At 70.0% G+C, this 56,337-nt stretch carries 55 protein-coding genes, 2 tRNA genes and 1 pseudogene (1 of these 58 only partly in view); 20 read left to right on the top strand and 38 right to left on the bottom strand.

Annotation, left to right across the window (positions count from 1 at the left end):
• The 3 genes in view from AB0310_RS04320 to AB0310_RS04310 are tightly spaced (at most 31 nt apart) and all read right to left on the bottom strand, a layout consistent with a single transcriptional unit that may run on beyond the window.
• A protein-coding gene (locus AB0310_RS04320) for an Fpg/Nei family DNA glycosylase (RefSeq protein WP_259951554.1) crosses the window boundary here: on the bottom strand, positions 1-665 show its 5' portion. Its footprint begins 334 nt before the window's first position; the window shows 665 of its 999 coding nt (coding positions 1-665); the start codon lies at positions 663-665; its stop codon lies beyond the left edge, outside the window.
• Position 666: 1 nt separating this feature from the next.
• Entirely contained in the window at positions 667-1,152 is a 486-nt protein-coding gene (locus AB0310_RS04315; RefSeq protein WP_136052822.1) for a ribose-5-phosphate isomerase, read from the bottom strand.
• Between the two features lie 31 nt (positions 1,153-1,183).
• Positions 1,184-2,368 carry a ferrochelatase gene (locus AB0310_RS04310; protein ID WP_315636898.1) on the bottom strand — a complete coding sequence of 395 codons (1,185 nt, stop codon included), beginning with the start codon at positions 2,366-2,368 and terminating at the stop codon, positions 1,184-1,186.
• A gap of 169 nt (positions 2,369-2,537) precedes the next feature.
• Here AB0310_RS04310 and pepN point away from each other — a divergent pair, with 169 nt between their 5' ends.
• The 4 genes and pseudogenes from pepN (at position 2,538) to AB0310_RS04290 (ending at position 8,354) form a co-directional block, all read left to right on the top strand.
• A complete protein-coding gene (gene pepN, locus AB0310_RS04305; protein WP_366236646.1) occupies positions 2,538-5,090 on the top strand; it encodes an aminopeptidase N in 2,553 nt (850 codons plus the stop codon).
• Between the two features lie 80 nt (positions 5,091-5,170).
• The gene (locus AB0310_RS04300; protein ID WP_259951557.1) at positions 5,171-6,247 is read left to right on the top strand and encodes a mechanosensitive ion channel family protein; all 1,077 of its coding nucleotides are present in this window, start codon (positions 5,171-5,173) and stop codon (positions 6,245-6,247) included.
• Entirely contained in the window at positions 6,244-6,693 is a 450-nt protein-coding gene (locus tag AB0310_RS04295) for a globin (protein ID WP_259951558.1), read from the top strand. The genes AB0310_RS04300 and AB0310_RS04295 overlap by 4 nt, the downstream gene beginning before the upstream one ends.
• Positions 6,690-8,354: pseudogene (locus tag AB0310_RS04290) on the top strand (FAD-binding dehydrogenase). Before AB0310_RS04295 ends, AB0310_RS04290 begins: the two are co-directional and overlap by 4 nt.
• Before the next feature lie 36 nt (positions 8,355-8,390).
• On the opposite strand, the gene AB0310_RS04285 reads toward AB0310_RS04290, so the two are convergent.
• Entirely contained in the window at positions 8,391-9,056 is a 666-nt protein-coding gene (locus tag AB0310_RS04285; RefSeq protein ID WP_259951560.1) for a DUF8185 domain-containing protein, read from the bottom strand.
• A 50-nt stretch (positions 9,057-9,106) separates the two neighbouring features.
• On the opposite strand from AB0310_RS04285, the gene AB0310_RS04280 reads away from it, so the two are divergent.
• Positions 9,107-9,994 carry an acyl-CoA thioesterase gene (locus AB0310_RS04280; protein ID WP_366236645.1) on the top strand — a complete coding sequence of 296 codons (888 nt, stop codon included), beginning with the start codon at positions 9,107-9,109 and terminating at the stop codon, positions 9,992-9,994.
• Positions 9,995-10,001: 7 nt separating this feature from the next.
• Here AB0310_RS04280 and AB0310_RS04275 read toward each other — a convergent pair whose 3' ends face one another.
• From AB0310_RS04275 to AB0310_RS04260, 4 genes are all read right to left on the bottom strand, one after another.
• Positions 10,002-10,490: an acyl-CoA thioesterase gene (locus tag AB0310_RS04275; RefSeq protein WP_187664025.1), complete on the bottom strand. Its 489-nt coding sequence runs from the start codon at positions 10,488-10,490 to the stop codon at positions 10,002-10,004.
• A gap of 7 nt (positions 10,491-10,497) precedes the next feature.
• Positions 10,498-12,177, bottom strand: a complete 1,680-nt coding sequence (gene ettA / locus AB0310_RS04270; protein WP_025103391.1) for an energy-dependent translational throttle protein EttA — start codon at positions 12,175-12,177, stop codon at positions 10,498-10,500.
• A gap of 80 nt (positions 12,178-12,257) precedes the next feature.
• The gene (locus AB0310_RS04265; protein WP_259951562.1) at positions 12,258-12,743 is read right to left on the bottom strand and encodes a DUF6993 domain-containing protein; all 486 of its coding nucleotides are present in this window, start codon (positions 12,741-12,743) and stop codon (positions 12,258-12,260) included.
• A 9-nt stretch (positions 12,744-12,752) separates the two neighbouring features.
• Positions 12,753-13,208, bottom strand: a complete 456-nt coding sequence (locus tag AB0310_RS04260) for a single-stranded DNA-binding protein (RefSeq protein ID WP_187664024.1) — start codon at positions 13,206-13,208, stop codon at positions 12,753-12,755.
• Positions 13,209-13,414: 206 nt separating this feature from the next.
• Here AB0310_RS04260 and AB0310_RS04255 point away from each other — a divergent pair, with 206 nt between their 5' ends.
• Complete coding sequence (locus tag AB0310_RS04255) at positions 13,415-13,690, top strand: hypothetical protein (protein WP_292795213.1); 276 nt, start codon at positions 13,415-13,417, stop codon at positions 13,688-13,690.
• A 27-nt stretch (positions 13,691-13,717) separates the two neighbouring features.
• Here the strand turns inward: AB0310_RS04255 and AB0310_RS04250 are convergent.
• Positions 13,718-13,793: transfer RNA gene (locus AB0310_RS04250), tRNA-Arg, on the bottom strand.
• Between the two features lie 61 nt (positions 13,794-13,854).
• Between AB0310_RS04250 and orn the strand changes: the two genes are divergently transcribed.
• The 6 genes from orn to AB0310_RS04220 all read left to right on the top strand — a co-directional run bounded on the left by orn (position 13,855) and on the right by AB0310_RS04220 (position 16,472).
• Complete coding sequence (orn, locus tag AB0310_RS04245; RefSeq protein WP_187664022.1) at positions 13,855-14,481, top strand: oligoribonuclease; 627 nt, start codon at positions 13,855-13,857, stop codon at positions 14,479-14,481.
• Positions 14,482-14,517: 36 nt separating this feature from the next.
• Positions 14,518-14,593, top strand: a tRNA-His gene (locus AB0310_RS04240).
• A gap of 87 nt (positions 14,594-14,680) precedes the next feature.
• A complete protein-coding gene (locus AB0310_RS04235) occupies positions 14,681-15,310 on the top strand; it encodes a LysE family transporter (protein WP_187664021.1) in 630 nt (209 codons plus the stop codon).
• 30 nt (positions 15,311-15,340) lie between these two features.
• Positions 15,341-15,688, top strand: coding sequence for a metallopeptidase family protein (locus AB0310_RS04230; RefSeq protein ID WP_187664020.1), 348 nt, complete (start codon positions 15,341-15,343; stop codon positions 15,686-15,688).
• 2 nt (positions 15,689-15,690) lie between these two features.
• The gene (gene clpS, locus AB0310_RS04225) at positions 15,691-15,978 is read left to right on the top strand and encodes an ATP-dependent Clp protease adapter ClpS (protein ID WP_232089236.1); all 288 of its coding nucleotides are present in this window, start codon (positions 15,691-15,693) and stop codon (positions 15,976-15,978) included.
• Positions 15,975-16,472, top strand: a complete 498-nt coding sequence (locus AB0310_RS04220) for a DUF2017 family protein (RefSeq protein WP_366236644.1) — start codon at positions 15,975-15,977, stop codon at positions 16,470-16,472. Before clpS ends, AB0310_RS04220 begins: the two co-directional genes overlap by 4 nt.
• 6 nt (positions 16,473-16,478) lie before the next feature.
• On the opposite strand, the gene AB0310_RS04215 is transcribed toward AB0310_RS04220, so the two are convergent.
• Genes AB0310_RS04215 through gatC form a run of 6 tightly spaced genes read right to left on the bottom strand, consistent with a single transcriptional unit; the run spans position 16,479 to position 22,031 of the window.
• On the bottom strand, positions 16,479-17,060 hold the full coding sequence (locus tag AB0310_RS04215; protein WP_187664017.1) for a nucleoside/nucleotide kinase family protein: 582 nt from the start codon (positions 17,058-17,060) through the stop codon (positions 16,479-16,481).
• Positions 17,044-17,361, bottom strand: coding sequence for a hypothetical protein (locus tag AB0310_RS04210; protein WP_071328758.1), 318 nt, complete (start codon positions 17,359-17,361; stop codon positions 17,044-17,046). The genes AB0310_RS04215 and AB0310_RS04210 overlap by 17 nt, the downstream gene beginning before the upstream one ends.
• A 37-nt stretch (positions 17,362-17,398) precedes the next feature.
• Positions 17,399-18,655 (bottom strand): DNA polymerase IV, encoded by a 1,257-nt coding sequence (gene dinB / locus AB0310_RS04205; protein WP_366236643.1) that lies wholly within the window; start codon positions 18,653-18,655, stop codon positions 17,399-17,401.
• Between the two features lie 48 nt (positions 18,656-18,703).
• Positions 18,704-20,218, bottom strand: a complete 1,515-nt coding sequence (gatB, locus tag AB0310_RS04200; RefSeq protein WP_259951623.1) for an Asp-tRNA(Asn)/Glu-tRNA(Gln) amidotransferase subunit GatB — start codon at positions 20,216-20,218, stop codon at positions 18,704-18,706.
• A complete protein-coding gene (gatA, locus tag AB0310_RS04195) occupies positions 20,218-21,735 on the bottom strand; it encodes an Asp-tRNA(Asn)/Glu-tRNA(Gln) amidotransferase subunit GatA (protein WP_366236642.1) in 1,518 nt (505 codons plus the stop codon). Before gatA ends, gatB begins: the two co-directional genes overlap by 1 nt.
• Positions 21,732-22,031 (bottom strand): Asp-tRNA(Asn)/Glu-tRNA(Gln) amidotransferase subunit GatC, encoded by a 300-nt coding sequence (gatC, locus tag AB0310_RS04190; protein ID WP_025103377.1) that lies wholly within the window; start codon positions 22,029-22,031, stop codon positions 21,732-21,734. Before gatC ends, gatA begins: the two co-directional genes overlap by 4 nt.
• A gap of 64 nt (positions 22,032-22,095) precedes the next feature.
• On the opposite strand from gatC, the gene AB0310_RS04185 reads away from it, so the two are divergent.
• The 3 genes from AB0310_RS04185 to AB0310_RS04175 are packed head-to-tail and all read left to right on the top strand — an operon-like array spanning position 22,096 to position 26,172.
• Entirely contained in the window at positions 22,096-23,796 is a 1,701-nt protein-coding gene (locus tag AB0310_RS04185; protein ID WP_366236641.1) for a long-chain-fatty-acid--CoA ligase, read from the top strand.
• A 46-nt stretch (positions 23,797-23,842) separates the two neighbouring features.
• Entirely contained in the window at positions 23,843-25,681 is a 1,839-nt protein-coding gene (locus tag AB0310_RS04180) for a DEAD/DEAH box helicase (RefSeq protein ID WP_396654857.1), read from the top strand.
• 11 nt (positions 25,682-25,692) lie between these two features.
• Complete coding sequence (locus AB0310_RS04175) at positions 25,693-26,172, top strand: GNAT family N-acetyltransferase (RefSeq protein WP_187664012.1); 480 nt, start codon at positions 25,693-25,695, stop codon at positions 26,170-26,172.
• Between the two features lie 3 nt (positions 26,173-26,175).
• Here the strand turns inward: AB0310_RS04175 and ligA are convergent, their stop codons facing one another.
• The 3 genes from ligA to AB0310_RS04160 are packed head-to-tail and all read right to left on the bottom strand — an operon-like array spanning position 26,176 to position 30,812.
• Positions 26,176-28,491 (bottom strand): NAD-dependent DNA ligase LigA, encoded by a 2,316-nt coding sequence (gene ligA, locus AB0310_RS04170; RefSeq protein ID WP_366236640.1) that lies wholly within the window; start codon positions 28,489-28,491, stop codon positions 26,176-26,178.
• Between the two features lie 38 nt (positions 28,492-28,529).
• The gene (gene mnmA / locus AB0310_RS04165; RefSeq protein ID WP_366236639.1) at positions 28,530-29,627 is read right to left on the bottom strand and encodes a tRNA 2-thiouridine(34) synthase MnmA; all 1,098 of its coding nucleotides are present in this window, start codon (positions 29,625-29,627) and stop codon (positions 28,530-28,532) included.
• Positions 29,628-29,636: 9 nt separating this feature from the next.
• On the bottom strand, positions 29,637-30,812 hold the full coding sequence (locus AB0310_RS04160) for a cysteine desulfurase family protein (protein WP_363444091.1): 1,176 nt from the start codon (positions 30,810-30,812) through the stop codon (positions 29,637-29,639).
• Positions 30,813-30,913: 101 nt separating this feature from the next.
• On the opposite strand from AB0310_RS04160, the gene glgX reads away from it, so the two are divergent.
• The 3 genes from glgX to glgB all read left to right on the top strand — a co-directional run bounded on the left by glgX (position 30,914) and on the right by glgB (position 37,318).
• Positions 30,914-32,986 carry a glycogen debranching protein GlgX gene (gene glgX, locus AB0310_RS04155; protein WP_366236638.1) on the top strand — a complete coding sequence of 691 codons (2,073 nt, stop codon included), beginning with the start codon at positions 30,914-30,916 and terminating at the stop codon, positions 32,984-32,986.
• Between the two features lie 121 nt (positions 32,987-33,107).
• Complete coding sequence (locus AB0310_RS04150; RefSeq protein WP_366236920.1) at positions 33,108-35,120, top strand: alpha-1,4-glucan--maltose-1-phosphate maltosyltransferase; 2,013 nt, start codon at positions 33,108-33,110, stop codon at positions 35,118-35,120.
• Positions 35,117-37,318, top strand: coding sequence for a 1,4-alpha-glucan branching protein GlgB (gene glgB / locus AB0310_RS04145; RefSeq protein WP_366236637.1), 2,202 nt, complete (start codon positions 35,117-35,119; stop codon positions 37,316-37,318). The genes AB0310_RS04150 and glgB overlap by 4 nt, the downstream gene beginning before the upstream one ends.
• 54 nt (positions 37,319-37,372) lie before the next feature.
• Here glgB and AB0310_RS04140 read toward each other — a convergent pair whose 3' ends face one another.
• Positions 37,373-38,299 (bottom strand): tetratricopeptide repeat protein, encoded by a 927-nt coding sequence (locus AB0310_RS04140; protein WP_396654931.1) that lies wholly within the window; start codon positions 38,297-38,299, stop codon positions 37,373-37,375.
• Positions 38,300-38,304: 5 nt separating this feature from the next.
• The gene (locus AB0310_RS04135) at positions 38,305-40,248 is read right to left on the bottom strand and encodes a DUF8094 domain-containing protein (protein ID WP_366236636.1); all 1,944 of its coding nucleotides are present in this window, start codon (positions 40,246-40,248) and stop codon (positions 38,305-38,307) included.
• 178 nt (positions 40,249-40,426) lie between these two features.
• On the opposite strand from AB0310_RS04135, the gene AB0310_RS04130 reads away from it, so the two are divergent.
• Positions 40,427-41,488: an AI-2E family transporter gene (locus AB0310_RS04130; protein WP_060922797.1), complete on the top strand. Its 1,062-nt coding sequence runs from the start codon at positions 40,427-40,429 to the stop codon at positions 41,486-41,488.
• Positions 41,489-41,506: 18 nt separating this feature from the next.
• On the opposite strand, the gene AB0310_RS04125 is transcribed toward AB0310_RS04130, so the two are convergent.
• The 9 genes from AB0310_RS04125 to rpsB all read right to left on the bottom strand — a co-directional run bounded on the left by AB0310_RS04125 (position 41,507) and on the right by rpsB (position 48,262).
• A complete protein-coding gene (locus tag AB0310_RS04125) occupies positions 41,507-42,223 on the bottom strand; it encodes an alpha/beta hydrolase (RefSeq protein ID WP_315637164.1) in 717 nt (238 codons plus the stop codon).
• Positions 42,224-42,225: 2 nt separating this feature from the next.
• On the bottom strand, positions 42,226-42,513 hold the full coding sequence (locus tag AB0310_RS04120; RefSeq protein ID WP_232089226.1) for an Rv1322 family protein: 288 nt from the start codon (positions 42,511-42,513) through the stop codon (positions 42,226-42,228).
• A 9-nt stretch (positions 42,514-42,522) separates the two neighbouring features.
• On the bottom strand, positions 42,523-43,215 hold the full coding sequence (locus tag AB0310_RS04115; protein WP_366236635.1) for an aggregation-promoting factor C-terminal-like domain-containing protein: 693 nt from the start codon (positions 43,213-43,215) through the stop codon (positions 42,523-42,525).
• Between the two features lie 66 nt (positions 43,216-43,281).
• Positions 43,282-43,863 (bottom strand): DivIVA domain-containing protein, encoded by a 582-nt coding sequence (locus AB0310_RS04110; RefSeq protein WP_187664144.1) that lies wholly within the window; start codon positions 43,861-43,863, stop codon positions 43,282-43,284.
• Between the two features lie 20 nt (positions 43,864-43,883).
• The gene (locus AB0310_RS04105; RefSeq protein WP_366236634.1) at positions 43,884-45,017 is read right to left on the bottom strand and encodes a phosphatidate cytidylyltransferase; all 1,134 of its coding nucleotides are present in this window, start codon (positions 45,015-45,017) and stop codon (positions 43,884-43,886) included.
• Between the two features lie 5 nt (positions 45,018-45,022).
• The gene (gene frr, locus AB0310_RS04100) at positions 45,023-45,577 is read right to left on the bottom strand and encodes a ribosome recycling factor (protein WP_187664001.1); all 555 of its coding nucleotides are present in this window, start codon (positions 45,575-45,577) and stop codon (positions 45,023-45,025) included.
• Positions 45,578-45,644: 67 nt separating this feature from the next.
• Positions 45,645-46,361, bottom strand: a complete 717-nt coding sequence (gene pyrH / locus AB0310_RS04095) for a UMP kinase (RefSeq protein WP_366236633.1) — start codon at positions 46,359-46,361, stop codon at positions 45,645-45,647.
• Positions 46,362-46,451: 90 nt separating this feature from the next.
• Positions 46,452-47,279: a translation elongation factor Ts gene (gene tsf / locus AB0310_RS04090; protein WP_187664000.1), complete on the bottom strand. Its 828-nt coding sequence runs from the start codon at positions 47,277-47,279 to the stop codon at positions 46,452-46,454.
• A gap of 41 nt (positions 47,280-47,320) precedes the next feature.
• Positions 47,321-48,262: a 30S ribosomal protein S2 gene (gene rpsB, locus AB0310_RS04085; protein ID WP_259951634.1), complete on the bottom strand. Its 942-nt coding sequence runs from the start codon at positions 48,260-48,262 to the stop codon at positions 47,321-47,323.
• Between the two features lie 534 nt (positions 48,263-48,796).
• On the opposite strand from rpsB, the gene AB0310_RS04080 reads away from it, so the two are divergent.
• Positions 48,797-49,174: a murein hydrolase activator EnvC family protein gene (locus tag AB0310_RS04080; RefSeq protein WP_313362708.1), complete on the top strand. Its 378-nt coding sequence runs from the start codon at positions 48,797-48,799 to the stop codon at positions 49,172-49,174.
• Between the two features lie 23 nt (positions 49,175-49,197).
• On the opposite strand, the gene AB0310_RS04075 is transcribed toward AB0310_RS04080, so the two are convergent.
• The 9 genes from AB0310_RS04075 to AB0310_RS04035 form a co-directional block, all read right to left on the bottom strand.
• On the bottom strand, positions 49,198-50,100 hold the full coding sequence (locus AB0310_RS04075) for a tyrosine-type recombinase/integrase (RefSeq protein ID WP_280567136.1): 903 nt from the start codon (positions 50,098-50,100) through the stop codon (positions 49,198-49,200).
• Positions 50,101-50,156: 56 nt separating this feature from the next.
• Entirely contained in the window at positions 50,157-51,347 is a 1,191-nt protein-coding gene (gene dprA / locus AB0310_RS04070; protein ID WP_366236632.1) for a DNA-processing protein DprA, read from the bottom strand.
• Complete coding sequence (locus tag AB0310_RS04065; protein ID WP_187663995.1) at positions 51,344-52,873, bottom strand: YifB family Mg chelatase-like AAA ATPase; 1,530 nt, start codon at positions 52,871-52,873, stop codon at positions 51,344-51,346. The genes dprA and AB0310_RS04065 overlap by 4 nt, the downstream gene beginning before the upstream one ends.
• Positions 52,870-53,232, bottom strand: coding sequence for a YraN family protein (locus AB0310_RS04060; RefSeq protein ID WP_315636919.1), 363 nt, complete (start codon positions 53,230-53,232; stop codon positions 52,870-52,872). The genes AB0310_RS04065 and AB0310_RS04060 overlap by 4 nt, the downstream gene beginning before the upstream one ends.
• 111 nt (positions 53,233-53,343) lie before the next feature.
• Positions 53,344-53,670, bottom strand: coding sequence for a DUF2469 family protein (locus AB0310_RS04055; protein ID WP_017204525.1), 327 nt, complete (start codon positions 53,668-53,670; stop codon positions 53,344-53,346).
• Positions 53,671-53,726: 56 nt separating this feature from the next.
• Entirely contained in the window at positions 53,727-54,386 is a 660-nt protein-coding gene (gene rnhB, locus AB0310_RS04050; protein ID WP_187663993.1) for a ribonuclease HII, read from the bottom strand.
• The gene (lepB, locus tag AB0310_RS04045; protein ID WP_187663992.1) at positions 54,383-55,108 is read right to left on the bottom strand and encodes a signal peptidase I; all 726 of its coding nucleotides are present in this window, start codon (positions 55,106-55,108) and stop codon (positions 54,383-54,385) included. The genes rnhB and lepB overlap by 4 nt, the downstream gene beginning before the upstream one ends.
• Positions 55,109-55,227: 119 nt before the next feature.
• Positions 55,228-55,578, bottom strand: a complete 351-nt coding sequence (gene rplS, locus AB0310_RS04040; protein WP_025103348.1) for a 50S ribosomal protein L19 — start codon at positions 55,576-55,578, stop codon at positions 55,228-55,230.
• A 169-nt stretch (positions 55,579-55,747) separates the two neighbouring features.
• The gene (locus AB0310_RS04035) at positions 55,748-56,236 is read right to left on the bottom strand and encodes an MFS transporter permease (RefSeq protein WP_187663991.1); all 489 of its coding nucleotides are present in this window, start codon (positions 56,234-56,236) and stop codon (positions 55,748-55,750) included.
• Between the last annotated feature and the right edge of the window lie 101 nt (positions 56,237-56,337).

Raw genomic sequence — 56,337 nt, 5'->3', positions numbered from 1 at the left:
GCCTGGTCCATCAGCAGCAGCGCGATCGGGGTCGGCTTCTTCCGCACGGCGCGGACGAACCGCTCCTCGTTCTCCGCCGGATCGCCGACGAGCGGATCGGGGCCGAGCTTGGCCACGGTCGCCAGCATCTCCTCCGGCGTCTGCAGCACGCACGCGGTGGGACCGCGCAGGTCGGCCACGGTGATGTCGGTCATGAGACGGAGACGCACCTGACCCACCACGGGCGGGGGCCATTCGTCGACCTCGTCGGTCAGCCCCTTGGTCTGCTCGGACATCCGCACGTGGACCCTGGCGCGACGCGGAGCCCCGATCGAGGCGAGGGAGTTCTCACCCGCGTCGTCCAGGATCGCCTCGTCGAAAGTGGTGCCGCGCTGATTGGTCTGTCCCATCCGGCCGTTGGCCGACGCGATGGTGGGATCGACGAGGATCTCCCCCGCGAAGTCCCACGCGCCGTAGAGGCCGAGGTGCACACGCAGCCAGAGGTCGCCCTCCGCCTCGAGGAACATCTGCTTGCCGACGGCCTGCACGCTCACGGCCTGGCGCCCGTCGAGCACGGCGGCGCCCTCGGCGAAACGGCCCTGCGGGCTGGACGCGCTCATCGTCTTGCCGACGAAGTTGCGATCGAACTGCCGCGCGATGCGGTGGACGGAATGTCCCTCGGGCATGTCAGGCCCGGGGGTCCGGGAGGAGCGAGCCGTCGCGCTCGAAGTCGGCGATCTGTCCGATGCGCCGGACGTGCCGCTCGTCGCCGGAGAACGGCGTGGCGATGAACCTGTCGATGAACGCCGTGACCTCGTCGTAGGTGTGCTGACGCGCGCCGATGGAGATGACGTTCGCGTCGTTGTGCTCCCGCGCGAGCTCGGCCGTGGAGAGGTTCCAGACGAGCGCCGCGCGGACCCCGGCGACCTTGTTCGCGGCGATCTGCTCGCCGTTGCCCGAGCCGCCGAAGACGATACCGAGCGCCGGCACCCCTGTCGCCTGATCGACGACGACGGCCTGCGCCGCCCGGATGCAGAAGGCCGGGTAGTCGTCGAGCGCGTCGTACTCCACCGGACCATGGTCGATCACCTCGTGCCCCGCGGCGCGGAGATGCTCCTGCAGCCGCGTCGAGAACTCGAGTCCGGCGTGATCGGTGGCGATGTGGATGCGCATGGTCTCCATCCTAGGATCCGGTGTCCGGGACTCAGGGGGCGATGCCGGCCGCCGCGGGCTTGAACCCCGCGCGCACGTTCTCGCAGCACCCGGGACGGCAGACGTCGAACGCGCCGGGCAGATCGGTGACGTGCGGACGCTCCGCGTTCGGGCGACCCTGCAGGCGCTCCTCGATGAGATCGACGATGCCCTCCACGAACGCCTCGCGGACGCCGGGCGTCGGCGTGCGGACGAAGGCGAGGCCCGCCTCCTCCGCGGCCTCGGCGGCCTCGGTGTCGAGATCCCAGAGGACCTCCATGTGGTCGCTCATGAAGCCGACGGGGACCACGATGACCGCCTTACGACCGCGCACCGGGAGCTCCGCGATCACGTCGCAGACATCGGGCTCCAGCCAGGGCTGCGACGCGGGGCCCGAACGGGACTGGTAGACGAGCTCCCAGGGCACATCGGCGGCTCCCGGGATGGCCGCCCGCACCTGCTCCATCGCCCACTCCGACACGGCGAGGTGCTGCGCGGCATAAGCCCCACCCTCGCCCCAGTCGATATCGCGGGCGCCGGAGCGCTCGGCGTCGGCCGTCGGGATGCTGTGCGTGGAGAAGAGGACCTGGATCTCGGTCGGCGCGAAGCCCTGGTCGAGATAGCCCTGCACCGACTCCCGCACGCCCGCCTCGAAGGCCTCGACGAAGCCGGGGTGGTCGTAGAAGGGACGGATCTTGTCGATGGTGACCGTCTCGCCGAGGCCGGTGTCCGTCAGTACGCGAGCGAAGTCCTCGCGGTACTGGCGGCAGCTGGAGAACGAGCTGTACGCGCTCGTGGCGAAGGCGAGGAGGGTGGTGTGACCGTTCGCGGACGCCTCGGGCAGCACGTCCTCCAGGTACGGACCCCAGTTGCGGTTGCCCCAGTACACGGGGAGGTCGATCCCCCGGGCCACGAGCGCCTTCTCCAGCGCGTCCTTGAGCACACGGTTCTGGCCGTTGATCGGGCTCACCCCGCCGAAGTGACGGTAGTGGTGCGCGACCTCCTCCAGACGCTCATCCGGGATGCCCCGACCGCGCGTCACGTTCCGGAGGAAGGGGATCACGTCCTCCTGACCCTCCGGGCCGCCGAAGCTCGCCAAGAGGATGGCGTCGTAGGCGACGGGCGTGGTCACATAGGGGTCGCCGCCGGCAGCGGCGGGCGAGGCAAAGGGAACGACATTCGGCTCGATCGCGGTCACCCCTCCATCTTCCCACCTCCGCGGACGACGAGCGTCCGCACGACCGTGACTATCCCCGGTCCGTGCGGATCGACGGCGCGCGCGTCGCTCTGGCGTAGGCTGTCATGGTTGCCGTCGGCGCCAACTGCGCCGACCCCGGTTACATCCCCTCACCCCTGGGAGTACAGCTTTGCCTGGAGAGAACCTCACCCGAACCGAAGCGCAGGAGCGCCGCGACGTCGTCGACACGCACTCCTATGAGGTCGCCCTCGATCTGACCAAGGGCGCCGAGGTCTTCGGCTCCCGGAGCGTCGTGCGCTTCTCCGCGTCCCCCGACAGCTTCACCTTCATCGACCTCATCGCCCGTGACGTGCGCGAGATCTCGCTCAACGGAGAGCAGCTCGACCCGCGCGAGGTCTTCGCAGACTCCCGGATCGCGCTCGCCGGTCTGCAGGAGGAGAACGTCCTCGTCGTCGACGCCGACTGCCTCTACACGAACACCGGCGAGGGCCTGCACCGCTTCGTCGACCCGGTGGACGGCGAGGTGTACCTCTACTCGCAGTTCGAGGTGCCCGACTCCCGTCGCGTGTTCGCCGTCTTCGAGCAGCCCGACCTCAAGGCCACCTTCCAGTTCACGGTGACCGCTCCCGCGGAGTGGAAGGTCGTCTCCAACTCCCCCACGCCCGAGCCGATCGTCCACGACGACGGCGTCTCGGCCACCTGGGGCTTCGAGCCCACGCCCCGGATCTCTTCCTACATCACGGCTCTCGTCGCAGGACCGTACGAGGCCACCTTCTCGGAGCTCACCAGCGCGTCCGGCCGGGTGATCCCGCTCGGCGTCTACGGCCGCAAGAGCCTCTGGCAGCACCTCGACGCCGACTACATCTTCGACAAGACCCGAGAGGGCTTCGCCTACTTCGAGTCGAAGTTCGGCGTGCCGTACCCGTTCGCCAAGTACGACCAGCTCTTCGTGCCGGAGTTCAACGCCGGCGCCATGGAGAACGCGGGCGCCGTGACGTTCACCGAGACGTACGTCTTCCGCAGCAAGGTCACGGACGCCGTCAAGGAGCGTCGCGTCGTCACGATCCTGCACGAGCTCGCGCACATGTGGTTCGGCGACCTCGTCACCATGAAGTGGTGGAACGACCTCTGGCTGAACGAGTCGTTCGCCGAGTGGGCCTCGACCATCGCGACCGCCGAGGCGACCGAGTGGACCGAAGCCTGGACCACGTTCAACGCCATGGAGAAGACCTGGGCCTACCGCCAGGACCAGCTCCCCTCGACCCACCCGATCGTCGCCGAGATCAACGACCTCGAGGACGTGCAGGTGAACTTCGATGGGATCACCTACGCCAAGGGCGGCTCCGTCCTGAAGCAGCTCGCCGCGTGGGTCGGCATCGAGGCGTTCTTCGCCGGTGTCTCGCAGTACTTCCAGAAGCACTCCTGGGGTAACACCGAGCTCAGCGACCTGCTGTCCGAGCTGGAGGCCACGAGCGGTCGCGACCTCGGCACCTGGTCCAAGAAGTGGCTGGAGACGGCCGGCGTCAACACTCTCGAGCCGGTCGTGGCCGAGGACGACAACGGGAAGATCTCGCGCTTCGCCATCACTCAGACGGCTCCGGCCGATTACCCGACCATCCGTCCGCACCGTCTCGGCATCGGCTTCTACTCGCTGCAGGACGGCGCGCTCACGCGCACCCACCACATCGAGGTGGACGTGGACGGTGACCGCACCGAGGTGCCCGAGCTCCAGGGCCTGGCTCGCCCCGATCTCATCCTCCTCAACGACGACGACCTCGCGTACGCGAAGATCCGCCTCGACGAGAAGTCGCTCGCGACCGCGATCGCCCACCTCGCCGACATCCACGACCCCCTCGCCCGCTCGCTCGTGTGGGGTGCGGCCTGGGACCAGACCCGCGACGCGGAGACGCCCGCATCCGACTACATCGACCTCGTCCTCGGCAACATCGGTCGGGAGACCGAGTCCACCACGGTCCGGACCACGCTCGCGCAGCTGCGGACGGCCGCGACGCTCTACGTCGCTCCGGCGGAGCGCGAAACCGCACGGCTGAAGGTGGCCGACGGTCTCTGGGCGCTCGCCGAGTCGGCGGAGGCCGGCAGCGACAGCCAGCTCCAGTTCGTCACCGCCTTCGCGAACAACCTGGTGACGCCGGAGCACGCCGGCATCGTCGGCCGTCTGCGCTCGGGCGAGGAGACGCTCCCCGGACTCGACGTGGACGCCGACCTGAGCTGGCAGCTCCTCGTCGGCCTTGCGACGATCGGTGCGACCGACGCCGGTGCCATCGACGCCGCGCTGGCCGCCGACAACACGGCCAAGGGCGCGGAGTTCGCCGCGCAGGCGCGCGCGGCTCTTCCGGACGCCGGAGCGAAGCAGCAGGCCTGGGACGCGCTGATCGCGCGCGACGACGCCCCGAACACGATCGTCCGCTCCGCAGCCCTCGGTTTCGTCCACCCGGCGGGTGCCGAGGTGCTCGGTGCCTTCGTGTCGCAGTACTTCGACATGCTCCTGCCGGTGTGGGAGTCGCGGACCTACCAGATCGCCCAGTACCTGGTCGTCGGGCTGTTCCCCACCGCGCTCGCGGACGTCGCCCTGCGCGACGCGACGCGCGGATGGCTCTCCGCGCACCAGGACGCGCCGCCCGCGCTGCGCCGTCTCGTTCTGGAGAACCTCGCGGACGTGGAGCGCGCTCTCGCCGCGCAGTCCCGCGACGCCGAGGACTGACCCTCCGCCACCGACACGACACGGGCCTCTGCCGCCGCTCTTCCAGCCGGCGCAGAGGCCCGCTCGGTACCATCGAGACGATGCTGATTTCCGCCGAGACGACCCCCGCGCCGACGCCCGCCGAACTCCCGCCGTGGGTGCAGGACATGCTCGCCGTGCTGACCACGGTCGGCGGCAAGCTCCTCCAGATCGCGATGATCATCGGCGCCTGCGTCCTCATCGCGCTCGTGCTGCGCCGGGTGATCACCCGCGTCGTGCACCGCATCGTGGACACCGCCAAGAACAAGGCCGCCGTCGACGACACGCAGGCGCTGGAACGCTCCCCGCTCGCGGACATGCGCCTCGTGCAGCGCACCCGAACGCTCGGCACCATCCTGCAGAACATCGTGAACGTGATGCTCGTCATCATCGCGATCATCCTCATCGTCAACGCGATCGACAACGCTCTCCTCGGATCGCTCACCCTCCTCACGGCAGCGGTCGGCGCCGGCCTGGGTTTCGGCGCCCAGAACATCGTCAAGGACGTGCTGAACGGGATCTTCCTCGTCGCCGAGGACCAGATCGGCATCGGAGACGTCGTCGACCTCGGGCTGGCGAGCGGCGTCGTCGAATACGTCAGCGTGCGCGTGACCCAGGTGCGGGACGTGAACGGGACGCTCTGGTACGTCCGCAACGGCGAGGTCACCCGCATCGGGAACATGTCGCAGGGCTGGGCGCGGGCGATCGTCGACATCGGTGTCGCCCCGGATTCCGACCTCGAGCAGGTCGAGCACATCCTTCTGGAGACCGCGCAGGGACTGGCGAAGGACCCGAAGTGGCGCACGCGCATCGTGGAGAAGCCGGAGCTGTGGGGCCTCGAGTCCATCGACGGGGATGCGCTCGTCGTCCGGGCCGTCATCAAGACCAGGGCGAACGCGCGGGACGACGTGGCACAGGAGCTCCGACGCCGCCTCCGGGCCGCTCTGCTGGAGAAGGAGATCGACGTGCCGCGTCTCGCGGACGTCGTGCCCACAGGACTGGAGGGCGCGCGCCGCGTCCGGGGCGCCAACCCGCCGAAGACGCGCCCCAACGCCGTCACCGGGGTGCCCGTCATCCCCGACCGCGGCATCTGGCGACGCAAGAAGAACACCGGCGGCGACGGGAGTGCAGACAAGTGACGTTCTACGACGAGGTCGGCGGCCGCGAGACGTTCGCGAAGATCGTCTCGGTGTTCTATCGCGAGGTCGCCCTCGATCCCGTGCTCAAGCCGATGTACCCGGAGGAAGACCTCGGTCCCGCGGAGGAGCGGCTGCTGCTGTTCCTCGAGCAGTACTGGGGCGGCCCGACCACCTACGGCGAGACCCGAGGGCACCCCCGGCTGCGGATGAGGCACATGCCGTTCCATGTGGATCCCGACGCACGCGATCGTTGGCTCCGTCACATGCGCACGGCTCTCGACGAGGCGCAGTTGTCCCCGTTGCACGAAACCACCCTCTGGGACTACCTGGAGCGCGCCGCCTATGCCATGGTGAACACATTCGAGCCGTCCGGCATCGGCACGGCACCCCAGGGGCGCACGACCCTGGAGACCCGCTCCCGTCAGGAATCAACGGAGAACCCATGACGACCACACCCCCGACCGCAGACGTCCTGGTGATCGGTTGGGGGTTGGCGGGTCTCGTCGCGGCCGCGGAAGCCCTCGAGGCCGGGCGCCGCGTCGTCATCGTCGACTAGGAGCCCCGCACGAACCTCGGCGGGCAGGCGTGGTGGTCCTTCGGCGGGCTGTTCCTCGTGGACTCCCCGGAGCAGCGCCGCCTCGGCATCAGCGACTCGCTCGAGCTCGCGACCCAGGACTGGTTCGGTACCGCGGGATTCGACCGACCCGAGGACGAGTGGCCACGGCGCTGGGCCGAGGCCTATCTGCAGTTCGCGGCCGGCGAGAAGCGCTCGTGGCTCCGTGCCCGCGGCGTCGGCTTCTTCCCGGTGGTCGGGTGGGCCGAGCGGGGCGGCTACGGCGCCCTCGGCCCCGGCAACTCGGTCCCTCGCTTCCACATCACGTGGGGCACCGGGCCGGGGATCGTCGCCCCGTTTGCGGCCGCCGTCGAGCAGGGTGAGCGCGAGGGACGACTCACCGTCCTCGCCAGACACCGCGTCGAGGAGCTCATCCTCACCGACGGACGCGTGACCGGCGCGCGCGGGAGCGTGCTGGCGTCGGATGGTGCCGCACGCGGCATCCCCTCCTCGCGCGAGGTCATCGGCGCCTTCGAGATCGACGCGACGGCGACGATCGTGGCCTCGGGGGGCATCGGCGGAAACCATGACCTCGTCCGCGCGGCCTGGCCCCCGCGCCTCGGCACTCCCCCGGCGCACATGCTCTCCGGCGTGCCCGCCTATGTCGACGGCTCGATGCAGGCCGTGAGCGCCACCGCCGGCGCCCGCCTCATCAACGGCGACCGGATGTGGCACTACGTGGAGGGCATCACGAACTGGAACCCGGTGTGGCCGCAGCACGGCATCCGCATCCTGCCAGGGCCGTCGTCGCTGTGGCTCGACGCGACCGGACACCGGCTCCCCGTTCCGCTCTTCCCCGGCTTCGACACCCTCGGCACGCTCGAGCACCTGCGGCGGACGGGCCACGACCACTCCTGGTTCGTGACCTCGCGGCAGATCGTGGAGAAGGAGTTCGCGCTGTCCGGCAGCGAGCAGAACCCCGACCTCACCGGCAAGGATGTGGCGCTGCTGCTCAAGTCCCGCCTCGCGAAGGGGCCGACGGGACCAGTGCAGTCATTCCTCGACGAGGGCGAGGACTTCATCGTCGAGAACGACCTGGAGTCCTTGCTGGAGCAGATGGCGGCCCACCCCGGGGGCGGGCTCCTGGACATCGAGGCCGTGCGCCGGGAAGTGGTCGCTCGCGATCGCGAGATGGCGAACGACTTCAGCAAGGATGCGCAGATCGGCATGCTGCGCTCGATGCGGGCCTATCGCGGGGACAAGCTCATCCGCACCGCGGCGCCGCACCGGCTGCAGGATCCCTCCGCAGGACCGCTGATCGCGGTCAAGCTGCACGTGCTGACCAGGAAGTCCCTCGGCGGGATCAACACGGATCTCGACGGTCGTGCCCTGGACGGAGGCGGCGCACCGATTCCTGGCCTCTTCGCCGCCGGTGAGGCCAGCGGCTTCGGCGGCGGGGGCGCGCACGGCTACCGCGCCCTGGAGGGGACATTCCTCGGCGGGTGCCTGTTCTCCGGCCGTCAGGCGGGACGCGCGGCGGCTGCCCTCGGCTGAACCGGCACTGTTCCCCTGGTCCTGCCTGCGGTCACGTCAGGCGGTGGAGCCGGTGGCCCGCACCCCCGTCAGTCCGGTGGCGACGGGGCCCCGTGCGAGGACGTGGCCGCGGCGGAACGCGAGCCGCGTCCAGCGGCCGGACCGCGTGACGGTCACGTCCTCTTCACCGGAGATGAAGCCCAGCGCGTCCGCGGCGAACGCCACGCCCCGCGGCAATCCGCCGAGGTCGTCGTCCGGCTCGCCCCAGATGGCCGCGCGAAGCGCGCGCACGGCCTCCTCACCCGACCCCGGTCCCGCACCGTGGGCGACCGCGGAGATGCCCCACTGTGCGCGCTGCGCGATGATGGAGGCGGGCAGGACGGACTCCGCGAGCCAGCCCTGCCGCGGGGGCGCGACGCCGGCCCATGCGGGCGAGAGGGCGGTCTCGGGCAGCCCGAGGCGCTGCGGGTCGTCCGTCGGGCTCAGGGCGTCGATCACGAGGTCGCACTCGAGCTCCGGATCGGCACGGACGATGCGCATGGCGAGGATCGTCGGCGTCTGGTCGAAGAGCCCCTGAGGTGCGAGGACCGCCGTCGTGAGCGCCAGGACGCCGTGATGGGCCTGCAGGCGAACCCCTTCGTCAGACACCCGGGCCGCGCGGCCCGTGAACGTGAGGACATCCTTCGCCGTGTCCGGATCGGCGAGCAGGAGCTGAGGGGTCACGCGTTCTAAACTACCAACGAGCGGCGACCCGGGGCCGCGGAGGGGAACACATGAGCGCCGACGAGCACGCCATCCAGACCGTGGAGCGTCTTCTCGACGTCCTCGACCTCGACGCCACCCAGGCGCGGACCACCGAGGACATCTTCACCGGTTCGTCGCACCCGATGCCGAGCGGCCGCATCTACGGCGGTCAGGTGCTCGCGCAGACCCTCGTGGCCGCGGAGCGCACGCTGCCGGAGGACCGGGCCGTCCACTCGATGCACGGGTACTTCCTCCGCCCCGGCGACGCGAGCCAGGGCATCACCATCGCCGTCGACCGCATCCACGACGGCCGCTCGTTCTCCACCCGTCGGACTCAGGCATACCAGAACGGCGTCCCGATCTTCTCGATGATCGCCTCGTTCCAGGACGCCGACCCCGGAGTGGAGCACGCCGAGCCCATGCCCGCCGGTATCCATGTCCCCGAGGACCTCGTCCCCGATGAGGACCGGGTGCCGGGCCTCGCCGGCGGTGCACGGCGCATGCTGAGCGAGCGCGCCGCGGACATCCGCCACGTCGACTCCCCGCTCTATCTGCCGAACGATGATGAGAGGGTTCCGCGGCAGGCGGTGTGGATGCGGCTGCGTGCCCCGCTCCCCGACGACCAGCGGCTGCATCGGGCCGCGCTCGCCTACCTCAGCGACATGACGATCCAGGAGTCGATCCTGCGCGCTCACGGAGTGTCATGGTCGCTGCCCGGGTTGAAGGTCGCGAGCCTGGACCACGCGATGTGGTGGCATCGTCCGGCCCGCGTGGACGAATGGCTCCTCTACGTGCAGGAGTCGCCGAGCGCCCGGGGCGGTCGCGGTCTGGCCACGGGGCGGGTGTACACCCGTGAGGGCGCGCTGGTCGCGAGCGTCGCGCAGGAGATCATGATCCGCGTCCCGGAGGATCGCTGACCTGCGCTCAGCGGTGGGCGTACTCGATGGAGGGGCCGACGTACGGCTCCCATGCCTCGCGCATCTCCGCGGTCAGCCGCGTCGGCCGCCCGGTCCCCGCGTCGACGAGCACGATGACGGCCGTGGACCGCGCGTAGAGTTCACGCGGCTCGGCGGCCGGGTCGTTGTGCACCTCGTAGCAGACCTCGACGCTCGATCCACCGAGCTTCCCGAACCACATCTGCACCTCCAACGGGCGGCGCTGATACGGCACCGGAGCGAGGTACTCGATCTCCTGCCGCGCGATGAGCGTGAGGATGCCTTCCTCGATCCCGGAGTCGAGGACGGCCGTGGACGGCGCCTGCTCGCCGGGTCCCGCCCGCCAGAACGCGCGGACGCGCGCCTCCTCGAGCAGCTTCAGCATCGAGGTGTTGTTGACGTGGTTGAACGCATCCAGATCGCCCCAGCGGAGCTGGATCGGGATGTGCAGGCGGGAACCCGGCGAGTCGGTGCTCATGACCGGCTCAGTCGCGCGTGAGCTTGCGGTGGGTCGAGCGGTGGGGCTTGGCCGCGTCCGGCCCGAGGCGCTCGATCTTGTTCTGCTCGTAAGCCTCGAAGTTGCCCTCGAACCAGTACCACTGGTCGGGCTTCTCGTCCGTGCCCTCGTAGGCGAGGATGTGCGTCGCGATCCGGTCGAGGAACCACCGGTCGTGGGTGATGACCACGGCGCAGCCGGGGAACTCGAGCAGCGCGTTCTCCAGGGAGCTCAGGGTCTCGACGTCGAGGTCGTTGGTCGGCTCGTCGAGGAGGAGCAGGTTGCCGCCCTCCTTGAGGGTGAGCGCGAGGTTCAGACGGTTGCGCTCACCACCGGAGAGCACGCCGGCCTTCTTCTGCTGGTCCGGACCCTTGAACCCGAACTTGGACACGTAGGCACGGGACGGGATCTCGGTCTTGCCGACCGTGATGAAGTCGAGTCCGTCGGACACGACCTCCCACAGGGTCTTGTTCGGGTCGATCGACGAACGCGACTGGTCGACGTAGCTGATCTTGACGGTCTCGCCGATCTTCAGGTCTCCGCCGTCCAGGGGCTCGAGACCGACGATGGTCTTGAACAGGGTCGTCTTTCCGACGCCGTTCGGACCGATGACGCCGACGATGCCGTTCGGCGGGAGGCTGAAGCTCAGGCCGTCGATGAGCGAGCGCCCGTCGAAGCCCTTCTTGAGGTTCTTCGCCTCGATGACCACGTTGCCGAGTCGAGGACCGGCAGGGATCTGGATCTCCTCGAAGTCCAGCTTCCTCGTCCGCTCCGCCTCGGCCGCCATCTCCTCGTACCGGGCCAAACGGGCCTTCGACTTGGTCTGGCGGCCCTTCGCGCTGGAGCGGACCCAGTCGAGCTCGTCCTTGAGGCGCTTCGCGAGCTTGGCGTCCTTCTTGCCCTGGATGTCGAGGCGCTCGGCCTTCTTCTCCAGGTACGTCGAGTAGTTGCCCTCGTAGCCGATGAGGCGGCCGCGGTCGACCTCGGCGATCCACTCGGCCACGTGGTCGAGGAAGTACCGGTCGTGGGTGATCGCGATCACGGCGCCCTTGTACGACTGGAGGTGCTGCTCGAGCCAGAGCACGCTCTCGGCGTCGAGGTGGTTGGTGGGCTCGTCGAGGAGCAGCAGGTCGGGCTTCTGCAGCAGCAGCTTGGCCAGCGCCACACGGCGCTTCTCGCCACCGGAGAGCGGAGCGATGGCCGCGTCGCCGGGCGGGGTGCGCAGGGCGTCCATCGCCTGCTCGAGCTGGGAATCGAGGTCCCAGCCGTCCGCCGCGTCGATCTCCTCCTGCAGCGTGCCCATCTCCGCGAGCAGCGCGTCGAAGTCGGCGTCCGGGTCGGCCATCAGCGCGGAGATCTCGTTGAACCGGTCGACCTTGGCCTTGATGGCGATGCCGTCCTGGATGTTCTCCAGGACCGTCTTCGACTCGTCGAGCTCGGGCTCCTGCATGAGGATGCCCACGGAGTAGCCCGGCGAGAGCTTGGCCTCACCGTTGGAGGGCGTGTCGAGCCCCGCCATGATCTTGAGGATCGTCGACTTTCCGGCGCCGTTGGGGCCGACCATGCCGATCTTCGCGCCCGGCAGGAACGCCATCGTGACGTCGTCCAGGATGAGCTTCTCACCCACCGCCTTGCGGGCACGAACCATGGAGTAGATGTACTCAGCCACCGAAAACCGCTCCTTCTGTTGGCGTCGAAGATCGACACTCCAGCCTACCGGCCGTGAGCGGGCTTATCTGTGTACGCGGGTCACCAGTCGATCGGCCGCGTCACGCCCACGAGACAGCGCCCGCCGGCGAGCTGTGGCATGACGGTGGTCACGACGGCGCCGGTGGAGGGCCCGACCTGCCCGATCAGGCACTCCTCCTCGCCCCAGCGGACCGAGAACTGGATGCTCTCCGCCGGGTTCCCGACCGTGGACTGGTCCGGCGTGAGCTGCATGGCGTCCCGATCGAATCCCGCCGCGACGAGACCGTCGACGTATGCCCGCCCCTCCGCACGCTGCTCCGTGCCCCACACCTGTTCGGCCACTGCGGTGAACACGGGAAGGTTGTCTGCGGCGCTCCCGCCCGGCACCAGAGCAGGCGCGGCCGGCGGTGTCGGCGTGGCACTGGCCGTCCCGGTCGGGGTCGGCGTCACCTCCGGCTCCGGGGCGCATCCGGCGAGGACGGCTGCCGAGAGACCGGCGACGAGCACGAGCGCCGCAGCGCGGGAGTTCAGGACCGATCGGAGCACGAGCAGAGTCTAGGCCGCCTCGCCCTCCGCCGGCTGCTCCCACGCATCGCGCCCTTCCTCATCGGTCGTCGGGACGTCCCCGCTCACCTCCACATCCGTGGGAGACGGACGGGTGCTCGGTCGGTACGCGGTGGTCCCCCACCGCAGATCGTGTCCGATCGTGTCGGCGTCGATGTCGACGCTCGTCCCCTGCTTGCCATTGCTCTCCCACGGTCGTACGCGCAGTCGTCCCGAGACGATGACGCTGTCGCCGACCCTGAGCGATGCGCGCGCATGCTCCGCGAGCTGGCGGAAGGCGGCGATCGAGAACCAGTTGGTCCCCGCATCCACCCACGAGCCGCTCGCTGCGTCGAAGCGCCGGTGCGTGCTCGCCAGCCGGAAGTTCGTGACGGGCACCCCCGCACTCGTCCGCCCCGGGGTGGGCTCCGTCGCGACTCTCCCCACGATGGTCACGGTGTCGATCATGCGTTCGTCCTCTCGCTGCCGGCTCAGCGGCCGGATGCCCTCCAGCGTGCACCTCGCGGAGCAGGTTGCAGGGGCACGATCGCGCGATCTGTGGACGGGCTAAGGCAACCGTCATCCGTGCAGAAGAAGCCAGGTCACCGCCGGATACCGAGGCGCGGGCCAATGTCGGTGGTCGGTCGTATGTTCGAACCATGGAAGGAGAGACCATGACCGCCACCACCACCGCTTCGATCCCTGCTCCCGGAATCCCCCTCGTGGCCCCGCCGCTCGCGTCCCGGCGAGAGCACCTCGTCCGTGCCGCCGATCACCTGTGGCGCGTACAGGACAGCCGCGAGCACGTCCTCGGCCACCTGCGCGTGGTGGCCGATCCTCTCGGCCTCCGGTACCGGGCGGAGCGGCTCCATCTGGCGACGGGTGACTTCCGGCTGATCGGCGAGTTCTGGCGCGCGGACGACGCCGTCGACGCGCTGCGACACTGCTGACCTCCGGTCGACGTGACCGGCGATCACTGGCGCCCCCGGCAGGATTCGAACCTGCGACCAAGAGATTAGAAGGCTCCTGCTCTATCCCCTGAGCTACGGAGGCGGACATCTCTACCGTACCGCGCTCCCCCGGCGGATGTCGGGGCCGTCGATAGGATGGCGACATGGTGACTGCTTCCGAGAACGACCGCCTCGTCTGGATCGACTGTGAGATGACGGGACTCGATCTCGCCATCGATGAACTGGTCGAGATCGCGGTGGTGGTCACCGACTTCGAGCTGCGTCCGCTCGACCCCGGCTTCCAGGTCGTCATCCGTCCGAGCGCGGACGCCCTCGCGCACATGAACGACTTCGTCACCGCGATGCACGAGACCTCCGGGCTCATCGAGGAGATCCCGCAGGGGATCAGCCTCGAGGAGGCGGAGGAACAGACGCTGGCCTACATCCGCCGCTTCGTCCCGCTGGAGCGCCGCGCGCCTCTCGCCGGCAACACGATCGGCACCGACCGGATGTTCCTCGCGAAGTACATGCCACAGGTCGACCAGTGGCTGCACTACCGGAACGTCGACGTCTCCAGCATCAAGGAGCTTTCCCGCCGCTGGTACCCGCGGGTGTTCTTCCAGGCACCTGCCAAGGACGGCGGGCACCGCGCGCTGGCGGACATCCTCGAGTCGATCCGCGAGCTGCGTTACTACCGCGAAGCCGTCTTCGTCGACGAACCGGGACCTTCCAGCGATGATGCGAAGGAGATCGCCGCCCGCACGGTGTCGGAGTTCACCTCGAACATGTAATAGACTCGTGGGGTTGCCTGTTTCGGCGGGCGCATGGTGGGTATAGCTCAGCTGGTAGAGCGCCTGGTTGTGGTCCAGGAGGTCGCGGGTTCAAGCCCCGTTACTCACCCCAGCTCGAAGAGGCTCGGACCGTTCGGTCCGAGCCTCTTCGCCTTTCGGCCGGTCCGGCCCCGTGGTCGCGCGGCCCTAGACTGTCCTGGTGTCACTGGCGGTCTGGTTCTCCCTTCTCACCGCATCCGTGGTGATCAGCTTCACGCCGGGAGCCGGCGCGATCAACACGATGTCCAACTCCCTCACCCAGGGCTGGAAGCGCTCGATCTGGGGCATCATCGGCCAACAGATCGCGCTCATCGTCCATGTGGTGATCGTCGCCGCTGGAGTCGGGCTCCTCGTCTCACGCTCGGATCTCCTGTTCAACGTCATCCGGTACGCCGGCGCCGCCTACCTCGTCTACCTCGGGATCCGGTTGATCCTGACCCGGCCCGCGCCGGCACTCGACGACGCGCCGGATCCTGTGGACGCCCGGGAGAGCCACTGGTCGATGATGCGCCGCGGGTTCTGGGTGAACCTGCTGAACCCGAAGGCGATCGTGTTCTTCCTCGCGTTCATCCCGCAGTTCATCCGACTGGACCAGCCACCGCTCCCCCAGTACCTGGCACTCGTCGCGACGGTCGTGGTCGTCGACGTCCTGGTGATGTGGGGGTTCTTCGCCACGGCGGCGCGTCCCTTCCGGCGTCTCACGCGCTCCCCGCAGGGACAGCGGATCCTCAATACGGTGTTCGGAACCCTCTTCATCGGCGTGGCAGCCCTCCTCGTCCTTCTGCACTGAGCACCCGGCCGTCGCCGTAGGCTGGAGGCGATGGACATGGACGCCGCGGCCTTCGAGGCCCTCGTGATCGACGAGCTCGACCAGCTGCCTGACGAGATGGTCGAGCAGCTCGAGAACGTCGTCTTCGTCGTGGAGGACCGTCCGGAGGACGGCGGTCTCGACCTGCTCGGCCTCTACGACGGCCTGGCGCTGACGGAGCGCACGCAATACGGGATGGGCGAGCTGCCCGACCGCATCATCGTCTACCGGGAGCCGCACCTCGCACAGTGCGACGACATCGACCAACTCCGTGACGAGATTCACACCACGCTCGTCCATGAGATCGCGCACTTCCACGGCATCGACGACGCGCAGTTGCATGAGCTCGGGTGGGCATGATCATGTCGACCGCTCTTCCCGAGGTCGAGGAGACCACAGACCTGTTCGCTGCTCCGCTGGAGCCCTGGGAGGTCGTCGTATGGAACGACCCCGTGAATCTGATGAGCTACGTCGTGCGCGTCTTCCGCACCTACTTCGGCTACACGACCGAACACGCCACCCGCCTCATGCTCGCCGTTCATCACGACGGCCACGCGATCGTCGCCACCGGCCCGCGAGAGACCATGGAGGTGCACGCTCAGGCGATGCACGACTACGGACTCTGGGCGACCGTCAGGAAGGCCGCATGAACACCACGCCGATCACCGTCTCCGTCGCCACGATCGAGGGGATGCACCTGGCCCGACTCGTCGATGACTTCATGGAGGTGCTGCGGGACTCCGAACAGGACGACCCGGGGGTGGCCCGGCTGACCCCGAACGCCTACCCGGACGACGACGATGCGTCGGCCGCATTCGCCTCCGCCACGCGCGCGGACCTCCTCGACCGGCGGTTGCACGACGCCCGCACGGTTCGCGCATCGCTGCAGATGTTCGACCCCGACGCCGAGGTGACCGATGCCGATGCCCGGATCCCTCGCGATGTCGTGGTGCGCCGTGACCACGTGGACGCCTGGCTGCGCACCCTCACCGCCATCCGCCTCGTGATCGCGACGCGCCTCGGCATCACCGACGACGAGCCCGACGTCGGGGGCGATGGCCAAGCGGTGTACGGCTGGCTGGGATACCGCCTCGAACTCCTCATCGAAGCCGTGGACGAGAGCGACGCCGACGCCCTCCGCTGAGTGAGCTCAGGGAACCTCGACGACTCGGGTGGCGAGTTCGCGGGGGTGGTCCCGCTCGACGTGACGGCGCTCCTGCGCCGCCCAGCGGTCCCAGTGCGGGCGGTAGGTGTCTCCGTCCCGGGCGAGCGCCCGTGACTTGCGTGACTGTTCCCCGGACTCCACCCAGACGCGGACATCCGCCAGCCGTGCCGTGGACGGACGCAGGATCCCGCTGCCCTCGACGATGACCCCGAGTGCGGGATCCACGGCGTGGGTCTCCGCCTCCTCGCCGCGCTCCCAATCCCAGCGACGCCAGGCGCCGAGCAGGCCGCGTCCGTGCGGGCGGAGGATGCCCTCCAGCGCCTTCTCCGCGCCCCCGTCGAGTCCGTCCCAGCCCGGGTACAGCGAATCCAGCGCGATGACCTGCACGCGGCCGGCAACCGGCCAGGCATGTGCCACACGCGCAGCCAGAGAGGTCTTGCCGGCGCCGCTTCCCCCGTCGATGATCACGACAGGATTGGACGCCGCGAGTGCGCGGACGTCCTCGACGATCAGTGTCGCGGCGTGCGAGAGAGCAGCTGCGACCGCGTCGTCACTTCTTGAGGGCACGGATGATGCGCGTGAGTGCCCGACCTGTGACCCAGACGAAGGGCACGGCCACGACCAGGAGCGTCACGATGTTCGGCTCGAAGCGCAGTCCCTCTTCGCGACGGACGTAAACACCGACCGGGACCGACACGCCGCCGCCCCCGCCGCCTTCTCCTCCGTCGCCGCTGGCGCCGCCGAAGCCCGCGTAGGTGAACGCCACCGGAGTGACGGTGACACCGTCGATCTCCTGCGGCTCCCCGTATGCGCTCTTCACGCCGAAGGACGCGACCTGATTCCCGAGTTCCAGTGCAATGTTCGGCATGTTCCCACGGTAGCCGACGGCGGCCTCCGGCGCGCGGTCAATCGACGCCGTGATCCTTCGGATGGCGAGCGGCACCTCGTCCTTCACCTCGTCCGATGTGGCGCGCTCTGCTGATCGTCGCCGAACCGAACCGTGCCATGGCCTCGTCGACCGCCCCCTCGACCTTGCGCCAGCCCTCGTCGTCATCCCAGAGCGCCAGCGCGCTACCTCCCGCAGGCCGGAGGTTCTCGGCGCGGACTCCCACGAGGCGGATCGGGTCGCGACGCTCGATGAGCGCGAACAGACCCTGCGCCGCCTCGCCGATGCGCTGTCCGACCGCGGTGGGTTCGCTCAGCGTCTGCGATCGGTTGACGGTCCGGAAGTCGTCGAAGCGGATCTTGATCGCGACCGTGGAGGTCTCCCACCCGGCCCGACGCAGGCGGGCGCCCACGCGATCGGCGAGCCGGAGCAGTTCGGCGCGGAGGAACGCTCGATCCGTGATGTCCTGGTCGAACGTCTCCTCGTGGCCGATGCTCTTCTCCACGCGCTCGGTGTCGACGGCGCGGGGGTCCTCTCCCCGGGCGAGCTGCGCGAGCCGCGTGCTGAGCGCCGGCCCGACAGCCCGGTCCAGCATCTCCGGCGGCGCCGTGCGCAGGTCGTCGATCGTGCGGAGGCCGCGGGCTTCCAGAGCTTCCGCCGCCTTCGGCCCCACTCCCCACAGCGCCCGTACCGGGCGCGGCGCGAGGAACGCGAGAGAGTCGTGCTCGGCGACTACGAGCATTCCGTCGGGCTTTGCCATGGTCGATGCCATCTTCGCGACGTGCTTGGTCGCGGCCACGCCGACGCTGCAGGTGATGCCGACCTCCGCGAGGACGCGCTCGCGGATCTGGGCGGCGATCCGGGCGGGACTCCCCCAGAGCCGGCGCACACCCTGCACGTCGAGGAAGGCCTCGTCCACCGACAGCGGTTCCACGAGCGGCGTGAACGACTCGAAGATCGCCATCACCTGCCGCGAGACCTCTTGATACCGAGAGAAGTGCGGCGGGACGATACGTGCGGTGGGACACAACCGCAGAGCCTGCGACACGGGCATGGCGGAGCGCACGCCGTAGCGCCGTGCTTCGTAGGAAGCACTGGAGACGACCGATCGTCCGTCCGGGGATCCGATGATCAGCGGCAGCCCGCGAAGACCCGGATCATCCAGCACCTCGACGGCGGCGTAGAACGCATCCATGTCGACGTGGAGGATCCGCGTCCCGGAATCGTCGGCGTCGGCGGAGGACACCATGCGGCCTCTGCCATCACCGTGTCCCATGAGTCCATTGTCCCCCGGGCCTCCGACACGGAGGCCCGGGGGCGAGAATCACTGCGCGGCGCGCTCGAGGATGAGTTCGCGGACGCGTGCGGCGTCGGCCTGGCCCTTCATGGCCTTCATGACCGCGCCGATGATGGCACCGGCCGCCTGGACCTTGCCATCCTGGATCTTGGCCATCACGTCGGGCTGCGCGGCGAGAGCCTCGTCGATCGCCGCGATGAGGGCGCCGTCGTCCGAGACCACGGCGAGACCACGGGCGTCGACGACCTCTTGCGGCGTGCCTTCCCCGGCGATCACGCCCTCCAGCACCTGGCGCGCGAGCTTGTCGGTCAGCGTGCCGGCATCGACGAGCTGCTGCAGTGCGGCGACGCTCTCCGGGCTGACCAGGTCGACCGCGTCCTTCTCCTGCGCGTTGGCGAGGCGGGTGATCTCCCCCGTCCACCACTTCCGTGCCGCGGCGGGCGTGGCCCCGGCGGCGATCGTGGCCTCGACGACGTCGAGCAGACCGCCGTTGCGCACGTCCTGGAACTCCAGCGGGGTGAAGCCCCACTCGTCCATGAGCCGGCGACGGCGGGCGACGGGCTGCTCGGGCAGCGCCGCACGCAGCTCCTCGATCAGCTCGCGGGGAGGCTGCACCGGAAGCAGGTCGGGCTCGGGGAAGTACCGGTAGTCGTCGGCATCCGACTTCGGACGGCCGGGAGAGGTGGTCCCGGTGTCCTCGTGCCAGTGCCGCGTCTCCTGGGTGATGGTGCCGCCGTCGGCGAGGATCTGCGCCTGGCGCTGGATCTCGTACCGCACCGCACGCTCCACCGAGCGCATCGAGTTGACGTTCTTCGTCTCCGTGCGCGTGCCGAGCTTCTCCTCGCCACGAGGACGGAGAGACACGTTGGCGTCGCAACGGAGGTTGCCGCGCTCGAGGCGAGCCTCGGAGATCCCGAGCCCGCGGACGATGTCGCGGATGGCGGCGACGTAGGCCTTGGCGACCTCGGGGGCCCGGTGATCGGTGCCGAAGATGGTCTTCGTCACGATCTCGACGAGCGGGACACCGGCACGGTTGTAGTCGACGAGCGAGTACTCGGCACCCTGGATACGCCCGGTCGAGCCGCCCATGTGCGTGAGCTTGCCGGCGTCCTCCTCCATGTGCGCGCGCTCGATCGGGATCGTCACCATCGTGCCGTCCTCGAGCTCCACCTCCACCGAGCCCTCGAAGGCGATCGGCTCGTCGTACTGGGAGATCTGATAGTTCTTGCCGAGGTCCGGGTAGAAGTAGTTCTTCCGGGCGAAACGGCTGGACTCGGCGATCGAGCAGCCGAGCGCGAGGCCGAGGCTGATCGAGGATCGGATGGCCGTCTCGTTGACGACCGGCAGCGAACCGGGCAGACCCAGGTCGACCGGCGCGATCAGGGTGTTCGGCTCCGCCGCGTGGTACGCCTCGTTCGCGGGGTTGGGCGCGTCGGAGAACATCTTCGTGTTCGTGTTGAGCTCGACGTGCACCTCGAATCCGAGGACCGGCTCGAACATCTCGAGCGCCTTGTCGAAGTCCATGAGCTTGGCAGCGGCCATCAGCGCGCGCCTCCTTCCAGCTGGGGGGCACGGGACAGCAGCGGCGCGCCCCAGGAGTCCACGAGCAGCGTCTCGAGGGCGGCGCCCACGCGGTACAGACGAGCGTCCTCCCGCGCCGGGGCGAGGAACTGGATGCCGACGGGCAGGCCGTCGTCGTCCGCAAGACCGCTCGGGATCGAGATGCCGGGGACACCGGCGAGGTTCGCCGGGATCGTCGTGATGTCGTTGAGGTACATCTGCAGCGGGTCGTCGATCTTCTCACCGAGCTTGAACGCGGTGGTCGGCGCCGACGGGGTCGCGATGACGTCGACATCGGCGAAGGCCGCGGCGAAGTCCTGCTGGATCAGCGTGCGGACCTTCTGCGCGCTGCCGTAGTACGCGTCGTAGTAGCCCGCCGACAGCGCGTAGGTGCCGAGGATGATGCGGCGCTTGACCTCGTCGCCGAAGCCGGCGTCGCGCGTGGCGGACATCACGTCCTCGACGGTGGGGTTCCCGGCCGGAGTGACGCGGAGACCGAAGCGCACCGAGTCGAACTTGGCCAGGTTGCTCGAGGCCTCCGCCGGCAGGATCAGGTAGTAGGCGGCCACGCCGTACTCGAAGTGCGGCGCACCGATCTCCACGATCTCCGCGCCCTGCGCCTCGAGCAGCGCCAGCGCACTGCGGAACGATGCCGCGACGCCCGGCTGGAAACCGCTGTCGGGGAGCTCGCGGATGACGCCGACGCGCAGACCCTTGAGGACGTCCCCGCGCGCACCCTCGCGTGCGGCCGCCGCGAAGGACGGCCACTGCTCGTCGAGCGACGTGGAGTCCTTCGGGTCATGGCCGCCGATCGCGTCGTGCAGCAGACCGGCATCGAGCACCGTGCGGGTGACCGGGCCGACCTGGTCGAGGCTCGACGCCAACGCGATGGCGCCGTATCGGCTGACACCGCCGTACGTCGGCTTCACGCCGACCGTGCCGGTCACGTGCGCAGGCTGACGGATCGATCCGCCGGTGTCCGAGCCGAGGGCGAGCGGGGCCTCGAAGGCGGCGACGGCGGCGGCAGAGCCCCCACCCGAGCCCCCGGGGATCCGGTCGAGATCCCAGGGGTTGCGGGTCGGGCCGTAGGCGGAGTGCTCCGTCGACGAGCCCATCGCGAACTCGTCCATGTTCGTCTTGCCGAGCGGGATGAGTCCGGCGGCGCGGGAGCGGGCCACGACGGTCGCGTCGTAGGGCGAGCGGTAGCCCTCGAGGATCCGCGAGCCGCTCGTGGTCGGCTGATCGGTCGTGACGAGCACGTCCTTGATCGCGAGCGGGACACCGGCGATCGGCCCGAGGTCCTCCCCCGCGGCGCGACGGGCGTCGATGTCGGCCGCCGCGTCGAGCGCGTGCTCGTTGACGTGCAGGAACGCATGGACGTCGCCGTCGACCTGGGCGATGCGGTCGAGGTGCGCCTGCGTGGCCTCGACGCTGGAGACCTCCCGCGCCGCGAGCTTGTCGGCGAGCTCCGCCGCCGTCAGTCGGATGATGTCGCTCACTGCTCTTCTCCCAGGATCGCGGTGACGCGGAACCGGCCGTCGGCCTGGTCCGGGGCGTTCTGCAGCACCTGCTCGTGCGTGAGCGTCTCGCCGACCACGTCGGGACGGAACACGTTGCTCAGCGGGATCGGGTGGCTGGTCGCGGCGACATCGGCGGTCGCGACCTCGGACACCTTGGCGATGTTGTCGACGATGGCGTCGAGCTGGCCCGTGAGCCGCGTCACCTCGTCGTCGTTCAGCTGGATGCGCGCGAGCACGCCGAGATGGCGCACAAGATCAGGGGTGATTTCAGACACGCCCTCAGTCTAGTTGGCGAGCCGCCCGCCGCTCGGCGCGGCGCGGCCCGCCTAAGCTGGGCGCGTGAGCACGTTCCAGCCCCCTCGCCCGTGGATCGCCAGCTACGCCGACGGCGTTCCGGAGGACCTCGCCCCCGTCAGCGGCTCCCTCGTGGACATCGTCGCCGCGTCGGCGCGGGACTACCCGGATGCCCCGGCCCTCCAGTTCTTCGGCCGGGAGACGACCTACGCACAGCTGCAGGAGGCGATCGATCGCGCCGCGGCGGGGCTCCGGGATCTCGGCGTCCGCGCCGGCGACCCGGTCGCCATCGTCCTGCCGAACTGCCCGCAGCACATCATCGCGTTCTACGCCGTGCTGCGGCTCGGCGCGGTCGTGGTCGAGCACAACCCGCTCTACACCCCTCGCGAGCTGCGCAAGCAGTTCGAGGACCACGGGGCCAAGCACGCGATCGTCTGGAACAAGGTCGTCGCGACGGTGCAGGAGTTCCCGAGCGACCTGGCCGTCTCGACGCTCGTGTCCGTTGACGTCACTCGCGCCATGCCCGCACTCACCCGCTTCGCGCTCCGGCTGCCGGTGGCGAAGGCGAGGGAATCGCGGGCGGCGCTGACCGAGCGCGTCCGCGGCACCGTCCTCTGGGAGTCGGTGGTCGCTGGTGCCCCGATCCCCGCCTCGCATCCGCAGCCCGGCACGGACGACCTGGCGATCATCCAGTACACGTCGGGGACCACGGGCACGCCGAAGGGCGCCGCCCTCACCCACCGCAACCTCCTCGCCAATGCGGCACAGTCCCAGGCCTGGGTCCCGTCCATCCAGCGCGGCAAGGGCTGCGTCGTGTACGCCGTGCTGCCCATGTTCCACGCCTACGGCCTGACCCTCTGCCTCACCTTCGCGATGTCGATGGGGGCGCGCCTCGTGCTGTTCCCGAAGTTCGATCCCGATCTCGTGCTGGACGTGGTCAAGAAGCACCCGGCGACGTTCCTGCCGCTCGTGCCGCCCATCGCCGACCGGCTGCTCGCGGCCGCCAACGCCAAGGGCGTCTCCCTCGACGGCATCGAAGTGGCGATCTCCGGCGCCATGGCGCTGCCGCACGAACTCGTCGTCCCGTTCGAAGCCGCGACGCACGGCTATCTCGTCGAGGGCTACGGTCTGAGCGAGTGCTCGCCCGTGCTCATGGCGAACCCGGTGGCCGACAACCGTGTCCCCGGCACGGTGGGCCTCCCGCTCCCCGGGACGGAGTGCCGCGTCGTCGATCCGGAGAACCCCACCGAGGACGTCCCGGAAGGTTCCGCGGGCGAGCTCGTCGTGCGCGGCCCTCAGGTCTTCTCCGGGTATTACGGAAAGCCTGAGGAGACGGAGGCCGTGTTCGTCGACGGCTGGTACCGGACCGGCGACATCGTCACGATCGACGACGCCGGATTCGTGCGGATCGTCGACCGGATCAAGGAGCTCATCATCACGGGCGGCTTCAACGTCGCCCCCACCGAGGTCGAGAACGCGCTGCGCCAGCATCCGTCGGTCGTCGACGCTGCGGTCGTCGGACTGCCCAGCGACCACTCGGGCGAGGAGGTCGTGGCGGCGATCGTCGTCGACCCCGGGGCCGATGTCGATGTCGAGGCGATCCGCGAGTACGCCCGCAGCATCCTCACGCCGTACAAGGTGCCGCGCCGCGTCTTCGTCGTCGACGAGCTGCCGACGTCGCTGATCGGCAAGGTGCTCCGCCGGCAGGTGAAGGAGAAGCTGCTCGCCCTCACCTCGGGCGTCTGACCCGGTCGCACAGGAAGCGGGTCGCCGGGCGCGCTACCCTTGGGAAGTGACCCCTGAAGAAGTGACCCCCACCGACGCCCCTGACGAGTCCCCCGCAACCCCCGGATTCGAGGACCTCGGCATCACCGGGCCGGTCCTCAAGGCCATCAAGGATCTCGGTTACGAGACCCCCTCGCCCATCCAGGCCGCGACGATCCCGACGCTGCTCGCCGGCCGCGATGTGGTCGGCATGGCGCAGACCGGCACCGGCAAGACCGCCGCCTTCGCCCTCCCCGTGCTGGAGCGGCTCGACGTCACGCAGAAGACGCCGCAGGCGCTCGTCCTCGCCCCGACCCGCGAGCTCGCGCTGCAGGTCTGCGAGGCCTTCGAGTCCTACGCGTCGCGCATGAAGGGCGTGCACGTGCTCCCCGTCTACGGCGGTCAGGGCTACGGGGTGCAGTTGTCCGCGCTCCGCCGTGGCGTGCACGTCGTCGTGGGAACCCCCGGCCGCATCATGGACCACCTCGCCAAGGGCACGCTCGACCTCTCCGAGCTGCAGTACCTCGTGCTGGACGAAGCCGACGAGATGCTGAAGATGGGCTTCGCCGAAGACGTCGAGCAGATCCTCGCGCAGACGCCGGAGGAGAAGCAGGTCGCCCTGTTCTCGGCGACGATGCCCGCGCAGATCCGCCGCCTCGCGCAGCAGTACCTCCGCGACCCGGAGGAGATCACGGTCAAGTCCAAGACCGCGACCAACACGAACATCACCCAGCGCTACCTCGTCGTCTCCTACGCGCAGAAGGTGGACGCTCTGACCCGCATCCTCGAGGTGGAGAACTTCGATGGGATGATCGTCTTCGTCCGCACGAAGAACGAGACCGAGACCCTGGCCGAGAAGCTCCGCGCCCGCGGATACTCCGCCGCCGCCATCAACGGCGACGTGCCGCAGGTGCAGCGCGAGCGCAGCGTCAACCAGCTCAAGGACGGCAAGCTCGACATCCTCGTCGCCACGGACGTCGCCGCCCGCGGCCTCGACGTCGAGCGCATCAGCCACGTGGTCAACTTCGACATCCCCACCGACACCGAGTCGTACGTCCACCGCATCGGACGGACCGGGCGGGCCGGCCGGACGGGTGACGCGATCAGCTTCATCACCCCGCGCGAGCGCTACCTGCTCAAGCACATCGAGAAGGCCACGCGTCAGCAGCCCACGCAGATGCAGCTCCCGAGCACCGAGGACGTGAACACGACGCGGCTCGCCCGCTTCGACGACGCCATCACGACCGCGCTCTCGGAGACGACGCGCATCGACGCGTTCCGCGACATCATCGCCCACTACGTGCGGCATCACGATGTGCCCGAAGGCGACGTCGCGGCCGCTCTCGCCGTGGTCGCCCAGGGCGCCACGCCGCTGCTCCTCGACCCCGCCCAGGACGCCCTGTCGCAGGCCGTGGCCGCCGACAACCGCCCGCCGCGCGAGCGGCAGACGCGGGAGCCGCGCGAACCCCGGGAGCGTCGCGGCCGCGGCGACTACACGCCGTACCGCATCGAGGTGGGTCGTCGGCACCGCGTCGAGCCGCGACAGATCGTGGGCGCGCTCGCGAACGAGGGTGGTCTGGGCCGCGACGACTTCGGGGCGATCAACATCCGTCCCGACTTCTCGATCGTCGAGCTTCCAGCGAACCTCGACCCCGCCGTCCTCGACAAGCTCCGCGACACCCGTATCTCGGGACGACTGATCGAGATCGCTCCCGACCGTGGCCCCGGGGCGCGACGCGGGTCGTCCTCGCGCGACGGCGACGGCCGTGGTCGCCCGACCCGCTACGACAAGCGCGACCGCGACGAGCGCCCGGCGCACGGCGACCGCGAGGAGAAGCCCTTCCGGAAGCCCCGTCACAAGGCCTGAGCGGACCGACGATGCGCATCGACCGCGCCGGCAGGGAGGATCTCCCCGCGCTCGCCCAGCTCAAGTGGCAGGACGTGCCGAGGGACCTGACGGCCGGTCGATCGCTCGACACGTACACCGCGGAACTCGGCGACTGGTGGCAGGCGCACGCCCGCACCCACGTCGCCTTCGTCGCGCGCGCCGAGGAGGATGACCGTATCGTCGGTGCCGCCTGGGTCGCCCTCGTGCCGCGTGTGCCGCGGCCCGGGGCGGTCGATCGCATCTCCGCGGACATCCAGAGCGTCTTCGTCCTCCCGGAGCATCGAGGGCGCGGAGCGGGCCGCGGCCTCGTCGCCGCCGCCTGCGCGCACGCCGTGTCCGTCGGTGCCGAGCGGATCACCGTGCATTCGAGCGAGGCCGCCGTGGGTCTCTACCAGAAGCTGGGATTCGCGGACTCACCGCGGCTGCGACAGTTCCTCGCGCCCACCACGGCGGCCCCGGAGAGCGCCTGAGCCTCACTCCAGCGCCGCAGGGCCCTCCGTGACCAGCACGTGGAACTGCGCGGCGTCGAGGATGCGGACGCCGAGCTCCTCCGCCTTCGCGAGCTTGGAGCCGGCGCCGGGACCGGCGGCCACGAAGTCGGTCTTCTTGGAGACGCTCGAGGCCGCCTTGCCGCCGGCCTTTATGATCGCCTCCTGCGCGCCCTCGCGGGTGTAGCCGTCGAGAGATCCCGTCGCGACCACCGTGAGGCCTTCCAGCACTCCCCCGGCGGCGACAGCTGCTCCCGGCCCGGGGTGGCCCGGCGTCGCCCACTGCACGCCCGCATCCGTCCACTGCCGGACGATGTCCTGGTGCCAGTCGACGTCGAACCACGCGAGCAAGGAGTCGGCGATGATGCCGCCCACGCCCTCGACCGCGGCGAGCTCTTCCCGCGATGCCTCCCGGATCGCGTCGAGCGACCCGAACCACTGCGCGAGCGCCCGCGCCGCGACCGGTCCGACGTGGCGGATGTTGAGCGCGACGAGCAGCCGCCAGAGGTCTTTGGTCTTCGCCTTCTCCAGCTCCGCGAGCAGTGTCAGCGCCTGCGAGGACGGCTGCGGACCTTCCAGACCCGACTTCTTCTCGGCGGCGGTCGGATTCCGTCGGAACGGCGCGCGCGTCTTCACGAGGCCGTCCTCGTCCTCGCGCGGCAGACCCGTCTCCGCATCACGTACGACGACCTCGATCGGCACGAGCTGCTCCAGCGTGAGGGCGAACAGCCCCGCCTCCGTGCTCAGAGGGGGCTCGGCCGGAGTCGTGGGCTGGGTCAGGGCCGCCGCGGTGACCTCGCCCAGGGCCTCGACATCGAGGGCGCCGCGGGAACCGATGTGCTCGACGCGTCCGCGCACCTGCGCAGGGCACGACCGCGCGTTCGGGCAACGGAGGTCGATGTCGCCCTCCTTCATGGCGCGCAACGGCGTGCCGCACTCGGGGCAGTCGGCCGGCATGACGAACTCCCGCTCCGTCCCGTCCCGCTTCTCGACCACGGGGCCGAGCACCTCGGGGATCACGTCGCCCGCCTTCCGGAGCACCACGGTGTCGCCGATGAGCACGCCCTTGGCCTTGACCACGTCCTTGTTGTGGAGCGTGGCCTGACGGACCACGGATCCGGCGACGTGAGCCGGTGCCATGACCGCGAAGGGAGTGGCGCGACCGGTGCGCCCGACGGAGACGACGATGTCGAGGAGCTTCGTCTGCACCTCCTCCGGCGGGTACTTGTAGGCGATCGCCCAGCGGGGGGCCCGGCTCGTGGCCCCGAGCTCGTCGTGCAGGTCGAGCTCGTCGACCTTGACCACGATGCCGTCCAGTTCGTGCTCGATGTCGTGCCGGTGCTCCCCGTAGTGCTCGACGAAGGCGACGACGTCGTCGATGCTGCGGCACGCCTTGGTGTGCGGGCTCGTCGGCAGCCCCCAGGCGGCCAGCAGCTCGTAGACCTGGCTCTGCGCCGCGACCGGCGGGTTCGTCCAGGCGCCGATGCCGTGCACGTAGAGCGCGAGCGACTCGATGCGCAGCAGGCCCGCTTCGAGCTCCAGGCCGTCCTTCTTGTCGATCTGCTGACGCAGGCCGCCGCTGGCGGCGTTGCGGGGATTGGCGAAGGCCGGGAAGCGCCGCGCCGCCGCGGTGCGCGCCTTCTCCTCATCGAACGGCCTCTTCGCGCCGCCCCTGGCCTCCCACCGCGCGAGGGCGTCGGCATACGCGCGGTCGCGGAAAGCCGCCTGCGCCGCGTTCAGGCGCTCGAACGCGGCGACGGGGATGAAGACCTCTCCGCGGACCTCGACGATCGGCGGGTGTCCCTCCCCGGCGAGCCGCTCCGGGATCTCGGGGAGCCGGAGCGCGTTCTCGGTGACGATCTCGCCGACCCGCCCGTCACCGCGGGTCGCGGCCGACGTCAGGACGCCGTGCTCGTATCGCAGATTGATCGCGAGCCCGTCGATCTTGAGTTCGGTCAGCCAATCGACGTCGCGCCCGGCGGCCGCCCGCGTCTTCTGCGCCCACTCCCGCAGCTCCTCGATCGAGAAGACGTTGTCGAGGCTGAGCATGCGCTCGGCGTGCTCGATGGTCGCGAGCCCTGTCGCCTCGGCCGCGCCGACCATCTGCGTCGGCGAGTCCTGACCCTGGAGCTCGGGGTGCAGGCGCTCGAGCTCTTCCAGGCGCCGCATCCAGCCGTCGTACGTCGCGTCGTCGACGAGCGACGTGTCGCGCCCGTAGTACGCGTCCTTCGCCGCGAGGATGCGGGTGGTCAGCTCCTCCGCCTCGCTGCGGGCGTCTTCCAGTGAGATGTTCTCCGGCACCCCGCCAGTCTAGGAGCGGGGACCGACATCCACCCGGATCAGACGCCGACCGGAACGGCGGAGACGGTCGTATCGATCGTGAACTGCCCGAGCACACGTGTGCCGACGTAGAGCACGGCGGTCTGTCCCGGGGCGACGCCGTCGAGCGGAGTCTGCGGCACCACGCGGACGCCCTCCGCGGTCACGGTGGCCGTGGCGGGCACCGGCTCGGCGTGCGCGCGGATCTGCACATCGCACGCGAACGTCGACGCGGCAGGTGCGGCGCCGGCCCAGCTGAAACGCTCCCCCGCGATCTCGGCGATCGCCAGGGCCTCCTTGGGGCCGACGACCACCGTGTTCGACACGGGGCGCACCTCGAGGACGAAGCGGGGCTTGCCGTCCGCCGCCGGGACACCGAGCTTGAGCCCGCGCCGCTGGCCGACGGTGAACGCGTGCGCGCCCTCGTGCGCGCCGACGACCGCGCCCGTGCGATCGACGATCTCGCCGGTGGCCGTGCCGACCTTCTCGGCCAGCCACCCCCGGGTGTCGCCGTCGGGGATGAAGCAGATGTCGTGACTGTCCGGCTTCTGGGCCACGCTGAGACCGCGCTGCTCCGCATCCGCCCGCACGAGGGCCTTCGACGGCGTGGTCCCGAGCGGGAAATAGGTGTGCGCGAGCTGGTCGGCCGTCAGGACACCGAGCACGTAGGACTGGTCCTTCGCGTTGTCCGAGGCCCGGTGCAGCTCGAGACCCTCAGGACCATCCACCAGGGTCGCGTAGTGTCCGGTGCAGACGGCGTCGAAGCCGAGCTCCAGGGCGCGCTCCAGCAGGGCCGCGAACTTGATCTTCTCGTTGCACCGCATGCACGGGTTCGGAGTACGACCGGCGCGGTACTCCGCGACGAAGTCGTCGATCACGTCATCCCGGAAGCGCTCGGAGAAGTCCCACACGTAGAAGGGGATGCCCAGGAGGTCGGCGGCCCGGCGGGCGTCCAGCGCGTCCTCAATCGTGCAGCAGCCTCGACTGCCGGTGCGCAGGGTCCCCCCGGCGCGGGAGAGCGCCAGGTGCACGCCCACCACATCGTGCCCCGCCTCGACGGCCCTGGCGGCCGCGACGGCGGAGTCCACACCGCCGCTCATGGCCGCAAGGATTCGCATGGGTCCAGTCTACGAGCGCTCGGCTGCACGGGCCCCGGATGCCCGGGCATAGGCATCGCCGATCGCCCCGAGCACCGCGTCGACGTCGGCGTCCGTCGAGGTCCGGCCGAGAGAGAATCGCAGCACGCTCCTGGCGTCCGACTCGCTGCGCCCCATCGCCATCACGACGTGCGAGGGCTCGGCGACCCCCGCCTGACAGGCGGATCCCGTGGAGGCCGAGACCCCGGCCACGTCCAGCAGGAACAGCAGGCTCTCCCCCACGGCACCGGGGAAGAGCAGATGCGCGGTCCCGGGAAGACGGTGATCGGGGTCGCCCAGGAGCTCCGCCGCCGGCACCCGCGCACGGACCCCCTCGACGAGACGGTCGCGCAAGCGGCCCACCCGGACGGTCTCGGCGGCCCGCTCCCGTTCGGCGAGCTCGAGCGCGGTCGCCAGTGCCGCGGCTCCCGGCACATCCTGCGTACCCGCACGCAGACCCCGCTGCTGGCCCCCGCCCCGCAGAAGCGGGGTCAGTCGGGCGGACCGAGCGACCACCAGCGCACCGACGCCCACGGGCGCGCCGACCTTGTGACCGGCGACGCTGAGCGCCACCAGGCCCGTCCCCTCGTCCGCACCGCCCCTCAGCTCCCGGAACGACAGCGGGAGGTGCCCGAGCGCGGCGACCGCGTCGAGGTGCAGCGGCACTCCGGCATCGGCGGCGGCCGCGGTCAGAGCCGCCGCGTCGTTGACCGTCCCGGTCTCGTTGTTCGCGACGAGCGCGGTCGCGAACGCCGCACCGGGCAGGGCCGACGCGAAGCGGCTTCCGTCGATGCGCGCCTGGGCAGAGAGAGGAACAGCGCGCACCTCGGCTCCGTCGGAGACGAGGGCGGCGACCGTGTCCATCGTCGCGTGATGCTCACCGTCCGGCACGACGACCGCCGAAGAGCCCGGACGACGCGAGCGCCACAGGCCCTGGAGAGCGAGGTTGATGGACTCGGTCCCGCCGGATGTCAGCACCACCTCGATCGGGTCGGCCCCGAGAACCGCGGCCACGCGTTCCCTGGACTCCTCCAGCACCCGGCGCGCATCCTGCCCTGCCCCGTGCGTCGACGAGGCGTTGCCGACGATGACGGACGCCTCCAGCCACGCGTCCCTGGCCTCCGGGCGCAGCGGGGTCGTCGCCGCGTGGTCGAGATAGTGCCGCATACGTCGATTCTCCCCGATCCGCGCGGCGAACGCTCCGTCTGGGCGTGAGACCGGGTGCGTCCTGTCATGAGACTGAAATGCAACACGTTTAGGGTGTATCCATGCCTTCGTCCCCCGCCTCCGTCGTGCCCGGTGGGGCGACCCTCGACGATCTCGGCGTTCGCCTGCACGACGGCGTCGGCACGATCCGGGTCTGGTCGCAGAACGCCTCGGCCGTCGAGCTCGTCGTGTTCGACGCCACGGACCTCGACTGGGTGGTCGACCAGGCAGCGCTGGAAAGGCGGCCCGGAGGGGTCTGGGAGGTCACGACGCCGTTGCTCCAGCCGGGCGTGCGGTATGCCCTCCGGGTCGAGGGACCGCACGGCCCCGGCAACACGTTCAACCCGGAGACGCTGCTCCTCGACCCGTACGCGCGTGGTCTCGCCCAGGGCCACGGCTACCAGGAGTGGCGCGGCGTGGTCATCGAGGACGGCTTCGACTGGGGCGACTCCACCAAGCCGCGGGTCCCGGCCGACCGGACCGTGATCTACGAGGGCCACCTGAAAGGGCTGACCAAGCGTCACCCCGACATCCCGCCGGCGCTGCACGGGACGTATGCAGGCCTCGCGCATCCCGCCATGATCGCGCACCTCCGCACGCTCGGGGTGACCTCGGTGGAGCTGCTCCCCGTCCACGCATTCGTCCCGGAACCCCGACTCCTCGAGCGTGGTCTGACCAACTACTGGGGCTACAACACCCTGAACTTCTTCACACCGCACGCCGCGTACGCCACCGAGGGCGCGCGCAAGGCCGGGCCCGAGGCGATCATCGCCGAGTTCAAGGGCATGGTGCGGCTGCTGCACGAAGCGGGTCTCGAGGTGATCCTCGACGTCGTGTACAACCACACATCCGAGGAGGGGATCGGCGGCCCGCGCTCCAGCCTCCGCGGCCTCGACAACGCCCGGTACTACCGGCAGGACGACGCGGGCGTCTACATCGACACCACCGGATGCGGCAACACGCTCAACACCGCCACCGAGGCCGGGGCGCGCCTCGTCGTGGACTCCCTCCGGTACTGGGCCGAGGAGATGCAGATCGACGGATTCCGTTTCGATCTGGCCACGGCGATCGCCCGCGACGGCGCGCACACCTACACCCCCGACCATCCCCTTCTGCAGGCGATCGCCGCCGACCCCGTGCTCGCGGAGACCAAGCTCATCGCGGAACCCTGGGACGTCGGTCTGGGCGGCTGGCAGACCGGGAACTTCCCCTCGGGCTGGCATGAGTGGAACGACCGTTACCGCGACCGGGTGCGCAACTTCTGGCTCAGCGACATCGACTACGCCCGGCGGGCCTCGGCACCGGTGGGGATCGGCGGTTTCGCGACACGTCTGGCCGGCTCGTCCAACACCTTCAGCGAGGATCGGGGACCGCTCGCGAGCATCAATTTCGTCACCGCGCACGACGGCTTCACACTCCACGACCTCGTGTCGTACGACGTGAAGCACAACGAGGCCAACGGCGAGCAGAACCGCGACGGCGCGGATCTGAACCGGTCCTTCAACCACGGCGTGGAGGGCCCCACCGACGATCCGATGATCCTCGCCGCCAGGCGGAAGGCGATGCGCAACCTGCTCGGCACCCTGCTGCTCTCGGCCGGCATCCCGATGCTCACCGCCGGGGATGAAGTGGGACGGACGCAGCGAGGCAACAACAACGCCTACGCGCAGGACTCTCCGTTGTCCTGGCTCTCCTGGGAGTTCGAGCCGTGGCAGGAGGACCTCCGCGCCCACGTCGCGCGCCTCCTCCGGCTCCGTGAGGAGAACCCCGCGCTGCGCCCGAGCCGGTACGCGCGCCTCGGCGAGCACATCCCGAACGCGTCGGTCATGGACTGGTACGACCAGGACGGCGCGACCATGGAGCCGGCCCAGTGGACGGACCCCGGCAACCGCACCCTGCAGTACGTCGCCGCGTCCACGCCGGACAAGGAAGCCGCGAACCGGATCCTGCTGATCGTGCACGGCACGGAGGCTCCGATCGACGTCCGGCTCCCGGAGGACATCGACGGCGCCACGCGGTTCGTCTCGCTCTGGTCGAGCGCGGATGAGCGGCCGTCGGACGCGGTGGAGACCTTCGCGCCGGGCGAGGTCCTGCCGATCCCCGGCACCTCGATGCGCCTTTTCCGCGTCGAGTGATAGCACGGTTCGCCGCCCTGGTCGAGCGGTAGGTTCCCGCACGCCCGACCGGTAGATTCGGCATGTGACTGCTCGTGCTGGAACCCGGCCCACGGCTCTGCGGAGCCCCGTTCAGATCCCGATGCGCGCCGCCGACGCGGACCGCCCCGGAGCGCTGCGCACGACGCGGATCCCGCTGCTCGACGGGAGCCCCGCGGTCCCCGGTGGCTTCCCGGCCAAGGCCTTCGCCGGCGAGGTCGTGCCGTTCCGCGTGGTCGCCTTCCGGGAAGGTCACGACCTCATCGGCGTGCACGTGCGGCTGACGTCCCCGACCGGCGAGGAGAGCCTGCACCGGCTCACCGCCCTCGCGGACGGCACCGACCGCTGGGAGGCGGAGATCGCCCTCGACGCGGAGGGCGTCTGGCACTTCCACTTCGAGGCGTTCTCCGACGACTTCGCCACCTGGGCGCACGCCGCGCACGTCAAGGTCGCCGCAGGCGTCGATGTGGAGGTGATGGCCGCGCTCGGCGCGGAGCTGCTGCGGCGGGCCGCGGCGGAGAAGGATCGCCCCGCGGCACAGCGCACGCGCCTGCGCGTCCGAGCCGATGAGCTCCAGGCCGGCGACGCCACCACCACTGCGGCGATGGCCGTCGACCCCGAACTCGCAACGATCTTCCGCGACCGCCCGATCGCGACCCTCCGCTCCCTCTCCGCGGAGCAGGTCCTCCGCGTCGAGCGCACCCGTGCGGGCGTGGGCGCCTGGTACGAGTTCTTCCCACGCTCCGAAGGTGCCAGACGGCTCAAGGACGGCACGGTGCGCAGCGGCACGTTCCGCACGGCGGCGAAGCGCCTGCCCGAGGTCGCCGGGATGGGCTTCGATGTGATCTACCTCGTCCCGATCCACCCCATCGGCAGCACCAATCGCAAGGGGCGCAACAACACGCTCGTCGCCGAGGCGGGAGACCCGGGCTCGCCGTACGCGATCGGCGCCACTGAAGGAGGGCACGACGCCATCCATCCCGACCTCGGCACCCCGCAGGACTTCCGCGCGTTCGTGCGCGCCGCGCGGAAGGAGGGGCTGGAGGTCGCCCTGGATCTCGCGCTGCAGGCATCCCCCGACCACCCGTGGGTCCGCGAACACCCCGAGTGGTTCACCACCCTCCCGGACGGCAGCATCGCGTACGCGGAGAACCCGCCCAAGAAGTATCAGGACATCTATCCGCTGAACTTCGACAACGACCCGGAGGGCATCGCGGCCGAGATGCTCCGGATCGTCCGGCACTGGGTGGCCGAGGGTGTGCGGATCTTCCGCGTGGACAACCCGCACACCAAGCCGCTCCAGTTCTGGGAGTGGCTGATCGCGACGGTCAACGCGACGGATCCCGACGTCATCTTCCTCGCCGAGGCCTTCACCCGGCCCGCCGTGATGCGCGCGCTCGCCGCCGTGGGCTTCCAGCAGAGCTACAGCTACTTCACCTGGCGCAACACCAAATCCGAGCTGGAGGAGTTCCTCAACTCCATCTCCCACGAGACGGCCGACTACATGCGTCCGAACCTCTTCGTGAACACCCACGACATCCTCACCGAGTACCTCCAGTTCGGCGGACGCGCCGCGTATCGCATCCGCGCCTGCATCGCCGCGACGGCAGGGCCCGTGTACGGGGTCTACGCGGGGTACGAGCTCGTCGAGAACGTGGCTCGCCCGGGTTCCGAGGAGAACATCGACAACGAAAAGTACGAGTACAAGTTCCGCGACTGGGCGGGAGCCGAGGAACGCGGGGAGTCGCTGGCCCCGCTGCTCCGGCGGCTCAACGAGATCCGTGCGGCGCATCCCGCGCTGCGCCAGCTCCGCAACCTCGAGCTGCACTGGAGCGACGACGACGCCATCCTCGTGTTCAGCAAGCATCTCGACGCCGCCTTCACCGGTACCGGGAGACCGGACACCCTCATCGTCGTCGCGAACGTCGACCCGCACTCGGTGCGCGAGACCACCGTCCACCTCGACACCACGCGCTGGGGAGTCCCCCTGGGCGAGACCTTCGAGGTGGAGGATCTCCTGACCGGCGCTGTCTGGACCTGGAGCGATCACAACTACGTCCGGCTCGACGCCTTCGCCGAGCCCGTCCACATCCTGAAGGTGAGGGAGCGCGCATGAGCCGCATCGAGGACACCCCGAACGCCGAGTGGGAGGCCGTCGCGGCCGGTCAGCATCACGACCCGCATTCCCTGCTCGGCGCGCACCCCGCCAAGGATGCCGCCGACCGTACCGTCACCGCCATCCGCGTCCGCCGACCGCTCGCCGAGAGCGTCGAGGCCGTGTTCAGCGATGGAAGCCGACTCGCCCTGTCCCACGTCGCGCACGGCCTCTGGGAGGGCACGCACCCAGGGCCGCCGCTCCCCTACCGCATCGCGACGCGCTACCGCGGCGAGGAGGAGATCGTCTCCGGCGACCCGTACCGGCATGCACCGACACTGGGCGAACTCGACCTGCACCTCATCGCCGAGGGGCGGCACGAGCGTCTGTGGGAGGCGCTGGGGGCGCATCCCCGTACGCAGGGCGACGAACAGGGCGTGTCCTTCGCGGTCTGGGCCCCCGATGCCTCGGCCGTCCGGGTCGTGGGCGATCACAACGGCTGGAACGGCGAGAGCCACGCCATGCGCTCGCTCGGCGCCAGCGGCGTCTGGGAGATCTTCATCCCCGACCTGCCCGTCGGCACCCGCTACAAGTACCAGATCCGCACCCGGAGCGGCGCCTGGATCCTCAAGGCCGACCCGATGGCGCTGGCGGCGCAGGTGCCGCCGGAGACCGCGTCGGTCGTCACCGCCTCGTCCTACGCCTGGCAGGACGGCGCGTGGATGACCCGTCGCGCCGCCACCCATGCCGTCGCGCAGCCGCTGTCGGTGTACGAGGTGCACGTCGGCTCCTGGCGCGAGGGGCTGGGCTACCGCGAGATGGCCGATCCGCTGATCGCACACGTGCAGGAGACGGGGTTCACCCACGTCGAGTTCATGCCGCTGGCCGAGCATCCGTTCGGCGGCTCGTGGGGCTACCAGGTCAGTGGATACTACGCACCGACGAGCCGGTACGGCTCCCCCGACGACCTGCGCTACCTCATCGACCGCCTGCACCAGGCCGGCATCGGCGTCATCATGGACTGGGTCCCCGGGCACTTCCCCAAGGACGCCTTCGCGCTGGCCCGCTTCGACGGCCAGCCCCTGTACGAGCACCCCGACCCCCGCCGCGGCGAGCACCAGGACTGGGGCACACTCATCTTCGACTACGGCCGGCCCGAGGTACGCGGCTTCCTCGTCGCTAACGCCCTCTACTGGCTGGACGAGTTCCACGTCGACGGCCTGCGGGTCGACGCCGTGGCGTCGATGCTCTACCTCGACTACTCGCGCCGGGAGGGCGAGTGGGAGCCGAACATCCACGGCGGACGCGAGAACCTCGAGGCGATCCGCTTCCTCCAGGAGGTCAACGCCACCGCCTACCGGCTCCACCCCGGCATCCTGATGATCGCCGAGGAGTCCACGAGCTTCCCCGGCGTCACGGCGCCGACGGATCACGCCGGCCTCGGGTTCGGTTTCAAGTGGAACATGGGCTGGATGAACGACTCGCTCCAGTACATCGGACGCGATCCGATGTACCGCGCGCACCACGAGGGCGAGATGACGTTCTCGTTCGTGTACGCGTTCGGCGAGAACTACGTCCTGCCCATCAGCCACGACGAGGTGGTGCACGGCAAGGGCAGCCTGTTGTCCAAGATGCCGGGCGACCACTGGCACAAGCTGGCGAACGTCCGTGCCTACCTCGCCTACATGTGGGGGCATCCCGGGAAGAAGCTGCTGTTCATGGGACAGGAGTTCGGTCAGCTCGCGGAGTGGTCGGAGGGTCGGGAGCTGGACTGGTGGCTCCGTGACCAGCCCTCCCACGCCCAGCTGCAGGACTTCGTCGCCGCGATGAACGGGGTGTACCGGTCGCAGGCCCCGCTCTGGGAGCGCGACAACGACGGCTCCGGGTTCACCCGCCTCGGCGCCCCGAGTCGGGACCCGTCGGTCATCGCCTTCGAACGACGGGACGCGCACGGCGGGCGCCTCGTCGTCGTCAGCAACTTCGCTGGAGTGGAGCGCACCGGCTACCGTCTCGGGCTGCCCAGAGAGGGCGTGTGGCAGGAGATCCTGAACTCCGATGCCGTCGCCTACGGCGGACGGGGGTCGGGCAACCTCGGGATGGTGATCGCCGAGCCCGCGGACGCCGGCGCCCCCACGGCGTCGATCACGCTGCCCGCGCTGTCGACGCTCTGGCTCCGCCACCAGCCCGAGCCGCACGTGCCGACGGTGAACAACGGCTGACGGACGGCCGGCGACGATCGGTCTGCGCGGAGGAACGATCCCCGCGCGGGCCGATCAGAAGAGCAGCGAGGAGAGTCGGTTCCGAGCCGCGATCACGCGCGGGTCGCTGGCGCCGATGAGGCCGAAGAGCTCGACGAGACGCTCCCGGACGGGAGTGCGCTGGTCGGACGGCAGCTGAGCGAACAGGTCGAGGAGCCGGCCGAAGGCGTCGTCGACATGTCCACCGGCGAGGTCGAGGTCCGCGACGTCGAACTGGGCCTGCACGTCCAGCGGAGCCGCTGCGGCCGCGGCTCGGGCGGTCTGGAGGTCGAGTCCCTGCACACGGTCGAGCAGGCGGACCTGGCCCAGGCCGGCGATGGCGTCCTCGTCGCGCGGGTTCTCCGCGAGTGCCTTCTCATAGGCGGTGATGGCCGCACGGTAGTCGCCGCGCTCGATGGCGGCGAACGCCTCCGCGTGCAGCGGCGGCAGCTCGGGCTCGGCAGCGGCTTCGGCTTCCCCGGTCTCGGCGTCGCCGACGGGGAGCGTTCCCGAGACGCCGTTCTGCGCCGCCACCTGGAGCAGCTGCGCGAAGACCTCACGCACCTGCTGCTCCGGTACAGCGCCCGTGAACATCGGCACCGGCTGGCCGGCGATGAGGGCGACGACCATCGGGATGGACTGCGCGCGGAAGCTCTGCGCGAGCTGCGGGTTCGCATCGACGTCGACCTTCGCCAGGAGCACGCGGCCGCCGAGCTCCCGAGTGACCTTCTCGATGATCGGGCTCAGCTGCTTGCACGGCCCGCACCACTCGGCCCACAGGTCGACGACCACCGGGACGGTGCGCGACAGCTCCAGGACCTGACCGAAGTTCTCGTCGGTCGCGTCGACGACGACGTCAGCCACCGGTGCGGTCGCGGGGGCCGCTGCACCACCCGCCGGCGGGGACGGACGGTTGCGCAGGCTGGACAGATCGACGGCGCCACGCAGGGCCGCGGGAGACATCTCACTCACTTGATCACCTTCACGGACACGAGATCCTGACGGGACGCCAGGAGACGGATCGGTTCGCTCGACCCCTGGGACGGGACGGCGAAGAACAGCTGGAACTCATAGGTCGTCTGGGCGCCCTTCGCGGACTCGTTGGCCCCGGTGAGCGCCTTGGCCTCCTTGTTGTCACCGAAGCGGATGACGACATCGGAGGACGTGGGCGTGATGGTCTCGACATCGAGGACGGAGACCGCGACGATGGCGCCGCTGTCCAGCGTCGTCATCGAGACGGGCTCCGCCGTCGTCGGCTTCATGTCGAACGCGGCCTTGGACGTCTTCGCAGCCCCGGCGTCGGCGAGTCCCTTCACCAGGCTCTGTCGGCTGTCCCTGATCGATGTCGCCAGGTTCAGCGCCAGATCGTCGAACTGCCCGTAAGAGGCGCTCTTCTCACCGTTGTCGACGACGTCGGCGAAAGCCGCGGCGACCTCGTTCGGCGGCACCGACAGGAAGGCCGAATCCGCCGGGACCAGCGAGGTCCCCAGCCAGCTGGCCGCCACTTCGGGGAACGCCGCGTCCGCCGACATCTCCGCCATGTTCGTGACCTTGTAGTTGGACCAGGGGTCTGCCTGCGTCATGGTCAGCACCACCGGCGGCACGGTGTCGTCGCCGGTGCTCTTCGAGAGCATGAGGACGGTGCGTGGCCAGCGGTCCGTCGCCTCGGGGAGGACCACCTCGACGTCGTCCGTCGGGATCGCGGCGGGCGCGGCCCGATCCGGCAGCTTCGCGCGCAGGGCGTAGTCAGTCGTCCTCGTCGTGAGAGGTGCGCCGTCGAGGCGGGTGGCCGCGAGGTCCAGATCCTTCGCCTCATCGGCCTGCACCAGGGTCTCGGAGACCTCCCGGAGGATCCGCTCGGCCTGCGTCTCGGTGACCGCCGGCGGCTTCTGGTTCTCGGGGGCGATCACGGTCGGGGTCGGAGACGGCGATGCGGAGGGGGCCCCGAACTCGGGCCAGGACTCCGCCGTGCAGCCGGAGGCCAGCAGGGCGGTCAGACCGAGAGCGGGGAGGGCGAGCAGGCGCCGACGACGCCTCGGGCGCTCAGCACGCATCGTGCTCTTCCCGTCCTGCTCCTTCTCGTCGACGATCTCCGCGTCCTCCACGTCGTCCTTCCTCGCCGGTGTCGGCGCCTGCTCGCCGTCCGCGGCCTCCAGGGCCTCGCGCTCGGACGGCGGAAGGGCCGCCACGTCGATCGGCTGCGTCGTGGGAAGCGGCCCAGGCCCCTTCCGGCGCGGGCCGCGGCCACGGCGCTGGTGACGGATCGCGAGCACGTACAGGACCAGGCCCACGAGGAGCACCAACCCGCCTGCCGCCATGAGCGGGCCCGCCAGCGGCGTCCGCGTGTCCAGCGGCCAGGAGACCACGATGTCGTCCGGCGCGTCCTTGGTGCCGTCGTAGGCGATCAGCACGCTGGTCCCTTCCGGGAGCTGCATCTTGTCAGTGGCGAGGAAGTTCTCCTCGCTGAAGGAGTCGAGCCACAGATCGGAGCCGGCCGGGTTCCGGCCCGCGGGCGCGTCGGCGTCCTCCTCCGGCGCCGGGGTCGCGGTCGTCTCGGGCGCCGGCGTCTCGGTGGACCCCTCGTCGTCTGCTGCGGCGACATGCTCGACGACGAGCTCGTCCTCGTCCCCGACGGTCACGTGGTTGTACTCGGAGTCGGAGAGCCAGGCCTCCATGTCGGCCGTGCGCCCGTAGCTGGTGAAGATCTCCCCTTCGCCGCGGATGAGCAGCTTCTGCGCGCCGGCGTTGATCCGCAGGACGTCGCCGTCCAGGAGAACGAAGGGCGCGGGCTCCTCGATGTCGACGCGAGCCTCCTCGGACGAAGGGCCGACGAAGATGGTGCGTTGGGCGATCCCCGCACCGATCAGCACGGCAGCCAGCACGAAGGCCACCACGGCCCATACGAAACGCACGAATAGTCTCCTCACGCATCGCGGCTTCCCGCCCACGACGCCACACTCGACATTTCAGACTAGCGAACACACCTGTGTGTTGACCACGAGGGCCCTCCCTCGTCCGTCGTCCGGCACGTCGGCGGCGCGTCGAGCCGCGGCATGGGTAGCCTTGCTGCAGCCGTACCGAGGAGTCTGCATGAAGATCCACAACCCGTTCCGCACCGCCCTCGTGGCGACACTCGGCGTGGGGCTCGGGATCGTCCTGATCAGCAGCGTCCAGACGCTGTCGACCGTGCTGCTCTACATCGGCACCGCCCTCTTCCTCAGCCTCGGCCTCGACCCTCTCGTCACGTTCCTCGAGCGTCGACGCCTGCCCCGCTGGCTCGCGGTCCTCGTGACGATCGTCGCCGTGCTGGCCGTCTTCGTCGGGATCATCCTCATCGTGCTGCCCGTGCTGGTCGACCAGATCTCGCAGCTCATCGCCCAGATCACGGCGATCGTGCAGCGCGGAACCGCGATCGAGGATCTGAGGAGCTGGATCCAGGAGACATTCCCGAACCTCCTCGTCGACGACGTCTTCGCGTATGTGGAGGACTGGCTGACGACCAATCTCGCGGAGATCGGCGGGTCTATCGGTCAGGGCGTGCTGATCGCCAGCGGCGCCGTGCTCAGCGGCGTGTTCGGCGCCTTCATCGTCCTCATCCTGACCATCTATCTCACGGCCTCGACACCGTCGCTCAAGCGCGCGGTGTACCAGCTCGTCCCGGCGTCCAAGCGGGATCGCTTCATCGATCTCTCCGAGCAGATCACCGACTCGGTCGGCTACTACGTCATGGGCCAGGTCAGCCAGGGCGTCATCAACGGCGTCCTCAGCGCGATCTACCTGACGATCATCGACGCGCCGTTCCCCGCCGTTCTCGCGGTCGTCGCGTTCTTCTTCTCGCTCATCCCGCTGGTGGGCACCCTGACCGGCTCGACGATCATCGTCCTCGTCTGCCTCATCCCGGGCCTCGGCTCCCCCGGCACGGCTCTCGCGGCGGCGATCTACTACCTGATCTACATGCAGATCGAGGCGTACGTGATCTCGCCGCGCATCATGAGCCGCGCCGTCTCCGTGCCCGGCGCCGTCGTCGTGGTGGCAGCCCTCGCGGGAGGAAGCCTGCTGGGCCTGCTCGGGGCGCTCATCGCGATTCCCGTGGCGGCCAGCATCCTGATCCTCTACCGGCAGGTGCTCATCCCGCGCATGAACGAGCGGTGACCGGGGCGGGCCTCGCCGTCAGTCCGCTGCCGGCCAGTGGGTCGGCAGCGGCAGCGCCGACGGATTGACGGCGGCGACGATCTCGGTGAGCACCCGGCGCGTCTGCGTCTCCCCCACCCACAGGTGCTTGCCCCCTTCCACGGCGATCAGCTGCGCCTGCGGGATCGTCGCGAAGCGCTCCCGCGCTTCCGCCGGGCGCAGGTAGTCGTCGAACTCGGGCACGAGGATGACCACGCGGTGGCCGGTCTCCCCCCAGGCGGCGACCTCCTCCGCCGTCGCGCGGTGCAGCGGCGGCGAGAGGAGGATGATGCCCTCGATGTCGTGGTCGGCACCGTACTTGAGGGCGAGTTCCGTCCCGAACGACCACCCGACGAGCCAGGGGCGCGGCAGCGCGCGGTCGCGGACGACGTCCATGGCGGCCGCGACGTCGAACTGCTCTGCAGCGCCGCCGTCGAACGTCCCCTCACTGGTGCCGCGCGGCGAGGTGGTGCCACGGGTGTTGAACCGCAGCACCGCGAGATCGGCCAGGGCGGGAAGACGCGCGGACGCCTTGCGGATGATGTGCGAATCCATGAAGCCACCGGCGGTCGGCAACGGGTGCAGCGTGACCAGCGTCGCCACCGGGACTGCGGCTTCCGGCGTCGCGAGCTCGCCGACGAGCGTCAGGCCGTCCGCGGTGTGCAGCTCGATGTCCTCGCGGCGCGCCGGGAGCTCCAGCGGTCCCCGGATCTCCATGGTCATGCGATCCTCCAACAGTGGTTGTGCCAGTGTCTGCGGTCAGCCAGGGCTGCGGCATCGCCGAGCACGCCGTCGGCGCGCCAGGCCACGAGATGGGCGGTACCCGGTTCGACGGATCGTCCGCAGCCCGGGCAGATGTACGCCTTCTGCGCCTGGAGCGCGGAGACGGGCTGCACCGTCCACTCCACGCCCCGGCGGACCTCGGTGCGCTTCCAGCCGGCGAGGAGACGGTCGAACGAGTCCTCGCCCTCAGGGCGCGCGGAAGGACGTCGGCGTGAGCGGGGCATGGTGCCGGCTCACCACCAGTGGTTGGTGACCCAGAAGTTGTACGCGCCGGCCCAGCTGCCGTAGCGACCCGTGGCGTATCCGGTCGCCCAGCGGAGGTTGTCGACCGGGTTGTAGCCGTTCCCCGGCACCTTGCTGCAGGGCAGGGCCTGGACGAGGCCGCAGGCACCGGAGGAGGAGTTCGTCGCGTTGGGGTTCCAGCCGCTCTCCCGCGAGACGATGTAGTCGACGTACTGCCAGTCGCCCTGCGCGATCCCGGCGGCCGCCATCCACTCCGCAGGTGCGCCTCCGCCGCTGTACGGCGGGAGTCCGCCGCCCCCGGACGACCCGCCCTGCGAGCCCTCGGACGACGACGAGGAGGTGGTCACCGGGGCCGGCTTCGGCTTGGGCTTCGGCTTGGGTTTGACGTAGACGTCGAAGGAGCCGCGCTCGACGGGAGTGATCGCCGCGCCCTCCACCGTGACCGTGAGGTTCTGGGTGTCCGCCAGGGCCACCGCATACACGGAGTCCGGGGCCTCCGTGGCGACGGGCTGAGCGAGCGCGACGCCGGTGGGCGCGACCATCGCGGCCGCGAATGCGACGACCGCGAGCGAGCTGAAGACGCCCACGACACCGCGGCGGCGCGACCAGCGGCGCGTGCCGCGGGAGGCTGATTCAGCCGTGGCTGCGGGTACCAGCACGGCGTCGCTTCGTTCGGGAATCATGTCGTTTCGGGAGTTCACGATGGAGGACAGTTTACGCATACCTGCCTGAAGAGGCCATCAGACGGCTCAGCGGACCGCCAGGATCACGTCGATGGTGGCGTCCAGGAGCGCGTCGACCTGCTCCTCGCGGTAGCCGCCACGCTGCATGCGGAACGCTGCGGACCGCAGCTGCTCAGCGGACAGCGCGTCGCCGTCCCGCAGGTAGCGGACGATCCGGGAGGTGACGTGGTCGACCTCGTCGACGCGGTACCCGAACGTGAGGAAGCCGGTACGGGCGAACCGGTGGCGACGTGGACGCGCCAGGTGGTCCAGGATGACCTGCGCGTCGGCTCTGGCCTGCTCCACCCAGGCGCCCGCTCCGAGAGACCGCACGGCGCGTTCCCGCTCTCGGGCGGCGAACGCGTCCTCGACCCGTCCGAGGGCCGCATCGACGTCAGCCACCACGTACCCCTCCTTGACGAGGGGGAAGGAGACGGTGCGGACGTCATCGGCCGTGAGATCGTCAGCGCCGCTCTCGAACGCCCGCCGCGCCGAGGCGAGGAATCCGTCCACCGCCGCACGGTGGTACCCCTTCGTGCGTCCGGTCGTGAGCGCGAAGGCCGGCGTGGCCGCGCGTTGCGTGGCGACCTCGCGACGGTCGTCGTTCATCACAGCACCACTGTCGTTCATCACAGCACCAACCAGGGAGAGAGGAGGAAGTACAGGCAGAGGGCCGGGACGGTCGACGGCAGGATGCTGTCCAGCCGATCGAGGAGCCCACCGTGCCCGGGGAGCCAGGAGCTCATGTCCTTGATCCCGAGATCCCGCTTCAGCATCGACTCGCCGAGGTCTCCGAGCGTGGCGGACAGCAGGATCGCGGCCCCGAAGATCACACCGCCCCACCAGGGCAGGTCGAGCAGGAAAATCGCCAGGAGGACGCCCGCCGCGAGCGACGCCACCACCGCACCGCCGAAGCCCTCCCAGGTCTTCTTGGGGCTGATCCGCGGCGCCATCGGGTGTCGCCCGAACGCGAGCCCCGCGGCGTAAGCGCCGGTGTCGGCCGCCACGGCGATCGCGATGAAGCTGAGCACCCACCACTGGCCACCCTCCTGCTCGAGCAGGATGAGGGCCACACCCGCGAGGAACGGCACGTACACCTGCACGAACCCGCCGATCACGGCGTCGGTGAGCACATCGCCGTACGTGCGCCCATCCTTCGCGACCATCTGGGCGAGCAGGCGCCAGACGATGACGAACGCCACGGAGACGAACAGCATGACCCAGCTCAGCCAGGGCTCCGCGAAGTACGCGGAGAGCACGAGGAAGGTCGCCGCTATCAACTGCGGGATCACGTCGACGCGACGCCCGGCGGCGCGCAGCGCGCGCGAGAGCTCGTAGACGCCGAGGAGCGCCGCGGCCAACGCGAACGGGACGAACAGCGCCTTGATGAAGAGCAGCGAGCCGAGGAGCGCCGCACCGAAGGCGAGGCCGATCAGGATCGCGAGGACGAGGTCACGTCCGGTGCGCTGCTTGATGCGTTCGTTCGCCTGGTCGAGCTGATCCCGCGCATGCGACACGTGCGTGCCGAACTCGTCCCGCGCCTGGCGCCACTGCTCGCGGATCGCATTGTGATCCGCGGTGTCCAGCCGGTCGGCGGTCACCGGCGCTGCACCCGGCGTCGCCGGAAGCGGCGGTCGCGGGGGCACGCGGTCGGCGTCGAAGGCCGGGAAGGCCGCGTCGCCGAGCGGCACGCCGCCGTCGGGGCCGACCTCCGGCCGCGCCACCGGAGCGCCCTCGTCGGTGCCTCGCGATTCGTCGGACATGCGGACTACACCTCGAGGAGTTCTGCCTCTTTGCGCTTCAGCGCGTCGTCGATGAGGTCGACGTGCTGACGGGTCAGCGCGTCGAGTTCCTTCTCACCACGGGAGATCTCGTCCTCGCCGAGCTCGCTCTTCAGCCCGTCGAGCTCGTCCTTCGCCTTCCGGCGGATGCCGCGGACGTGGACCTTGGCGTCCTCCGCCTTCGACTTCACGAGCTTGACGTACTCCTTACGGCGCTCCGCCGTGAGCTCCGGCATCGTGACGCGCACGAGGTTGCCGTCGTTCGTCGGGTTCGCGCCGAGGTTCGGCATGTCGCGGATGGCCTGCTCGATCGCCTTCAGCGCCGACTTGTCGTACGGCGTGATGATGAGCGTGCGCGCCTCCTGGTTCGCGAGCGACGCGAGCTGAGCGAGCGGCGTCGGCGTGCCGTAGTAGTCGACCAGCACCTTCTGGAAGAGCTGCGGGTTCGCACGACCCGTGCGCACCGTGGAGAAGTCCTCCTTGGCAGCCTCGACGGCCCGGGACATGCGGGTGGTGGTTTCAGCGAGGACGTCCGCGATCACGGTGGCTCCTATCGTCGGGGTGTTCTGGAAATTCTATCGGGAGCGGGCCCCCGTCCCGTGCAGGCGCTCAGGCGGTGACGAGCGTGCCGATGGGCTCGCCCAGGAGAGCGCGGGTGACGTTGCCCGGCGGCTCCATGCCGAAGACGCGCATGTCCATGTTGTTGTCCATGCACAGGCTGAACGCCGTCGAGTCGACGACCTTGAGGCCCTGCTGGAGCGCATCGCGGTAGGTCACGCGCTCGATTCGCTCGGCGTCGGCGTGCTTGTTCGGGTCGGCGGTGTAGATCGCGTCGACGCCGTTCTTGGCGACGAGGACCTCCTGCGCACCGATCTCCAGTGCGCGCTGCGCGGCGACCGTGTCGGTGGAGAAGTACGGCAGGCCCGCACCGGCACCGAAGATGACCACGCGGCCCTTCTCCATGTGCCGCTCCGCGCGACGCGGGATGTAGGGCTCGGCGACCTGGGTCATCGAGATCGCCGACTGCACGCGCGTCGCCGCGCCCGCCTGCTCCAGGAAGTCCTGCAGCGCGAGCGCGTTCATCACGGTGCCGAGCATGCCCATGTAGTCGGCCCGCCCCCGGTCCATGCCCCGCTGGCTGAGTTCGGCCCCGCGGAAGAAGTTGCCGCCGCCAACGACGACCGCCACCTCGACCCGGTCGACCGCAGCGGCGATCTCGCGCGCCATCTGGCTGACCACGTCGGGGTTGACGCCGAGCTGCCCGGCGCCGAACGCCTCTCCGGAGAGCTTGAGGAGGACGCGACGGCGTCCGGTGCGTTCAGTCATGGGGGATGTCCTCTCGTCCCGATTCAAGATAGTGCCTGGTGGGCATGAAGAAGGGGTTCGGATCGAGCGATCCGAACCCCTTCGACAGTGCTACGCGCCGACCTTGAAGCGCGCGAAGTCCGTCACGGTGATACCGGCGTCCTTCGCCACCTGGGCGACGGAGAGCTTGTTGTCCTTCGCGTAGTCCTGCTCGAGCAGGGCGACCTGCTTGATGAACGCGGAGACACGGCCCTCGACGATCTTCGGCAGAGCGGCCTCGGGCTTGCCCTCGTTGCGGGAGATCTCGGTGACGATCTCGCGCTCCTTCTCGACCGCATCCGCCGGCACGTCCTCGCGGGACAGGTACGACGGGTTGGCGAACGAGATGTGCTGGGCGATGCTGCGCGCAGTCTCGGCGTCGTCACCCGTGTAGGCGACGACGACACCGATCTGCGGCGGCAGGTCCTTGCTGGTGCGGTGCAGGTAGACCTCGACGCTGTCACCGGTGACGGTGCGCACGCGACGGAGCTCGACCTTCTCGCCGATGATGGCGGCCTCTTCCGAGATGAGCTGCTCGACGGTCTTGTCGCCCGCCGGAGCGGCCAGAGCGGCCTCGACCGAGTCGGCCTTCACGGCGGCGACGGCGTCGGCGACCTTGTCGGCCAGCGCGATGAAGCGCTCGTTCTTCGCGACGAAGTCGGTCTCGCAGGCGAGCTCGACGAGCGTCACGGCGCCGTCCTGCTCGCGAGCGACGACGAGGCCCTCGCTGGTCGAACGGTCGGCGCGCTTGGCGTTGCCCTTCGCACCCTTCAGGCGCAGGATCTCGGTGGCCTTCTCGACGTCGCCGTCGGCCTCCTCGAGTGCCTTCTTGGTGTCGACCATTCCCGTGCCGAGCTGCTCACGCAGCGCCTTGAGGTCGGCGATGGTGAAGTTGGCCATGTGTGGTGGCTCCTTGCTTCGTTGTGTGGGTGTACGAGGGATTACTTGGCGTCTGCGGCCTCGGCGGCGGCGACCTCGGCGGTCTCCTCACCGGAAGCGGCGGCGATCGCCTCGTCGTGCGCCTCGGCACCGGCCTCGTCGGCGGCGGTGGCGTCGGCGGCAGGGGTCTCGACGACAGCGGCCTCGTCGTCGGCGGTAACGACCTCGGCGGCGTCAGCGGACTCCTGGACGGGAGCCTCGAGGAGCTCCTTCTCCCACTCGGCCAGCGGCTCGGCGTCGCCCGACTCCGGGTTGTGCTTCTGCTGCAGGCCCTCGGCGGCGGCGTCGGCGATGATGCGCGTCAGCAGCGACACCGAACGGATGGCGTCGTCGTTGCCGGGGATCGGGTACTGGAAGTCGTCCGGGTCGGCGTTGGTGTCGAGGATGCCGATCACCGGGATGCCGAGCTTCTTGGCCTCGTCGATGGCGAGGTGCTCACGCTTGGCGTCGACCACCCAGAGGGCGGACGGGGTCTTGGTGAGGTTGCGGATACCGCCCAGCGACTTGTGGAGCTTGTCCAGCTCGCGCTTCTTGAGCAGCAGCTCCTTCTTCGTGAAGCCGGAGGCGGAGGGGTTCTCGTAGTCGAGCTCCTCGAGCTCCTTCATGCGGGCGAGACGCTTCGCGATGGTGGAGAAGTTGGTGAGGAGGCCGCCGAGCCAGCGCTGGTTCACGTAGGGCTGGCCGACGCGCGTGGCCTGCTCCGCGAGGATCTCCTGCGCCTGCTTCTTGGTGCCGACGAAGAGGATCGTGCCGCCGTGCGCCACGGTCTCCTTGACGAAGTCGTACGCCTTGTCGATGTAGCCGAGCGACTGCTGGAGGTCGATGATGTGGATGCCGCTGCGCTCGGTGAGGATGAAGCGCTTCACCTTCGGGTTCCACCGACGGGTCTGGTGTCCGAAGTGCACGCCGCTGTCGAGCAGCTGGCGGATGGTGACCACAGCCATGGTCGTCTCCTGATTCTGGCGCGGAGCGCCGTTGAGGTTGTCATGCCGACCGGACGGTCGGACATCCTGGTGCCCGGCTCACGCCCACCCGTTCGGAGAACGGGACCTGCGGGAGTGGATGCCACGACGGAGTCGCTCTGGGCACGCGTAGTCACCCCGAGATCGAGGTGCTCGTCCAGCATACAGGATCATGCGCCGCCGGCTCGTCCTGCACAGGAGCGCGATCCTCGCCCTTCTCCCCCGCTACAGGGTTCTTCCCCGGGCGTCCGGTCCGCGCGATCGCCCCCGGCGCACACTCACCGCATGCCTTCTCCTTCGGGTTCCCCTCACCTTGTCCGTTCACACTCGTCTCGTGCCGCTCGCGTCGCGATCACGGCGGCGCTCGCCTGTCTCGTGCTTCTGGGCGGCGGCGGCGCCCCACTCGCCGCCCCTGCGTCCGTACACACGGCGACGGCATCCCGCTCCGGCCCGTCCCCGGCCGACAGTTCCGCCTCGGAGGGTGCATGGCGATGGCCCGTCGACGGTGGCCGCCATGTGAGCGCCGCGTATCGCGCACCGGCGCACGCCTACGGTCCCGGACACCGGGGCATGGACGTCACCGCCGCCGTCGGTACCGCTGTCGGCGCTCCGGCGGACGGAGTGGTCGCATTCCAGGGCGTGGTCGTCGATCGTCCCGTGCTGACCATCCGACACACAGACGGCCTGGTGAGCTCGTTCGAGCCGCTGGAGTCTTCGCTCCGGGCGGGCGACACGGTCAGCCGGGGTCAGGAGATCGGTCGGGTCTCCACAGGTGGGCACACGGCTCCTGGCGCGCTGCATGTCGGTGTGCGGCGCGATGGGGAGTACATCAACCCGATGCTGCTGTTCGGCGCCGTCCTGCGGGCCCGTCTCCTGCCCTGCTGCGGGACCTGATCTCCGACCGAGCGGGCAGCCGCTCAGGCGCGAGGATGCGCCAGCCGGTACGTCGCCGTCAGCCGCTCCGCCGAGACATGCGTATAGATCTGCGTCGTGCCGAGGCTCGCGTGCCCCAGGATCTCCTGCACGGCGCGCAGGTCGGCGCCGCCGTCGAGCAGATGCGTCGCCGCCGTGTGGCGGAGGGCGTGCGGCCCGACGGTCTCCGCGCCGACGACGGGTGCGAGCGCACGGGCGACCACCTCGTAGACCGTCCGCGGTCCCAGCCGGGCGCCGCGGCTTCCGAGGAAGACGGCAGGCGAGGCACCCGCGGCCCTGCTGAGGAGCGCCGGGCGAGCGCGGCGCAGGTACGCACCGAGTGCATCCCTGGCCGGGGCACCGAATGGCACGACGCGCTCCTTGTCGCCCTTGCCCCGCACAAGAGCCGTCCCGCGGTCGAGATCGAGGTCGTCGATGTCGAGACCGCAGAGCTCGGAGACGCGGACCGCGGAGCCGTAGAGAAGCTCCAGGACGGCGTGGTCACGGAGGGCGACGGGCTCGCCCGAGGATGCGGCCTGCCGATGGCGTTCCAACAGCTCGGACATCGCGTCCTTCGATGCCACGGTCGGCAGCGTCTTGGCCCGTTTCGGCGCCACGAGCCGAAGACTCGGGTCGATGGGGATGATGTCCTGCTCGCGCGCCCAGCCGAAGAACGCTCGCGCGGTGGCCGCACGTCGGGCCAGGGTCGCTCGCGCGTCGCCGCGCTGGGTCGCCTGCCACAGCCATTCACGCAGCATCTCCAGGTCGATCCGGTCCACCGGACCGCCCGCCACGCTCGCCCCGAGGTCCCGCAGGTCGGAGCGATACGCCTTCACGGTCGCGGGCGACAGCCGGCGCACCTTCTCCAGGTGGTCGGCGAACGCCTCGACAGCGACCGCGAAGTCCATACCTCCACCCTGGCCCGCCCCCGCCCCCCGAGCCGCGCGCCCCGCCGCGAGCCGTCCTATGACGTCCGTGCCGCGCCGATCCCGCGCCAGCCGTCCCCGTCCCGCCGCGCAAGGCCGTCGAGATCGAGGAGGCCGAGCAGTGCCCTGGTCCGCTCGACGGTGAGATCCGCGCGTTGCGCGAGCTCCGCCTCCGTCCGAGCGGTCCGGGTGCTCAGGGCACGGAGGAGCAGGACCCGCCCCTCCTCCGTGGCATCGTGTGCGTGCGGCGACCGCGCGTCGGTCGGGAGCATCTCCGCCACCTCCGCCGCGGAGGTGACGCACACCGCGTCGTACTCGCGGAGCAACCGATGACAGCCGGCCGACGAGGCGGAGGTGACGGGACCGGGCACCGCGCCGAGTGGCCTGCCGAGCGTTGCCGCGTGCCCCGCCGTGTTGAGGGAGCCACTGCGCCACCCGGCCTCGACGACCACCGTCGCCTGCCCCAGTGCCGCGATCAGTCGGTTGCGGGCGAGGAAGCGCCACCGGGTCGGCGCCGTCCCGCAGGGCACCTCGCTGACCACGACCCCGTCGACCGCGATCCGCGTGAGAAGGTTGCGGTGCCCGGCGGGGTACGGGCGGTCCACGCCTCCGGCGAGAACCGCGATCGTCCCCCCACCGACAGTCAACGCGGCGCGGTGGGCTGCCCCGTCGATGCCGTACGCGCCGCCCGACACGACAGCCGTCCCCGCGGCGGCCAGGTCGCCGGAGAGGTCGGCGGCGACGCGCTCCCCGTAGGCGGTGGCCGCCCTGGCGCCCACGATGGCGACGCGTGACGCGCTGGTCAGGAGCTCCGGGCGCCCGCGCGCCCACAGCACCACCGGAGCCTCCGTATCGAGATCGTCGACGGCGAGCGGCCAGTCGGGATCTCCCGGAAGGAGCAGATGGGCGCCCGCCGTCTGCGCCCGCCGGAGGGCATCGATCACAGCCGCCGGATCGGCACGCTGTCGCCACCGCACCCGCGCCTCGTCGAGCGCCCGTCGTGCGCCCGCGGCGCGGACCATCGGCCATGACCGTCCCCGCGCGTCGAGAGCGAAACGCATGCCGTCGGCCGGTCCGAACTCGCGCACGAGGGTCGCGGCGACGGCGTCCCCGGGATCGGCGATGACGGACCAGGCGACACGTGCGAGCGCCTCCGCCACGTCGTCGGTGCCGCGCAGTCTCCGAGCGGCGTCGAGCGCATCCTGCTGAGAGACGAGTTCGTCGATCACCGCGCCACCCCCGTCCGCAGAAGGAGCGCGCGGCCGATCTCGTCCGTTCCGGGGAGGTCGAGTCCGGCGAGGTCGGCCATGGTCCAGGCCACCCGGAGGACGCGGTCGTATCCGCGGAGCGTCAACGCCCCTCGTTCCAGTGCCCGATCGAGACCGGCCCGCGCGTCTGGCGGGAGGCGGAATCCGCCGTGCCGGAGCAGGGTCCCGGGAACCTCCGCATTGCGTCGCCAGGGCGTGCCACGCCATCGCCGCTCCGCTCGAGCGCGCGCCTCGCCGACGCGGCGCCGGGCCTCGACGGTGGTCACCCCGGAGCGCTCCCCCGCGAGCGAGCGTGAGGCGGCGACGCGCGAGACCGGCAGATCGATGTCGAGACGATCGCGTAATGGCCCGGAGAGGCGAGTCGCGTAGCGTCGCAGCGCCTGCGGTGGGCAGATGCAGTCGCCGTCACGCACCCCCCGGTTCCCGCACGGACACGGGTTCATCGCCAGGAGCAGCTGGAACCGCGCCGGGAACCGCACGACGAAGCCGGATCGATGCACGTCGACGAAGCCGGTCTCGAGTGGCTGACGGAGCGCGTCCAAGGCCACCCGGGGGAACTCGGCCGCTTCGTCGAGGAAGAGCACGCCCCGATGAGCCCGTGCGACCGCGCCGGGGCGCGCCGTCCGCGACCCGCCTCCGACCATCGCCGCCACCGAGGCGCTGTGGTGCGGAGCGACCAGCGGAGGCTGGTGGTCGAGCCCGGTCACGGCCTCGCCGCAGAGGGAGCGCACGGAAGCGACCTCGATGGCCTCCTGCTCGGTCAGCGGCGGCATGATCCCGGGCAGTCGCCCGGCGAGCATCGTCTTGCCTGCTCCCGGCGGACCGCTCAGGAGCATGTTGTGGCCGCCCGCGGCCGCGACGATGAGGGCCTCGACGGCTTCCTCCTGCCCGAGGACATCGCTCAAGTCGCGGTCGTCCGACCCTTCCTCCGGCGGTTGCGGTCCCGGGACCGGCTCGACATCCGGCACCTCCACCTCGGCCCCGTGCCAGACTGCCACCTCGGCGAGCGACGCGGCGGCACGCACCTCGACGCCGGCGACGAGACCGGCTTCCGTCGCGTTGCCGTGCGGCACGATCACGCGCTCGAAGCCGGCGCGTGCAGCGGCGAAGACCGCGGGAAGCACACCGGGGACGGGCCGCAGACGGCCATCCAGCCCGACCTCCCCCAGGTGCACCGTCTGCCGCACGGCACGACGAGCGAGCATGTCGCTCGCGGCGAGGGAGGCGACCGCGATCGCGAGGTCGAAGGCGGACCCGTGCTTGGGCAGACTCGCCGGCGAGAGGTTCACCGTCAGACGCCGCCGGGGCAGCGAGAGCCCGGAGTTCACGCAGGCGTTGTGCACGCGCTGCACCGCCTCGCCCAGAGACTTGTCGGGGAGGCCGATGATGCGGAACTCCGGCGTCTGCGGCGAGAGGTCGGCCTCGACCTCGACGACATGCCCCTCCGCCCCGGTGAGGGCCACCGACCACGTCCGAGCGGTGCTCACGCGATGTCCTCGAGGTGCTCGATGGACGCGGTCTCCGGAACCGCCCCCACGATGCCGACCGCCTCCACCCGCAGCACCCGTCCCCGTGCCAGATCCGGATGCGCAGCCCGCCACGCATAGGCGAGCTGCCACAGCCGCCGGCGCTTCCGGTCGTCGATGGCGTCGAACGGGTGCCCGAAGGCCGCCGACCGCCGCGTCTTCACCTCGACCACGGACAGGTGCCGACCGATGACGGCGACGATGTCCAGCTCCCCCTGTGGACACCGCCAGTTTCGATCGACGATGCGATACCCGCGCTTCGTCAGGTAGTCCGCTGCCTGCTGTTCCCCGGCTCGCCCGAGGTCGTCTTTCGCTGCCATCCCCACAGGATTCCCGGGGCCACCCCGTGACCTCCGCGGTCCGGAGCAGACAGCCCGGCCGCTGTGGAAACAACGGAGAACGTCACCGTTGTGCAGGAACGGCGGCTGGAGTCACTCCCCGTCGAGCGAGAGCTCTTGCGGCAGTTCGAACTCGCGGCGTTGCAGCTCCTCGACGTTCACGTCCTTGAACGTGAGCACCCGGACGGCCTTCACGAACCGGTCCGCACGGTAGATGTCCCACACCCACACATCGCTCATGGAGATCTCGAAGTAGAAGTCGTGCTCGGTGTCCCGGCGCACGACGTTGACCTCGTTGGCCAGGTAGAAGCGACGCTCGGTCTCCACGACGTACTGGAACTGAGAGACGACGTCGCGGTACTCGCGGAACAGCGCGAGCTCGAGCTCACGGTCGTAGTCGTCGAAGGCTTCCTCATCCATGATGAGTCCATCCTATGGTCGGCGGGCGCCGGTCGCGGCATCCCGGCCGCGACCGCTCAGAAGAGCGTCGGTGCGTCGGCGATCGCCCACGACGAACGGTGGAACGGTGAGAGGCCGAACGACCGGATGGCCTCCCGGTGCTCCGGACTCGCGTATCCCTTGTTGCGGTCCCACTGGTAATCGCGGTGATCCTCGTGGAGCTCGGCCATGTACCCGTCCCTGGCGACCTTCGCGATCACCGACGCCGCCGACACCGAGGCGCAGTCGCGGTCCGCTTTGACGACCGGCCGGACGTTCAAGGGCCCAGGATGCACGCGCGAGACGTAGTCGTGGTTGCCGTCGAGGAGGACCAGAGCGTTCTCGACCGTGGCACCCTGCGCCACCACCGCCAGCACGGCGCGGGAGGCGGCAAGGCCCAGCGCCCGCATGATCCCGACCTCGTCGACCTCCGCGGCGGTCGCCCAGCCGACGCCCGAGGCCTGCACCCACGCAGCCGCGCGGGCGGCGACGTCGGGGCGCCGGCGCTCGGGGACGAGCTTCGAGTCGCGCAGCCCCTCCGGCACGCGGCGACGAGCCCCCTTGGCGTCCATCACCGCCGCCCCGACGGCCACCGGCCCGGCCAGCGCCCCGCGACCGACCTCGTCGAGGGCGATGATCAGGTCGCACTCCCCCAGGAGCTTCCGCTCCAGGGTCAGTCGAGGCGTGATGACAGTCATTCGGGGTCCGGCACTCCGTTGAAGATCTCGTGGTGGCCGTCGATCGGTCCGAAGCGGTCGAGCGGCCAGGTCGTCAGGAACGCCTTGCCCACGATGTTGGACACCGGGACGAAACCGCCGCTGGGCAGCTCCTGGTGTGCACGGGCGTCGCGGGAGCGGTCCCGGTTGTCGCCGAGGAGCCACACGGAGTCCTCGGGCACGACGACGTCGAAAGGTTCGTTGGAGGCCGCGGTGTCGCCCTCGGGGAGGTTCAGGTAGCTCAGCTCATCGATCGGGGCACCGTTGATCGTGATCTGCCCCAGCGCGTTGCAGCACACCACATGGTCACCTTCGACGCCGATCACCCGCTTGACCAGATGGTCCTGGGTGTCGGTTGCCGAGATGCCGACAAATGTGAGCACCCAGTCGATGGCCTGGACCAGCGGCGGCTGTGCAGGTGTCTGCGGCATCGGGTCGAGCCAGCCGCCCGGATCCTTGAAGACGACGATGTCACCGCGCTCATAGCCGGTCCAGCGCGGGGTGAGCTCGTCGACGAGGATGCGGTCGTCGATCAGCAGCGTGCGCTCCATGGAGGCCGACGGGATGTAGAACGATCGGACCACGAACGTCTTGATGACGAAGGACACCAGCGCGGCGATGACGACGATGACCAGCACGTCACGGAGGAAGACCAGGAACCCGCGCCGCCGTCGTGTCGGGCGTGCGGACGGAGAGTCAGTCATTCGGTTCCTTCTCGAAGAGTGCACCGTGAGCGCACGGCAGTAACAAGGTTCGCACACCGGGGACAGAACGAAAGCACCCCGGGACATCGTGTCCCGGGGTGCTGTGAAGAAGCTTCGCGTCAGTTGTTGACGCGCTTCTCCTTGATCTTCGCCTTCTTGCCGCGGAGCTCGCGCAGGTAGTAGAGCTTGGCGCGACGCACGTCACCGCGGGTGACGACCTCGATGTGGTCGATCACCGGGGAGTGCACGGGGAAAGTACGCTCGACACCCACCTGGAAGCTGATCTTCCGGACGGTGAACGTCTCGCGGACGCTGTCGCCCTGGCGGCCGATGACGACGCCCTGGAAGACCTGGATACGAGAACGGTTGCCCTCGGTGATGTTGACGTGCACCTTGACGGTGTCACCGGGGAAGAACTCGGGGATGTCGGAACGGAGCGAAGCCGCGTCGACGGCGTCGAGGATCTGCATGATCGTCTCTCTCTGCACTCGCCTCAGGTCGGATGCACGGATTAGGAAGGAACAAGAATGGGAGTGTGCCGAACGGCGCTGACGCGTCCGCGGGCTCCCCTGGGGCAGAGCCGGTCACGGCACAAAGAACCATTCTGCCACGGATGGCATGTCCCACCAAAACGAGCGGTCAGGGCCGGTCGTCGGTCTCCCGCACCACGATCACCTCGTGCACGCTGGTCTGCGTCGTCTCCGCACGGGGCGGGGTCATCGTCGACCAGGAGATGGTCTCACGAATCCGCGCTCCACTCCCCCGCGCTTCGTTCCAGAGCTGCCACAGCTGCAGCCACACCAGTCCGATGCCCACCACGATGGCGGCGGCGAGGAGCCAACCGAAAGCGCCATCGATGAAGAAGCCGACCGCGATCGTCAGCGCGTGCCAGAGACCGAACCCGGCGACGTCCCACCACGACAGGGCGCGCTCGGCGCGGACAGACGGCCGGGAACGCGTCAGCAGCGTGAGCAGGAGCTGTCCCACGAAGACCGAGGGCATCGCGATGAGCAGCACCCAGAGGATGGACCAGCCACCCTGGAAGACGGCCCAGCCGATGAGGAGCCACAGCGGCAGGAGGAACGCCGACGGCAGCAGCCAGCGGAAGAAGGCCTGTCGGATCCACATGCTCCGATGCTACGGCGAGGTCGGGCCCCCGTCACGGGTGTTCGCTGAGAGCGGCAGGCGCCGGGCACCCCGTCCGATCAGGGAGAATGGACGGGACGAGA

The sequence above is a fragment of the Microbacterium meiriae genome (genome assembly GCF_040702565.1).
Classification (GTDB): Bacteria; Actinomycetota; Actinomycetes; order Actinomycetales; family Microbacteriaceae; genus Microbacterium; species Microbacterium meiriae.
Note: the sequence above shows the minus strand (reverse complement) of the source record. Positions and strands in the feature narration are given on the sequence as shown.

Excerpts from the sequence above, each read along its gene's own strand:
- AB0310_RS04035 (WP_187663991.1), bottom strand. The coding sequence starts at position 56,236 with ATGTGGATCCGACAGGCCTTCTTCCGCTGGCTGCTGCCGTCGGCGTTC.
- mnmA (WP_366236639.1), bottom strand. The coding sequence starts at position 29,627 with ATGCGAATCCTTGCGGCCATGAGCGGCGGTGTGGACTCCGCCGTCGCG.
- AB0310_RS04315 (WP_136052822.1), bottom strand. The coding sequence starts at position 1,152 with ATGCGCATCCACATCGCCACCGATCACGCCGGACTCGAGTTCTCGACG.
- dinB (WP_366236643.1), bottom strand. The coding sequence starts at position 18,655 with ATGGGACACGGTGATGGCAGAGGCCGCATGGTGTCCTCCGCCGACGCC.
- tsf (WP_187664000.1), bottom strand. The coding sequence starts at position 47,279 with ATGGCCAACTTCACCATCGCCGACCTCAAGGCGCTGCGTGAGCAGCTC.
- AB0310_RS04130 (WP_060922797.1), top strand. The coding sequence starts at position 40,427 with ATGAAGATCCACAACCCGTTCCGCACCGCCCTCGTGGCGACACTCGGC.
- orn (WP_187664022.1), top strand. The coding sequence starts at position 13,855 with ATGGTGACTGCTTCCGAGAACGACCGCCTCGTCTGGATCGACTGTGAG.
- AB0310_RS04255 (WP_292795213.1), top strand. The coding sequence starts at position 13,415 with ATGACCGCCACCACCACCGCTTCGATCCCTGCTCCCGGAATCCCCCTC.
- AB0310_RS04175 (WP_187664012.1), top strand. The coding sequence starts at position 25,693 with ATGCGCATCGACCGCGCCGGCAGGGAGGATCTCCCCGCGCTCGCCCAG.
- AB0310_RS04055 (WP_017204525.1), bottom strand. The coding sequence starts at position 53,670 with ATGGATGAGGAAGCCTTCGACGACTACGACCGTGAGCTCGAGCTCGCG.
- AB0310_RS04150 (WP_366236920.1), top strand. The coding sequence starts at position 33,108 with ATGCGCGCCGCCGACGCGGACCGCCCCGGAGCGCTGCGCACGACGCGG.
- AB0310_RS04075 (WP_280567136.1), bottom strand. The coding sequence starts at position 50,100 with ATGGACTTCGCGGTCGCTGTCGAGGCGTTCGCCGACCACCTGGAGAAG.
- AB0310_RS04060 (WP_315636919.1), bottom strand. The coding sequence starts at position 53,232 with ATGGCAGCGAAAGACGACCTCGGGCGAGCCGGGGAACAGCAGGCAGCG.
- AB0310_RS04210 (WP_071328758.1), bottom strand. The coding sequence starts at position 17,361 with ATGCCGAACATTGCACTGGAACTCGGGAATCAGGTCGCGTCCTTCGGC.
- AB0310_RS04125 (WP_315637164.1), bottom strand. The coding sequence starts at position 42,223 with ATGGAGATCCGGGGACCGCTGGAGCTCCCGGCGCGCCGCGAGGACATC.
- AB0310_RS04230 (WP_187664020.1), top strand. The coding sequence starts at position 15,341 with ATGGACATGGACGCCGCGGCCTTCGAGGCCCTCGTGATCGACGAGCTC.
- AB0310_RS04105 (WP_366236634.1), bottom strand. The coding sequence starts at position 45,017 with ATGTCCGACGAATCGCGAGGCACCGACGAGGGCGCTCCGGTGGCGCGG.
- AB0310_RS04160 (WP_363444091.1), bottom strand. The coding sequence starts at position 30,812 with ATGCGGCACTATCTCGACCACGCGGCGACGACCCCGCTGCGCCCGGAG.
- pyrH (WP_366236633.1), bottom strand. The coding sequence starts at position 46,361 with ATGACTGAACGCACCGGACGCCGTCGCGTCCTCCTCAAGCTCTCCGGA.
- gatB (WP_259951623.1), bottom strand. The coding sequence starts at position 20,218 with ATGGCCGCTGCCAAGCTCATGGACTTCGACAAGGCGCTCGAGATGTTC.
- AB0310_RS04120 (WP_232089226.1), bottom strand. The coding sequence starts at position 42,513 with ATGCCCCGCTCACGCCGACGTCCTTCCGCGCGCCCTGAGGGCGAGGAC.
- lepB (WP_187663992.1), bottom strand. The coding sequence starts at position 55,108 with ATGACTGACTCTCCGTCCGCACGCCCGACACGACGGCGGCGCGGGTTC.
- AB0310_RS04275 (WP_187664025.1), bottom strand. The coding sequence starts at position 10,490 with ATGAGCACCGACTCGCCGGGTTCCCGCCTGCACATCCCGATCCAGCTC.
- rplS (WP_025103348.1), bottom strand. The coding sequence starts at position 55,578 with ATGCAGATCCTCGACGCCGTCGACGCGGCTTCGCTCCGTTCCGACATC.
- AB0310_RS04280 (WP_366236645.1), top strand. The coding sequence starts at position 9,107 with ATGAGCGCCGACGAGCACGCCATCCAGACCGTGGAGCGTCTTCTCGAC.
- AB0310_RS04110 (WP_187664144.1), bottom strand. The coding sequence starts at position 43,863 with ATGAACGACGACCGTCGCGAGGTCGCCACGCAACGCGCGGCCACGCCG.
- glgX (WP_366236638.1), top strand. The coding sequence starts at position 30,914 with ATGCCTTCGTCCCCCGCCTCCGTCGTGCCCGGTGGGGCGACCCTCGAC.
- AB0310_RS04260 (WP_187664024.1), bottom strand. The coding sequence starts at position 13,208 with ATGATCGACACCGTGACCATCGTGGGGAGAGTCGCGACGGAGCCCACC.
- AB0310_RS04220 (WP_366236644.1), top strand. The coding sequence starts at position 15,975 with ATGAACACCACGCCGATCACCGTCTCCGTCGCCACGATCGAGGGGATG.
- AB0310_RS04140 (WP_396654931.1), bottom strand. The coding sequence starts at position 38,299 with ATGTCTCCCGCGGCCCTGCGTGGCGCCGTCGATCTGTCCAGCCTGCGC.
- glgB (WP_366236637.1), top strand. The coding sequence starts at position 35,117 with ATGAGCCGCATCGAGGACACCCCGAACGCCGAGTGGGAGGCCGTCGCG.
- AB0310_RS04115 (WP_366236635.1), bottom strand. The coding sequence starts at position 43,215 with ATGATTCCCGAACGAAGCGACGCCGTGCTGGTACCCGCAGCCACGGCT.
- AB0310_RS04300 (WP_259951557.1), top strand. The coding sequence starts at position 5,171 with ATGCTGATTTCCGCCGAGACGACCCCCGCGCCGACGCCCGCCGAACTC.
- rnhB (WP_187663993.1), bottom strand. The coding sequence starts at position 54,386 with ATGACTGTCATCACGCCTCGACTGACCCTGGAGCGGAAGCTCCTGGGG.
- rpsB (WP_259951634.1), bottom strand. The coding sequence starts at position 48,262 with ATGGCTGTGGTCACCATCCGCCAGCTGCTCGACAGCGGCGTGCACTTC.
- clpS (WP_232089236.1), top strand. The coding sequence starts at position 15,691 with ATGTCGACCGCTCTTCCCGAGGTCGAGGAGACCACAGACCTGTTCGCT.